Source organism: Micromonospora sp. NPDC005299, from assembly GCF_042872345.1.
In the GTDB taxonomy this organism is placed as follows: Bacteria; Actinomycetota; Actinomycetes; order Mycobacteriales; family Micromonosporaceae; genus Micromonospora.
Genome location: NZ_JBIAKG010000005.1, coordinates 418,706 through 472,227, shown reverse-complemented (window position 1 = coordinate 472,227; position 53,522 = coordinate 418,706). Strand labels below are relative to the sequence as shown.

Annotated in this window: 62 protein-coding genes (2 of these 62 running past the window's edge); 26 read left to right on the top strand and 36 right to left on the bottom strand. The window is 73.7% G+C overall.

The window, feature by feature from the left end; all coding sequences use genetic code 11:
- Window positions 1-711, top strand: partial view of an aminomethyl-transferring glycine dehydrogenase gene (gcvP, locus tag ACFYPD_RS18095; RefSeq protein WP_387114276.1) — the 3' portion only. 2,112 nt of this gene lie to the left of the window's left edge; the window shows 711 of its 2,823 coding nt (coding positions 2,113-2,823); its start codon lies beyond the left edge, outside the window; the stop codon is at window positions 709-711.
- Window positions 712-804: 93 nt separating this feature from the next.
- Here the strand turns inward: gcvP and ACFYPD_RS18090 are convergent, their stop codons facing one another.
- Window positions 805-1,005: a DUF5999 family protein gene (locus ACFYPD_RS18090; protein ID WP_109947276.1), complete on the bottom strand. Its 201-nt coding sequence runs from the start codon at window positions 1,003-1,005 to the stop codon at window positions 805-807.
- Window positions 1,006-1,128: 123 nt separating this feature from the next.
- Here ACFYPD_RS18090 and ACFYPD_RS18085 point away from each other — a divergent pair, with 123 nt between their 5' ends.
- Window positions 1,129-2,322 (top strand): chorismate-binding protein, encoded by a 1,194-nt coding sequence (locus ACFYPD_RS18085; RefSeq protein ID WP_387114273.1) that lies wholly within the window; start codon window positions 1,129-1,131, stop codon window positions 2,320-2,322.
- 127 nt (window positions 2,323-2,449) lie between these two features.
- Here ACFYPD_RS18085 and pip read toward each other — a convergent pair whose 3' ends face one another.
- On the bottom strand, window positions 2,450-3,397 hold the full coding sequence (pip, locus tag ACFYPD_RS18080; protein WP_387114270.1) for a prolyl aminopeptidase: 948 nt from the start codon (window positions 3,395-3,397) through the stop codon (window positions 2,450-2,452).
- Between the two features lie 51 nt (window positions 3,398-3,448).
- Between pip and ACFYPD_RS18075 the strand changes: the two genes are divergently transcribed.
- Window positions 3,449-3,937, top strand: a complete 489-nt coding sequence (locus tag ACFYPD_RS18075; protein WP_387114267.1) for a MarR family winged helix-turn-helix transcriptional regulator — start codon at window positions 3,449-3,451, stop codon at window positions 3,935-3,937.
- Window positions 3,938-3,979: 42 nt separating this feature from the next.
- Here ACFYPD_RS18075 and ACFYPD_RS18070 read toward each other — a convergent pair whose 3' ends face one another.
- Both ACFYPD_RS18070 and ACFYPD_RS18065 read right to left on the bottom strand, forming a co-directional pair.
- Window positions 3,980-4,813: an ABC transporter permease gene (locus ACFYPD_RS18070; RefSeq protein WP_387114264.1), complete on the bottom strand. Its 834-nt coding sequence runs from the start codon at window positions 4,811-4,813 to the stop codon at window positions 3,980-3,982.
- Window positions 4,810-5,769 (bottom strand): ATP-binding cassette domain-containing protein, encoded by a 960-nt coding sequence (locus ACFYPD_RS18065; protein ID WP_387114261.1) that lies wholly within the window; start codon window positions 5,767-5,769, stop codon window positions 4,810-4,812. Before ACFYPD_RS18065 ends, ACFYPD_RS18070 begins: the two co-directional genes overlap by 4 nt.
- A gap of 72 nt (window positions 5,770-5,841) precedes the next feature.
- Here ACFYPD_RS18065 and ACFYPD_RS18060 point away from each other — a divergent pair, with 72 nt between their 5' ends.
- Together ACFYPD_RS18060 and def are read left to right on the top strand one after the other, a co-directional pair.
- Window positions 5,842-6,630: a TetR/AcrR family transcriptional regulator gene (locus ACFYPD_RS18060; protein WP_387114258.1), complete on the top strand. Its 789-nt coding sequence runs from the start codon at window positions 5,842-5,844 to the stop codon at window positions 6,628-6,630.
- A gap of 10 nt (window positions 6,631-6,640) precedes the next feature.
- Window positions 6,641-7,150, top strand: coding sequence for a peptide deformylase (gene def / locus ACFYPD_RS18055; RefSeq protein ID WP_387114255.1), 510 nt, complete (start codon window positions 6,641-6,643; stop codon window positions 7,148-7,150).
- A 58-nt stretch (window positions 7,151-7,208) separates the two neighbouring features.
- On the opposite strand, the gene ACFYPD_RS18050 is transcribed toward def, so the two are convergent.
- The 3 genes from ACFYPD_RS18050 to ACFYPD_RS18040 form a co-directional block, all read right to left on the bottom strand.
- Window positions 7,209-8,777 (bottom strand): VWA domain-containing protein, encoded by a 1,569-nt coding sequence (locus ACFYPD_RS18050; protein ID WP_387114252.1) that lies wholly within the window; start codon window positions 8,775-8,777, stop codon window positions 7,209-7,211.
- A gap of 159 nt (window positions 8,778-8,936) precedes the next feature.
- Window positions 8,937-9,710: a GNAT family N-acetyltransferase gene (locus ACFYPD_RS18045; protein WP_387114249.1), complete on the bottom strand. Its 774-nt coding sequence runs from the start codon at window positions 9,708-9,710 to the stop codon at window positions 8,937-8,939.
- 32 nt (window positions 9,711-9,742) lie between these two features.
- The gene (locus ACFYPD_RS18040) at window positions 9,743-10,516 is read right to left on the bottom strand and encodes a sulfite exporter TauE/SafE family protein (RefSeq protein WP_387114246.1); all 774 of its coding nucleotides are present in this window, start codon (window positions 10,514-10,516) and stop codon (window positions 9,743-9,745) included.
- Between the two features lie 186 nt (window positions 10,517-10,702).
- On the opposite strand from ACFYPD_RS18040, the gene ACFYPD_RS18035 reads away from it, so the two are divergent.
- Complete coding sequence (locus tag ACFYPD_RS18035; RefSeq protein ID WP_387114243.1) at window positions 10,703-11,482, top strand: endonuclease/exonuclease/phosphatase family protein; 780 nt, start codon at window positions 10,703-10,705, stop codon at window positions 11,480-11,482.
- Window positions 11,483-11,498: 16 nt separating this feature from the next.
- Here ACFYPD_RS18035 and ACFYPD_RS18030 read toward each other — a convergent pair whose 3' ends face one another.
- The 3 genes from ACFYPD_RS18030 to ACFYPD_RS18020 form a co-directional block, all read right to left on the bottom strand.
- Window positions 11,499-12,380, bottom strand: a complete 882-nt coding sequence (locus ACFYPD_RS18030) for a bifunctional 5,10-methylenetetrahydrofolate dehydrogenase/5,10-methenyltetrahydrofolate cyclohydrolase (protein ID WP_387114240.1) — start codon at window positions 12,378-12,380, stop codon at window positions 11,499-11,501.
- Window positions 12,381-12,472: 92 nt separating this feature from the next.
- Entirely contained in the window at window positions 12,473-13,498 is a 1,026-nt protein-coding gene (locus ACFYPD_RS18025; protein ID WP_387114237.1) for a hypothetical protein, read from the bottom strand.
- An 18-nt stretch (window positions 13,499-13,516) separates the two neighbouring features.
- Window positions 13,517-14,524 (bottom strand): tyrosine-type recombinase/integrase, encoded by a 1,008-nt coding sequence (locus tag ACFYPD_RS18020; RefSeq protein WP_387114234.1) that lies wholly within the window; start codon window positions 14,522-14,524, stop codon window positions 13,517-13,519.
- 94 nt (window positions 14,525-14,618) lie between these two features.
- Between ACFYPD_RS18020 and ACFYPD_RS18015 the strand changes: the two genes are divergently transcribed.
- A complete protein-coding gene (locus tag ACFYPD_RS18015; RefSeq protein ID WP_387114231.1) occupies window positions 14,619-15,488 on the top strand; it encodes an aminoglycoside phosphotransferase family protein in 870 nt (289 codons plus the stop codon).
- A 206-nt stretch (window positions 15,489-15,694) separates the two neighbouring features.
- A complete protein-coding gene (locus ACFYPD_RS18010) occupies window positions 15,695-16,918 on the top strand; it encodes a hypothetical protein (protein WP_387114228.1) in 1,224 nt (407 codons plus the stop codon).
- 71 nt (window positions 16,919-16,989) lie between these two features.
- Here ACFYPD_RS18010 and ACFYPD_RS18005 read toward each other — a convergent pair whose 3' ends face one another.
- Together ACFYPD_RS18005 and ACFYPD_RS18000 are read right to left on the bottom strand one after the other, a co-directional pair.
- A complete protein-coding gene (locus tag ACFYPD_RS18005; RefSeq protein ID WP_387114225.1) occupies window positions 16,990-17,952 on the bottom strand; it encodes a helix-turn-helix domain-containing protein in 963 nt (320 codons plus the stop codon).
- Between the two features lie 73 nt (window positions 17,953-18,025).
- Complete coding sequence (locus tag ACFYPD_RS18000; protein ID WP_387114222.1) at window positions 18,026-18,451, bottom strand: YybH family protein; 426 nt, start codon at window positions 18,449-18,451, stop codon at window positions 18,026-18,028.
- Window positions 18,452-18,705: 254 nt separating this feature from the next.
- Between ACFYPD_RS18000 and ACFYPD_RS17995 the strand changes: the two genes are divergently transcribed.
- Window positions 18,706-19,887: a hypothetical protein gene (locus ACFYPD_RS17995; protein WP_387114219.1), complete on the top strand. Its 1,182-nt coding sequence runs from the start codon at window positions 18,706-18,708 to the stop codon at window positions 19,885-19,887.
- A gap of 65 nt (window positions 19,888-19,952) precedes the next feature.
- Here the strand turns inward: ACFYPD_RS17995 and ACFYPD_RS17990 are convergent, their stop codons facing one another.
- The gene (locus tag ACFYPD_RS17990) at window positions 19,953-20,867 is read right to left on the bottom strand and encodes an RNA polymerase sigma-70 factor (RefSeq protein ID WP_387114414.1); all 915 of its coding nucleotides are present in this window, start codon (window positions 20,865-20,867) and stop codon (window positions 19,953-19,955) included.
- A gap of 177 nt (window positions 20,868-21,044) precedes the next feature.
- Between ACFYPD_RS17990 and ACFYPD_RS17985 the strand changes: the two genes are divergently transcribed.
- A complete protein-coding gene (locus tag ACFYPD_RS17985) occupies window positions 21,045-21,530 on the top strand; it encodes a carboxymuconolactone decarboxylase family protein (RefSeq protein WP_387114216.1) in 486 nt (161 codons plus the stop codon).
- Between the two features lie 128 nt (window positions 21,531-21,658).
- On the opposite strand, the gene ACFYPD_RS17980 is transcribed toward ACFYPD_RS17985, so the two are convergent.
- The 6 genes from ACFYPD_RS17980 to ACFYPD_RS17955 form a co-directional block, all read right to left on the bottom strand.
- Entirely contained in the window at window positions 21,659-24,037 is a 2,379-nt protein-coding gene (locus ACFYPD_RS17980) for an ATP-binding cassette domain-containing protein (RefSeq protein ID WP_387114213.1), read from the bottom strand.
- Between the two features lie 82 nt (window positions 24,038-24,119).
- Window positions 24,120-24,530, bottom strand: a complete 411-nt coding sequence (locus ACFYPD_RS17975) for a VOC family protein (RefSeq protein WP_387114210.1) — start codon at window positions 24,528-24,530, stop codon at window positions 24,120-24,122.
- Between the two features lie 5 nt (window positions 24,531-24,535).
- A complete protein-coding gene (locus ACFYPD_RS17970) occupies window positions 24,536-24,985 on the bottom strand; it encodes a helix-turn-helix transcriptional regulator (protein ID WP_387114207.1) in 450 nt (149 codons plus the stop codon).
- A gap of 86 nt (window positions 24,986-25,071) precedes the next feature.
- Window positions 25,072-26,016, bottom strand: coding sequence for a TerC family protein (locus ACFYPD_RS17965; protein WP_387114204.1), 945 nt, complete (start codon window positions 26,014-26,016; stop codon window positions 25,072-25,074).
- Between the two features lie 155 nt (window positions 26,017-26,171).
- Complete coding sequence (gene pdxY, locus ACFYPD_RS17960; RefSeq protein WP_387114201.1) at window positions 26,172-27,023, bottom strand: pyridoxal kinase PdxY; 852 nt, start codon at window positions 27,021-27,023, stop codon at window positions 26,172-26,174.
- Between the two features lie 34 nt (window positions 27,024-27,057).
- On the bottom strand, window positions 27,058-27,630 hold the full coding sequence (locus tag ACFYPD_RS17955; protein WP_387114198.1) for a GNAT family N-acetyltransferase: 573 nt from the start codon (window positions 27,628-27,630) through the stop codon (window positions 27,058-27,060).
- Between the two features lie 180 nt (window positions 27,631-27,810).
- Between ACFYPD_RS17955 and ACFYPD_RS17950 the strand changes: the two genes are divergently transcribed.
- Entirely contained in the window at window positions 27,811-29,229 is a 1,419-nt protein-coding gene (locus ACFYPD_RS17950; RefSeq protein WP_387114195.1) for an OFA family MFS transporter, read from the top strand.
- On the top strand, window positions 29,226-29,351 hold the full coding sequence (locus ACFYPD_RS17945; protein ID WP_387114192.1) for a hypothetical protein: 126 nt from the start codon (window positions 29,226-29,228) through the stop codon (window positions 29,349-29,351). The genes ACFYPD_RS17950 and ACFYPD_RS17945 overlap by 4 nt, the downstream gene beginning before the upstream one ends.
- Before the next feature lie 49 nt (window positions 29,352-29,400).
- On the opposite strand, the gene ACFYPD_RS17940 is transcribed toward ACFYPD_RS17945, so the two are convergent.
- Window positions 29,401-30,129, bottom strand: a complete 729-nt coding sequence (locus tag ACFYPD_RS17940; protein WP_387114189.1) for an SDR family oxidoreductase — start codon at window positions 30,127-30,129, stop codon at window positions 29,401-29,403.
- Between the two features lie 78 nt (window positions 30,130-30,207).
- Here ACFYPD_RS17940 and ACFYPD_RS17935 point away from each other — a divergent pair, with 78 nt between their 5' ends.
- The 3 genes from ACFYPD_RS17935 to ACFYPD_RS17925 all read left to right on the top strand — a co-directional run bounded on the left by ACFYPD_RS17935 (window position 30,208) and on the right by ACFYPD_RS17925 (window position 32,880).
- Window positions 30,208-31,050 carry a patatin-like phospholipase family protein gene (locus ACFYPD_RS17935; protein WP_387114186.1) on the top strand — a complete coding sequence of 281 codons (843 nt, stop codon included), beginning with the start codon at window positions 30,208-30,210 and terminating at the stop codon, window positions 31,048-31,050.
- A 67-nt stretch (window positions 31,051-31,117) separates the two neighbouring features.
- Window positions 31,118-31,798, top strand: a complete 681-nt coding sequence (locus tag ACFYPD_RS17930; protein ID WP_387114183.1) for a hypothetical protein — start codon at window positions 31,118-31,120, stop codon at window positions 31,796-31,798.
- A 191-nt stretch (window positions 31,799-31,989) separates the two neighbouring features.
- On the top strand, window positions 31,990-32,880 hold the full coding sequence (locus ACFYPD_RS17925) for a GNAT family N-acetyltransferase (RefSeq protein WP_387114180.1): 891 nt from the start codon (window positions 31,990-31,992) through the stop codon (window positions 32,878-32,880).
- Window positions 32,881-32,945: 65 nt separating this feature from the next.
- On the opposite strand, the gene cydB is transcribed toward ACFYPD_RS17925, so the two are convergent.
- Window positions 32,946-33,944, bottom strand: a complete 999-nt coding sequence (gene cydB / locus ACFYPD_RS17920) for a cytochrome d ubiquinol oxidase subunit II (protein WP_387114177.1) — start codon at window positions 33,942-33,944, stop codon at window positions 32,946-32,948.
- 14 nt (window positions 33,945-33,958) lie between these two features.
- The gene (locus ACFYPD_RS17915; protein ID WP_387114174.1) at window positions 33,959-35,371 is read right to left on the bottom strand and encodes a cytochrome ubiquinol oxidase subunit I; all 1,413 of its coding nucleotides are present in this window, start codon (window positions 35,369-35,371) and stop codon (window positions 33,959-33,961) included.
- Window positions 35,372-35,583: 212 nt separating this feature from the next.
- On the opposite strand from ACFYPD_RS17915, the gene ACFYPD_RS17910 reads away from it, so the two are divergent.
- The 4 genes from ACFYPD_RS17910 (at window position 35,584) to ACFYPD_RS17895 (ending at window position 38,368) form a co-directional block, all read left to right on the top strand.
- Complete coding sequence (locus ACFYPD_RS17910) at window positions 35,584-35,997, top strand: VOC family protein (protein ID WP_387114171.1); 414 nt, start codon at window positions 35,584-35,586, stop codon at window positions 35,995-35,997.
- A gap of 116 nt (window positions 35,998-36,113) precedes the next feature.
- Window positions 36,114-36,890 carry a lysophospholipid acyltransferase family protein gene (locus tag ACFYPD_RS17905; RefSeq protein WP_387114168.1) on the top strand — a complete coding sequence of 259 codons (777 nt, stop codon included), beginning with the start codon at window positions 36,114-36,116 and terminating at the stop codon, window positions 36,888-36,890.
- Entirely contained in the window at window positions 36,887-37,465 is a 579-nt protein-coding gene (locus ACFYPD_RS17900; protein ID WP_387114165.1) for a hypothetical protein, read from the top strand. Before ACFYPD_RS17905 ends, ACFYPD_RS17900 begins: the two co-directional genes overlap by 4 nt.
- A gap of 60 nt (window positions 37,466-37,525) precedes the next feature.
- Window positions 37,526-38,368, top strand: a complete 843-nt coding sequence (locus tag ACFYPD_RS17895) for an SDR family NAD(P)-dependent oxidoreductase (protein WP_387114162.1) — start codon at window positions 37,526-37,528, stop codon at window positions 38,366-38,368.
- 3 nt (window positions 38,369-38,371) lie between these two features.
- Here the strand turns inward: ACFYPD_RS17895 and ACFYPD_RS17890 are convergent, their stop codons facing one another.
- Window positions 38,372-38,743 carry a DUF4180 domain-containing protein gene (locus ACFYPD_RS17890; protein ID WP_387114159.1) on the bottom strand — a complete coding sequence of 124 codons (372 nt, stop codon included), beginning with the start codon at window positions 38,741-38,743 and terminating at the stop codon, window positions 38,372-38,374.
- Window positions 38,736-39,188: a helix-turn-helix domain-containing protein gene (locus tag ACFYPD_RS17885; RefSeq protein ID WP_387114156.1), complete on the bottom strand. Its 453-nt coding sequence runs from the start codon at window positions 39,186-39,188 to the stop codon at window positions 38,736-38,738. The genes ACFYPD_RS17890 and ACFYPD_RS17885 overlap by 8 nt, the downstream gene beginning before the upstream one ends.
- A 99-nt stretch (window positions 39,189-39,287) precedes the next feature.
- On the opposite strand from ACFYPD_RS17885, the gene ACFYPD_RS17880 reads away from it, so the two are divergent.
- From ACFYPD_RS17880 to ACFYPD_RS17870, 3 genes are all read left to right on the top strand, one after another.
- Entirely contained in the window at window positions 39,288-40,055 is a 768-nt protein-coding gene (locus ACFYPD_RS17880) for a glycerophosphodiester phosphodiesterase family protein (protein WP_387114153.1), read from the top strand.
- A gap of 16 nt (window positions 40,056-40,071) precedes the next feature.
- Entirely contained in the window at window positions 40,072-41,463 is a 1,392-nt protein-coding gene (locus ACFYPD_RS17875) for an MFS transporter (protein ID WP_387114150.1), read from the top strand.
- A 61-nt stretch (window positions 41,464-41,524) separates the two neighbouring features.
- Window positions 41,525-42,244, top strand: a complete 720-nt coding sequence (locus tag ACFYPD_RS17870) for a thymidine kinase (RefSeq protein WP_387114147.1) — start codon at window positions 41,525-41,527, stop codon at window positions 42,242-42,244.
- 16 nt (window positions 42,245-42,260) lie between these two features.
- Here ACFYPD_RS17870 and ACFYPD_RS17865 read toward each other — a convergent pair whose 3' ends face one another.
- On the bottom strand, window positions 42,261-42,722 hold the full coding sequence (locus ACFYPD_RS17865) for a hypothetical protein (RefSeq protein WP_387114145.1): 462 nt from the start codon (window positions 42,720-42,722) through the stop codon (window positions 42,261-42,263).
- A gap of 132 nt (window positions 42,723-42,854) precedes the next feature.
- Here ACFYPD_RS17865 and ACFYPD_RS17860 point away from each other — a divergent pair, with 132 nt between their 5' ends.
- Window positions 42,855-43,226, top strand: coding sequence for a VOC family protein (locus ACFYPD_RS17860; protein WP_387114143.1), 372 nt, complete (start codon window positions 42,855-42,857; stop codon window positions 43,224-43,226).
- 48 nt (window positions 43,227-43,274) lie between these two features.
- Here the strand turns inward: ACFYPD_RS17860 and ACFYPD_RS17855 are convergent, their stop codons facing one another.
- On the bottom strand, window positions 43,275-44,102 hold the full coding sequence (locus tag ACFYPD_RS17855; protein WP_387114142.1) for an SDR family oxidoreductase: 828 nt from the start codon (window positions 44,100-44,102) through the stop codon (window positions 43,275-43,277).
- 90 nt (window positions 44,103-44,192) lie between these two features.
- Here ACFYPD_RS17855 and ACFYPD_RS17850 point away from each other — a divergent pair, with 90 nt between their 5' ends.
- Window positions 44,193-44,594 (top strand): winged helix-turn-helix transcriptional regulator, encoded by a 402-nt coding sequence (locus ACFYPD_RS17850; RefSeq protein ID WP_387114140.1) that lies wholly within the window; start codon window positions 44,193-44,195, stop codon window positions 44,592-44,594.
- A 4-nt stretch (window positions 44,595-44,598) separates the two neighbouring features.
- Here the strand turns inward: ACFYPD_RS17850 and ACFYPD_RS17845 are convergent, their stop codons facing one another.
- From ACFYPD_RS17845 to rox, 6 genes are all read right to left on the bottom strand, one after another.
- Window positions 44,599-44,868, bottom strand: coding sequence for a hypothetical protein (locus ACFYPD_RS17845; protein WP_387114138.1), 270 nt, complete (start codon window positions 44,866-44,868; stop codon window positions 44,599-44,601).
- Window positions 44,853-45,440, bottom strand: a complete 588-nt coding sequence (locus ACFYPD_RS17840; RefSeq protein ID WP_387114136.1) for an LLM class flavin-dependent oxidoreductase — start codon at window positions 45,438-45,440, stop codon at window positions 44,853-44,855. The genes ACFYPD_RS17845 and ACFYPD_RS17840 overlap by 16 nt, the downstream gene beginning before the upstream one ends.
- Before the next feature lie 29 nt (window positions 45,441-45,469).
- Window positions 45,470-45,844, bottom strand: coding sequence for a VOC family protein (locus ACFYPD_RS17835; RefSeq protein ID WP_387114134.1), 375 nt, complete (start codon window positions 45,842-45,844; stop codon window positions 45,470-45,472).
- Window positions 45,841-46,482, bottom strand: coding sequence for a TetR/AcrR family transcriptional regulator (locus tag ACFYPD_RS17830; RefSeq protein WP_387114132.1), 642 nt, complete (start codon window positions 46,480-46,482; stop codon window positions 45,841-45,843). Before ACFYPD_RS17830 ends, ACFYPD_RS17835 begins: the two co-directional genes overlap by 4 nt.
- 41 nt (window positions 46,483-46,523) lie before the next feature.
- The gene (locus tag ACFYPD_RS17825) at window positions 46,524-47,516 is read right to left on the bottom strand and encodes a tyrosine-type recombinase/integrase (protein WP_387114130.1); all 993 of its coding nucleotides are present in this window, start codon (window positions 47,514-47,516) and stop codon (window positions 46,524-46,526) included.
- Between the two features lie 153 nt (window positions 47,517-47,669).
- Window positions 47,670-49,094, bottom strand: coding sequence for a rifampin monooxygenase (rox, locus tag ACFYPD_RS17820; RefSeq protein ID WP_387114412.1), 1,425 nt, complete (start codon window positions 49,092-49,094; stop codon window positions 47,670-47,672).
- 401 nt (window positions 49,095-49,495) lie between these two features.
- Between rox and ACFYPD_RS17815 the strand changes: the two genes are divergently transcribed.
- Window positions 49,496-50,530, top strand: coding sequence for a helix-turn-helix transcriptional regulator (locus ACFYPD_RS17815; RefSeq protein ID WP_387114128.1), 1,035 nt, complete (start codon window positions 49,496-49,498; stop codon window positions 50,528-50,530).
- 51 nt (window positions 50,531-50,581) lie between these two features.
- On the opposite strand, the gene ACFYPD_RS17810 is transcribed toward ACFYPD_RS17815, so the two are convergent.
- From ACFYPD_RS17810 to ACFYPD_RS17795, 4 genes are all read right to left on the bottom strand, one after another.
- Entirely contained in the window at window positions 50,582-51,007 is a 426-nt protein-coding gene (locus tag ACFYPD_RS17810; RefSeq protein WP_387114126.1) for an Hsp20/alpha crystallin family protein, read from the bottom strand.
- Window positions 51,008-51,360: 353 nt separating this feature from the next.
- Window positions 51,361-51,882 (bottom strand): DUF2087 domain-containing protein, encoded by a 522-nt coding sequence (locus tag ACFYPD_RS17805; protein ID WP_387114124.1) that lies wholly within the window; start codon window positions 51,880-51,882, stop codon window positions 51,361-51,363.
- Between the two features lie 193 nt (window positions 51,883-52,075).
- Window positions 52,076-52,642 (bottom strand): isochorismatase family protein, encoded by a 567-nt coding sequence (locus ACFYPD_RS17800; RefSeq protein WP_387114122.1) that lies wholly within the window; start codon window positions 52,640-52,642, stop codon window positions 52,076-52,078.
- 69 nt (window positions 52,643-52,711) lie between these two features.
- The gene (locus ACFYPD_RS17795; protein WP_387114120.1) at window positions 52,712-53,215 is read right to left on the bottom strand and encodes a MarR family winged helix-turn-helix transcriptional regulator; all 504 of its coding nucleotides are present in this window, start codon (window positions 53,213-53,215) and stop codon (window positions 52,712-52,714) included.
- A 68-nt stretch (window positions 53,216-53,283) separates the two neighbouring features.
- On the opposite strand from ACFYPD_RS17795, the gene ACFYPD_RS17790 reads away from it, so the two are divergent.
- Window positions 53,284-53,522: the 5' portion of an MFS transporter gene (locus ACFYPD_RS17790; RefSeq protein ID WP_387114118.1), read on the top strand. Its footprint extends 997 nt past the window's final position; the window shows 239 of its 1,236 coding nt (coding positions 1-239); its start codon is at window positions 53,284-53,286; its stop codon lies beyond the right edge, outside the window.

The following is a 53,522-nucleotide window of genomic DNA, read 5'->3' as shown; positions in this document are numbered from 1 at the left end:
CCGGTGGCGGTGCGGGCGCACCTGGCGCCGTTCCTGCCCGGCGACCCGCTGGGCGCGCACAGCGACGGGCGGCCGGCGATCTCCGCGGCGAACCACGGGTCGGCGGGGATCCTGCCGATCCCGTGGGCGTACCTGCGGATGATGGGCGCCGAGGGGCTGGCGCGGGCCACCGGTGTGGCGGTCCTCGCGGCGAACTACGTGGCCGCGCGGCTGCGGCAGCACTTCCCGGTGCTGTACGCCGGCAACAAGGGCCTGGTGGCGCACGAGTGCATCCTGGACCTGCGGCCGCTGACGAAGACGACCGGGGTGAGCGTGGACGACGTGGCGAAGCGGCTGATCGACTACGGCTTCCACGCGCCGACGATGTCGTTCCCGGTGGCCGGGACGCTGATGGTGGAGCCGACCGAGAGCGAGGACCTGGCCGAGCTGGACCGGTTCTGCGACGCGATGATCGCCATCCGCGCGGAGATCGACAAGGTCGGCTCGGGGGAGTGGCCGGCGGGGGACAACCCGCTGTCCAACGCGCCGCACACCGCGGCGATGGTGTCGGGTGACGAGTGGCCGCACCCGTACCCGCGGTCGGTGGGCGCGTACCCGGCCGGCGTGCAGCGGGCGGGGAAGTACTGGCCGCCGGTGCGGCGGATCGACGGCGCGTACGGCGACCGGAACCTGGTCTGCTCGTGTCCGGCGCCGGAGGCGTTCGAGAGCTGAGGCGCAGCGCGCCGGGGCGGTGCAGAGCCGCCGCCCCGGCCGGCGCGTCGACCGGTGGGGCCGACGCGTACGCTCCCTGACGGAGCGTGATGGTCAGGCGACGAGGGCGTGCCGGGCGGGGCCGCGGTGCGGGGCGATGGTGCTGCCGTCGGGGAGCAGCTCACCGGTGTCCTCGAAGACGATGACACCGTTGCAGAGCAGGCTCCAGCCCTGCTCACGGAAGCAGGCGATGACGCGTGCGGCTTCGCGATCGGTCGCCTCAGCGGAGGGGCAGGTGGGTAGGTGCTGGCACATCGGGTTCTCCGGACTGTGGGGGCACTGTGTCATGGTTCACATGACCAGTGACGCACAGTACCAAGCGGAAGCGCGCGCTATCGAGCAAGGATGCGGCTTGTTCACCCGAAATCGGCTGAACGGATGAGTGTGAACCGACCGGACGGCGTGGAAGCGCTCCCATCGGTGCGGGTCGACGTGCCCGCGGCGCCGCCCCAGTGCCGGGACCGGCTCGTGGAACGGGCCCGGCTGGAATGGTGGCTCGCCGACGGCGGCGACCCGGCGAGACTCGCCGAGGACTTCCTGGCCGCGCACGGCGTGGCCCTGACCGACCTGGCCCGGCCGGCCGCCCACGACCCGCACGGGACCTGCGGCGCCGCACTGTTCCTGTCCGCCGCGGCCGGAGCCCGGGCCGCCGGCGGCGCGACGGGCGCACCCACCCCGGTGCCCGCGCTGCCGGACCTCGTGGTGGTGGTCTACGGCCACGCCGACCGGCCGGCCCCGCAGGACGGCCCCGGACCGGGCGGCTGGTGGCTGGGCCCGTGGCGGGACAGCTGGACGCCGGCCGCGCACGCCCAGGCCGTGACGGCGGTCCGGGCGGCCATCGGGCGCGGCGACGTCTACCAGGTCACCATCGTGGGCCACGCCGCCGTCGGGTACGCCGGCGATCCGCTGCCCGCCCTCGCGCGGCTGGGCGCGCTGCCCGGCGCCCGCTACGGCGGCACCCTGTCCGGGCTCGGCTGGGCGATCGGCTGCGCCTCCCCGGAGACCCTCGTCGCCGTGGAGGGCGGCCGCCTGATCACCCGGCCGATCAAGGGCACCCGCCCGGCCACCCCGGCCGGCCGCCGCGAGCTGCTCGCCTCGGGCAAGGAACGCGCCGAGCACGTCATGATCGTCGACCTGGAACGCAACGACCTGGCCCGGGTGGCCCGCACCGGCTCGGTGCGGGTCGACGAGCTGTTCGCCGTACGCCGGTGGTGTGACCTGTGGCAGGCCGAGTCGACGGTGTCCGCCGCGCCCGCCGACGGGCTGGGCCTGGCCGACCTGCTGCGCGCGGTCTGCCCCGGCGGGTCGGTGACCGGCGCCCCGAAGCTCGCCGCCCTGGACGGGATCGCCGCTCTGGAGCCGGTGGGCCGCGGCGCGAGCATGGGCGCGCTCGGCTGGGTCGGGCCGGGCCGCGTGGACCTGGGCTTGACCATCCGCACCGCCGCCGCGGACGCCGAGCGGCTGCACCTGTGGGCCGGTGGCGGCATCACCTGGGGCAGCGACCCGGCCGCCGAGGTCGCCGAGGCCGCCGCGAAGGCCGCCCCGATCCGGGCCCTGCTGGCCGCCGCCTGATCCGCTTCGGTCCGGGCCCTGCTGGCCGCCGCCTAATCCCCTTCGGTCCGGGCCCTGCCGGCCGCCGCCTTACCCGCTTCGGTCCGGGCCCTGCCGGCGGCCCCGCGCGACCGCCGGGTGGCGCGGGTCAGGCGCGGGCGAAGGCGTCCAGGGCGGCGACCACCCGCTCGCCCACCCCGTGGCCGCTGCCGTGGCCGCCGGACTCGACGATCTCCAGCCGGGCGTCGGGCCAGTTCCGGGTGAGCTGCCAGGCGATGTCCGGCGGGCCGCTGACGTCCAGGCGGCCCTGCACCAGGACGCCGGGGATCCCGGCGAGCTGGCCGGCGTCGCGCAGCAGCTGCCCGTCCGGCAGGAACCCGAGGTTGCTGAAGTAGTGGGTGACCAGCCGGGTGAAGCCGGCCCGGAACACCGGGTCGGCGTAGCGGGGGCTGGGCGCGAACCCGCCGGCCAGGGAGACGTGCACGTCCTCCCAGGCGCACCAGTCCCGGGCGGCCCGGTCGCGCACCCGCGGGTCCGGGTCGTTGACGAGGCGGGCGTACGCGGCGGACAGGTCGCCGTCGCGCTCGGCCGCCGGCACGCCGTCGCGGAAGCGGGCCCACTCCTCGGGGAAGATCCGGCCCATGTCCCGGGTCACCCAGTCGATCTCCCGGCGGGTGTTGGCGACCACGCTGAACAGCACCAGCGCGGTGACCCGCTGCGGGTGGCGCTGGGCGTACGCCAGGGACAGCGACGAGCCCCAGGAGGCGCCGCAGAGCAGCCACCGGTCGACGCCCAGGTGTTCGCGCAGCCGTTCCATGTCGGCCAGCAGGTGCGCCGTGGTGTTGACCGACAGGTCGGTGGCCGGATCGCTGGCGGGCGGGGTGCTGCGGCCGCAGCCGCGCTGGTCGAACAGGACGATCCGGTAGGCGGCCGGGTTGAACAGCCGCCGCCACGAGGCGCCCGCGCCGGAGCCGGGGCCGCCGTGCACCACCAGGGCCGGCCGGCCGTCGGGGTTGCCGCAGGTCTCCCAGTGCATCCGCTGGCCGTCGCCGACGTCGAGCTGGCCCTGCGCGTACGGCTCGATCGGTGGATACATCGGGTTCCCCTCCCACGGCCCAGATACAACAGCGCTGTTACATTAGCGGACGTGACCGCCACCCCCGACCGCGAGGCCCTCGGCACCCTGCTGCGCCACGTTCTCGAGCTGCTCGACGGCGACGTCGCCGCCGTCTACGCCGACCTCGACCTGGCCGACTACCGACCGCGCTTCTCACCGCTGGTGCGGGTGCTGGTCGCCGACGGGCCCCTCGCGATCCGCGACCTGGCCGCCCGGGTCGGCGTCACCCACTCCGCGGCCAGCCAGAGCGTCGCCCAGATGGCCCGCGCCGGCCTGGTCGTCCTGGCTCCCGGCGCGGACGCCCGGCAGCGCATCGTCACCCTCACCGACCGGGCGCACGCCCTGCTGCCGGTGATCGAGGCGGAGTGGGCGGCCACCACCACCGCCATGCGAGGGCTCGACGCCGAGCTGCCCGTACCCCTGGCCGACGAGCTGTACGCGGTGCTCGCCGCGCTGCGCCGCCGGCCGCTGCGCGACCGGATCGCCGACACCGGCCTGGCGCCCACCCGGCCGGCCTGACCCGCGCGGCCCCCGGCGCAGCGGAGCCGCCGCGGCGCGGCTCTACCGGCCCAGGCGCTGCCAGCGGCGCACGGACAGCGGCAGGAACACGGCGACCAGCAGCAGCGGCCAGGCCACCGCCAGGGCCACCGCGTGCTCGGCGGGCCAGGAGCCGGCGCCCCAGCCGGGGTTGCCGAACAGGTCCCGGGCGGCGGCGACGGTGGCCGACAGCGGGTTCCAGGCGGCGACCGCGGCGAGCCACCCCGGCATGGTGGCCGGGGCGACGAACGCGTTGGAGGCGAAGCCCAGCGGCCAGACCAGGATCTGCAGCGCGGCGACCGTCTCGGGGCGGCGCAGCAGCAGCGCCAGGTACACCCCGAGCCAGATCAACGCGAAGCGCAGGAGCAGCAGCAGCGCCACCGCGGCCAGCGCGGCGAGCGGGCCGCGGTGCGGCTGCCAGCCGACCAGGACGCCGCAGGCGAGCACCACCGCGAGGGCCACCGCGGAGTGCAGCAGGTCGGCCACGGCCCGGCCGGTGACCACCGCGGCGCGGCTCATCGGCAACGAGCGGAACCGGTCGGTCACGCCACGGGCGGTGTCCACCGCCACGGCCGTGTAGGTGGTCTCCACGCCGAAGAGCATGGTCATGGCCACCATGCCGGGCAGCAGGAACTCCCGGTAGTCGGCGCCGTCGGACAGCGCCAAGGCCCCGCCGCCGTCGGGCAGTGCCATGGCGCCGCCGAACAGGTAGCCGAACATCAGCAGCAGCAGGACGGGAAACAGCAGGCCGACCAGCACCTCGCCGGGGCGGCGCGCCCAGTGGGCGAGGGTCCGGCGGGTCAGGACGGCGGTGTCGGCGGCGGCCCAGCGGGCCCGCGACAGCGGCAGGACACTCATGCCGGCACCTCCGTGCGGGTGTCGGTGAGGTGCAGGAACACCTCGTCGAGGGTGGGGCGGCGCACCGCCACGTCGCCGGCGCGCAGGCCGGCGGCCTCCACCGCGCGCAGCACCGCGGCGAGCGCGGCGACCCGGTCGGTGACCGCGACGCTGAGCCGCAGCGCGGCACGGTCGACGGTGGGCGCCACGCCGGTGGCGGCGGTGACCGCCGCGGCGGCCGCGGCCAGGTCGTCGGGGTGGTGCAGCACCACGTCGATCCGGTCACCGCCGAGGGTCGACTTCAGCTCCTCCGGCGTGCCGGCGGCGGTCACCCGCCCGTGGTCGAGCACCCGCACAGTGTCGGCGAGCCGGTCGGCCTCCTCCAGGTACTGGGTGGTCAGCAGGACGGTGGTCCCGGCGTCGACCAGGGCGCGGACGGCGTCCCAGACGTCGCTGCGGGCGCGCGGGTCCAGGCCGGTGGTGGGTTCGTCGAGGAACAGCACCGGCGGGTCGACGATCAGCGCGGCGGCCAGGTCGAGCCGGCGGCGCATCCCGCCGGACCAGCCGGCCACCGGCCGGTGGGCGGCCCCGGCCAGGTCGAAGCGGTCCAGCAGGTCGTCGGCGCGGGCCGCCGCCCGGGCCGGGGAGAGGTGGTGCAGCCGACCGAACAGCACCAGGTTCTGCCGGCCGCCCAGGATCTCGTCGACCGCCGCGTGCTGGCCCACCAGGCCCAGGTGCGCGCGGGCCCGGTCGGCCTGCCGCCGCACGTCGTACCCGGCGACCCGGGCCACCCCGGAGTCGGCGCGCAGCAGGGTGGTGAGGATGCGGACCAGGGTGCTCTTGCCGGCCCCGTTCACCCCGAGGACCGCGCAGACCGTGCCCGCGGGCACCGCCAGGTCGACGCCGTCCAGGGCGACCAGGTCGCCGTAACGCTTGCGCAGGCCCTGCGCCTCGATCGCCGGTCCGTCCCGTCGCATCGCCCCTCCGCTCCCTCGTCCGGTACGCCGTACCGTACACCACACGACAAGGGGGGTCGGTACAGTCGGCGGGTGACCACCGAGTACAGCGGCACCGGGGACCCGGCGCGCAGCCTCGCCCTGCTCTGGCGTACCCGGGAGAAGGCCAGCCGCAAGGGCGGCGACCTCTCCGTGGAGCGGATCGTGCGCGCGGCCATCGAGGTCGCCGACGCCGACGGGCTGGCCGCGCTGTCGATGCGCCGGGTCGCCGAGCGGCTCGGGGTGGGCACCATGACCCTCTACACGCACGTGCCCGGTAAGGGCGAGCTGCTCGACGTCATGCTCGACACCGTCTACGGCGAGACCGCCCGCCCGGAGCAGGTGCCGGGCGGCTGGCGGGGCCGGCTGGCGCAGATCGCCCGGGAGAACTTCGCCCTCTACCTGCGCCACCCGTGGCTGCTGCAGGTCGCCACGACCCGCCCGCCGCTGGGCCCGAACCTGATCGCCAAGTACGAGTACGAGCTGCGCGCCGTCGACGGCATCGGCCTGACCGACCTGGAGATGGACGCCGTGGTCACCCTGGTCACCGGCTACGTCCACGGCGCGGCCCGCCCGGCGGTGGAGGCGGCCCAGGCCACCCGGCAGACCGGGATGACCGAGCAGCAGTGGTGGCACGCGCACGCCCCGTACCTGGAGAAGGTCCTCGACCCGAACCGGTTCCCGCTCGCCGCCCGGGTGGGCGCCACCGCCGGCGAGGAGTACCAGGCCGCCGGGGACCCGGCCCGCGCCTTCGAGTTCGGGCTGGCCCGCCTGCTCGACGGCGTCGAGGTCCTGGTCCGCGACCGGGCGGGTGCCGCACCCGCCGGGGTAACGGGCGGATAGCCTTCCGGGCATGACTATGCGCCCGATCCGGATCATCGGCGACCCCGTGCTGCGCACCCCGTCCGAGCCGGTGACCAGTTTCGACGCCGAGCTGCGCGCGCTCGTGCAGGACCTCATGGACACGCTGCTCGGCGCGCCCGGCCGGGCCGGCGTGGCGGCCCCGCAGATCGGGGTGAACGCGCAGGTGTTCGTCTACGACGCCGACGGGCACCGCGGCCACCTGATCAACCCGACGCTGGAGCTGTCCGAGGAGCGCCAGGACGACGACGAGGGCTGCCTGTCCATTCCCGGGCTGTACTTCCCGACGTCGCGGGCCATGCACGCCAGCGCGCACGGCTTCGACCAGCACGGCCAGCCGCTGACCATCGCCGGCAGCGGGTTCCTGGCCCGCGCGCTGCAGCACGAGACCGACCACCTGCACGGCCGCCTGTACGTGGACACGCTGCGCGGCGACACCCGCCGCCGGGCGCTGCGGGAGATCCGCGCCGGCCGCTTCGACTCGCCCAGCCGCGGCCGCTGACCGCGAGGTGCGGGGGCGGCCGGCACGCCGGCCACCCCCGCACATCAGTCGCGACGGGTCACTTCGGCGGCGGAGCCACCAGGCAGGTCGCGGTCGAGGTGTTACCGGAGTCGTCCACGCCGGTGATGATCGCGTCGCCACGCAACGTCACCTTGTAGTCGATGTCGCCGGTGCCGTCCTTGACCCGGGACTGCGCGCCCGGCGCCTGCACCAGCTTGATCTTCGTGCCGGCCGGGAACGGCCCGAACCGCACCGACGGGTCGGCGGCGTCGGAGATGTAGACCTGGACCGCCGTGTCGACGATGTCGGTCGCGGTCAACTGGTAGAACCCGTCCGGGTTGTACGAGCCGGGGATGTTGCCGCCGCTCGGGTTGTTGGTCGGCACGCACCGCGTGACCGCCGCGGTGGTGTCGACCACCCGCATCACCGCGGTGTCGCTGCCGGTGTTGCCGGCGGCGTCGGTGGCGGTGCAGGTGACCGTGGTGGCGCCCAGCGGGAAGGTGCTGCCGGGCGGCGGCGCGCAGGTCGGGGTGAGCGGACCGTCGACGTTGTCGGTGGCGCTCGCCGGGTAGTTGATCACCGCGCCGGCGGGGCTGGTGGCCTCCACGGTCCGGTCGTCCACGACGACGGTCGGCGGGGTCACGTCGTTGACTGTCACCGCGATGTGCTCGACGAACGCCGGCCCGCCGGAGAGGCCGTTGAGCAGGAACTCCACCGTGCAGTGCAGGGTGGCGCCCTGCGCGGCGTCGCCGGCGACCGTGATGGTCTCGGCGAACGGCACGTCGGAGCCGCTCTGCTGGGTCTTCGACGGCGCGTCGAAGCTCACCGACAGGCCCGGGTCGCAGACCACCTGCGGGGCGACCGTCACGTCGAGGTCCCGCAGCCCGGACAGGATCGCCGCGGTGACGGTGTCCGGGGCGCTGCCGACCACCTGCCCGCCGGTGGCCGCGGCCACGTCGGTGGCCTGCCCGGTCGCGTCCAGGCCGCCGCCCCCGCCGGTGACGTCGACCGCGAGCACGCGGGCGTCGTCGGCCTGCAGCGCGGCGGTGGCCTGCGCCAGGGTGTGCCCGGCGCTCGGGTCGTGGCTGGGCGCGTCGCCCACCAGCACCACGATGCGGCTGCTGCCGGCCCGGTAGGCGATTCCCCCGTCGGAGACCTGGAACAGCCCGTTCACCCACGCCTCCGGGACGTCGCCGCCGCCCCCGGCGGCCAGCCCGTCGACCGCGTTCTGCAGCGCGGTGGCGTCGCCGGTCAGGTTCTGCCGGACCCGGAACAGCTCCGCGCCGTCACCCTCGTCGCGGTAGGAGGCCACCGCGAACTGTGCGCTGGGCTGCGCCCCGCGCACATTGTTGATCACCTGTTGCAGGTTGGTGCGGACGTTGGCGATGGCCGCGCCCATGCTGCCGGTCGTGTCGACCAGCAGCACCACGTCCGGGTTCGGCGGGATCGGCGGCGTCGAGACCACCTTGCTGATGCCGATGGTGGCGCCGGGGTCCGCGGACCGGTCCACGGTGGCCGGGTCGACGCCGGGCGCCGCCCACGCGGGCGTGGCCGTGACCAACGCGGTCACCGCGGCAGCCACGGTCACCGCCGTTCTTCGCCCGTGGGGCACTGCTGTGAAACCCATCGTGTCTCCTTCAGCTCCGCCGCGCCCGCCCCGGGCGCGGCCTCGAAGCCAGACGCTAGGGGCTGGGCCGCGCCGGATCGGTCAGACACAAGCCCAGGTCAGGGTCGGGTTGTTGACCCGGCGTGGCGGCTGGACAGGACAGACTGACCGGTCAGGCGGTCACGGCAGGCGGCGCAGCGCGCACTCGGTGAAGTCGGCAACCCGGGTGAAGCCGAGCCGCTCGTAGAGACGCACCGCCGCGGTGTTGTCCGCCTTCACGTTGAGCGTCACGTGATCGACCGTGGCGCGCAGCCCGGCGCACAGCGCGGCCACGGCCGCCCCGGCCAGGCCCCGACCCCGGACGTCCGGGTGGGTGGTCACATTGCCCAGCGCCGCCACCCGCCACGTCGGCGACCACACGTGCACCCCGGCCACCGCCACCAGCCGGCCGGCCTCCCGCACCCCGACGTAACGGCCGGTGTCCAGCATCCGCGGGTCGAACCAGTTGCCCAGGTACGCGGCCGCGTACAACTCCCGCAGCTCCGGCAGGTCGGCGCGGCCCAGCGGCTCCCCGGCCGGCGGCACCGCGGCCAGCCGGACCGGGTCGGTCAGCGCCATCCGGTGGTGCACAGCCGCGTCGGAGACCGCGTACCAGCGGGCCACCGTGGCGTCCAGGCCGGGGGAGAGGTGCGCCCACAACCTCGCCGGCAGCACCGGCGCCGCCTCGACCAGCAGCGCCGCCAGGTCCCCGGCGCGCTCCGGCGGCGCGAACGCCAGCAGGGTGGGCAGCTCCACACCGTGGTAGAGCAGCACCACCTCATCGCCCCGGCGGAACCAGGACGTGTACGGCCAGAAGAAGTCGTCCAGGTCACCCAACTGGTACGCGTGCAGCACCGGGTCCCGACCCAGCAACCCGGCGAGGACGGCACGGTCATGTTCGGCGCGGACAGCCACCCGCCGATGATCACACGCCGGCGGTCAGCGCCTCACGCCGCCACCCACTGGTCGTAGCCCAGCTTGCCCACCAGCGCCAACACCACCACCAGCAGCACCACCCGCACGAAACCCGAGCCGCGCCGCAACGCCATCCGCGCGCCCACCGCCGCCCCGGCGACGTTGCACACCGCCATCGCCGCGCCCAGCAGCCACCACACGTGCCCGGTCGCCGCGAACACCACCAGCGCCCCCAGGTTCGTGCCCGCGTTGACCACCTTCGCCATCGCCGAGGCGTGCACGAAATCCGCGCCCACCAGCGCGGTGAACGCCACCACCAGGAACGTGCCCGTGCCCGGGCCGATCAACCCGTCGTACAGCGCGATGCCCAACCCGGCCACCGCCACGGCCGTCGCCACCCGCACCGGCGTGCGCCGCCCCGGATACGACACCACCCCCAGCCGCGGCCGGGTCAGCACGAACACCGCCACCGACACCAGCACCGCCAGCACCACCGGCCGGTACGCCCCCGCCGGCACCGCCCCCGCCAGCGCCGCGCCCACCCCGGCCGTCAGCACCGCCAACCCCGCCGCCGGCCCCGCCACCGCCCAGTCCAGCTTCGTACGCCGCGCGTACGTCAGAGCCGCCGTCGACGTACCGAAGATCGCGGCCAGCTTGTTCGTGCCCAACGCCGTCGCCACCGGCACCCCCGGCGCGCCCAGCAGCAGCGCCGGCAACAGCAACAGGCCACCGCCGCCCACCACGGCGTCCACCCAGCCCGCCACGGCGGCCGCGCTCAACAGGGTCGTCAGCGACAGAGGATCCACGGGCCGTCATTCTGCCCACCCCCGTCACCCCGACGAGGCACCCTGTGGCCAGCCTCACCGCAGCTCAACGCCCCCGACGCCGCCGCAACAACAGCCCCACCCACGCCACCGCCACGAACACCAGCATCGAACACAGCAACGCCTTCAGCACCCGGCAAGCCTGCCACGCGGACGTAGGGTGTGCAGGTGCGCCTGGCCACCTTCAACCTGCTGCACGGCCGGTCCCTCACCGACGGACTCGTCGACCCCGACCGGCTCACCGCCGCCGTCACCGCACTCGACGCCGACGTCCTCGCCCTGCAGGAGGTCGACCGCGACCAGACCCGCAGCGGCAACCTCGACCTCACCGCCATCGCCGCCCGCGCCCTCGACGCCCCCGAACACCGCTTCGCCGCCGCCGTCGTCGGCACCCCCGGCGAACAGTTCCGCCCCCTCACCCACGACGACGACGGCCACGGCGAACCCCTCTACGGCGTCGGCCTGGTCAGCCGCCACCCGGTCCGCTCCTGGCAGGTCACCCGCCTGCGACCCGCGCCCGTCCGCTCACCGATCTACGTCCCCGGCCCCGGCGGCGGGCTCGTCCTGCTCCGCGACGAACCCCGCGTCGTGCTCGCCGCCGTCCTCGACACCCCGCACGGGCCGCTCACCGTCGCCGCCACCCACCTGTCCTTCGTGCCCGGCTGGAACATGCTGCAACTGCGCCGCGTCGTCCGCGCCCTGCGCGCCCTGCCCGCCCCGCGGATCCTCCTCGGCGACCTCAACCTGCCCGCCGGACCCGCCGCCCTGCTGACCCGCTGGCGACCCCTGGGCCGCCGACCCACCTACCCGGCCGGGCAACCCCGGGTCCAACTCGACCACATCCTCGCCGACCGGCGCGGCCTCGACCGGCTGCCCCCGGTCACCGCCGTCGACACCCCGCCGTCGACCATCTCCGACCACCGGCCGCTCGTCGTCGACCTCGGCTGACCGCCCGACCGGGCGCTCAGCCCAGCCCGGACATCCGCTCCGCCGCGCGCACCGCGTTGCGGAACAGCATCGCCACCGTCGTCGGACCCACCCCGCCGACCCGCGGCGTGATCGCCCCCGCCACCTCGGCACACGACTCGTCCACGTCCGGCAGCAGCCGCCGCCCCTCGTAACGCACCCCACCGCCGACCACCACGCCACCCGGACGCACATGCTCCGGCTGGATGATCCCCGGCACCCCGGCCGCCGCCACCAGGATCTCCGCCCGCCGCGTGTACCGCGGCCAGTCCGGCACCCCCGTGTGCACCACCGTCACCGCCGCGTTCGCCGTCGGCCGCTTCTGCGCCAGCAACATCGCCAACGGCCGGCCCAACGTGGCGCCCCGACCCAGGATCACCACCTCCCGGCCCGCCACCGGCACCCCGTGAAACGCCAGCAACGCCTCGATCCCCGCCGGCGTGCACGGCAACGGGCCCGGCAACCCCAACGCCAACCGGCCCATGTTCACCGGGTGCATCCCGTCCACGTCCTTGTCCGGGTCCAGCTCCGCCAGAGCCCGGTCGTAGTCCAGGTGACCCGGAATCGGATACTGCACCAACACCCCGTGCACGGCCTTGTCCGCGTTGAAATCCGCCAGCACCGCGTGCAGATCCGCCTGCGACGCCGACGCCCGCAGATGCACATGCGGCGACACGAAACCCAGCTCCGCCGCCTGCCGCTGCTTGATCCGGATGTAACCCGCGCTCGCGTCGTCGTCGCCCACCAGCACCGTCGCCAACGCCGGCGTCACCCCCGCCGCGCGCAACGCCACCACCGACTCGGCGACCTCCGCCAACACCTGCTCCGCCACCGGCGCACCCGGCAGCAACCGCGCCGTCGTCGTACCCGAAGAAGACATGCCGCACCCCGCCCACGGAGGCCCAGGCGGTCGACCCCCGCGCCGAGCTCCCCGATGGTTGCCCATCCCCGTGCCGCCAGTCGCGTTCACCCTCAGCCTGCCACAGCCCGCTCCACCACCGCATCCGCCACCGCCTGCCACCGCGGTAACGACCCAAACAACGCCGCCGCCCGCCGCCTCCGCTGCACCACCGACGCCACCTGAAGATCCGCCAACACCGCCTCGAACGCCGGCCGCAACACCCGCTCCCGCCGCGGCGCGTCCACCGCCAGCACCGCGTGACACCGCGCGTACGTCACCACGATCCAGAACATCGCCTCCCGGTGCGCGCCCGCCGCCACCAGCTCCGCGCTCCCGTCCAGCACCACCGGCCGCCCCGCCGCCGACAGGTCCGCAACGAACGGAAACGGGGTACGCGCCACCCGCGCCGCCTCGTCGAACGCCACCGCCAACCCCGCCAGGTGCTCCCGCACCCGACCCGGACCCACCCCACCGCCGTCCAGCGACGCCAGCAACTCCTCGTACCGGTCGGCGAACCCGTACCCGGCCAGCACCTCCCGCGCCCGCACGTACCGCCGCCGCACCGTCGGATCCCGCAACCCCGCCACCGCCGGCAGCACCGCCAGCACCGACGTCGGGAACACCCACGCCAGCACCTGCTCCGGCAACGACGCCCGCTCGTCCAGCCGCGCCAACCCGTCCTCGATCCGGCGCCGCACCCCGGCACACCGCCGGCGCACCCATAACGGATCCGCGAACCCCGCCGCCACCCGATCCCGGATCACCGCCAGCCGACCCGACGGGTCCGCGATCACCGCGTCCGCCCGGAACATCGGCGCGAACACCCACGACCCCAGCACGTCCACCGGCGACCCCAACTCCGCCCACGTCAGCGCCGAGACCTCGACCAGCACCCCACGGTGCCGGAACTTGCCCACCTTCGCCGCCGGGGCGTCCCGCACCAGCAGAACGTCCACATCCGACGACGGCGGCAGCACCGCCTCGTCCGGCAGACCCACCGTCGACCCGCTGAAGAACGCGCCCCCGATCGACGGATCCCGGCGCATCTCCTCCCGCACCCACTCGACCGCCACCGCCCGCGCCGCACCCACCCGCATCCCGACCATGCTGCCCGCTCAGGGCGCCTCCCGCCGCGCCACCAGACCGGCCAGGGCCCGGTTCGTGCGGTTCGACGCCACCGCCGCGCGCTGCTGACCCGCCGTCACCTCGATGTACGTCTGCGACGACGCCAACGACGCGTGCCCCAGCAACCGCATGATCTCCGCCGCGCTCGCCCCGTCCTCCGCCAATCGCGTCGCGAACGTGTGCCGCAACGCGTGCAGCCGCGCGCCCCGCGGCACCCGGTCACCGATCCCCGCCCGCCGGTAACACGACTCCACCAGGTACTGCAGGCCACCCCGGCGCAGCGGCTCACCCCGCCGGTCCACCAGCAGCGGCGAATCCGGCCGGACGGTACGCGGCCCGAACCGCCGCCGCCGGCTGTCCAGATAGTCCGCCAGCACCCGGTCCACGCCCGCCTCGATCGGCACCGTGCGCGGCCGGCCGCCCTTGCCCGCCACGTCCACCCGGCGCTCGCCGGCCCGGCCGGCCACCGACGCCACCCGCAGCGCCAGCAGCTCCGACAGGCGCAGGCCCGCGCAGAGCGCCAACGCCAGCACCGCCAGGTCCCGCTGCGGCCACGGATCGCGCTGCCGGCCGTCCTCCCGGGCCACCGCGGCCAGCAGCTCCTCCGGGGTGTCCTCGCCCCGCAGCGGCTTGGGCTGGGGGAGCGGCGTCCGGGGCCGCCCCACCGCCGGCATCGGATTCCCGGGTACGACGCCCTCGGCGACCAGGAACGTGAAGAAGCTGTTCCAGGTGGACCAGGCACGGTGGACCGATGCGGCGGCGCGGGGCGCGGCGAAGCGGGCGAACGCCGCGCGCATGACCCGGGGGGACAGGGCGGTGACCGGGAGCCGGTCGAGGGGGAGGGGAGTGGTCCCATCCCCGGCCGCCACCAGTCCGGCCACGGTGGTCAGGTCCCGCCGGTATGCCGCCAGGGTGTGGGGGGAGGGCTTCCGGGTGGCCCGGGCGGTCAGGAACTCCTCAATCAACTGTCCTACCGGCTCGTCCGGTTTGTCGTGCATAAGGCATATTATGCACGATTTTCGCGTTCCCGCCAGTGCTCGGTGCGGGGGAGCGACCCGGGAAACCACTTGTCGCGGCACCCAGACTGGGTCCGTGGTGGACATCGACGAACAACTCGTACGCCGGCTCGTCGCCGCCCAGTTCCCGCGCTGGGCGCACCTGCCCGTCACGGCGGTGGACCGGCAGGGGTGGGACAACCGGACGTTCCGCCTCGGGAACGATCTCGTCGTGCGGCTGCCCAGCGCCGAGGGATACGTGCCCGGCATCGCCAAGGAGGACCGCTGCCTGCCGGCGCTGGCCCGCCACCTGCCGTTGCCCGTGCCCGAACCGGTCGCCACCGGCCGGCCCGGCGCCGGCTACCCGTACCCCTGGTCTCTGCGGCGCTGGCTGCCCGGCGACACCCTTGAGGTCGCCGGGGAGGTCGACCGGTCCGCCGTGGCGCGCGACCTCGGGGCGTTCCTGACCGCCCTGTGGGAGGTGCCGACGGCCGGCGGCCCGGCGGCCGGGAGGCATTCCTGCTTCCGGGGCTGCCACCCGAGCGCCTACGGCGACGAGGTGGAGGACGCCCTGGACGTGCTGCGGGGCCGGGTGGACACCGCGGCCTGCCGGGACGTCTGGGCGCGGGCGCTGACCTCGGCGTGGCCGGGGCCGCCGGTCTGGTTCCACGGGGATGTGGCCGTCGGCAACCTGCTCGTCTCCGGTGGTCGGCTGTCCGCGGTCATCGACTTCGGTACGTGTGGCGTCGGGGACCCGGCCTGCGACCTGGTGCCGGCGTGGACCTGGTTCACCGGCCCGGAGCGACAACAGTTCCGGGAGGCGGCCGGCCTGCCCGACGACGCCTGGCGGCGCTCCCGCGGCTGGGCGCTGTGGAAGGCGCTCATCCAGCTGGCGCGTCCGGGCGAGCGGTACGAGGAGCAGGTGCGGATCCTGGCGTCGGTCCTGGCCGATCCGGTCGTGGACTGACGTCGGGGAGACCCCGGAACCTGCTTACTTGACATAATGTACATTATCGACTTTGCCGTTGCGGCAGCGTGCGCGGCTGGATTCGGCCATGGCGACTTCCCGCCACCTGAGGGCCCTGTCGCTTCCTCAAGCCGGATCCGATGCTGACTGCACCGGAGCCCTCCGCCTCGCGGACGGCTCCCGGCCGAACAACCCAGGGAGCGTACATGAGGAAGATCGCCCTTCGGCTGGTCACCGCAGTCTCCGCCATGGCCCTCATCGTGGGGCCTGGACTGCCGGCCACCGCGGCGAAACCCGCCCTCGCGACGACCGCGTCGCAGACCTACACCTACGACCTCGCCACCGGCACCACGAGCGATCCGGTGACCCAGGCGAAGATCGACAGGATCGCCGCGCAGCTGCCGGCGGACTGGCGTGCCCGGCTCGCCGCCGTGCGGGCGGCGTCCGGCATCGAGCCCTCCGGCCTGCGGAACGCCATCGCGGCAGCCATCGACCCCGGCGACTACGAGTGCGGCGACACCGCGTTCAGCGCCTGGGTGGACCAGATGATCGGCGGCATCGACATCGGCACGCTGTTCATCCTGGTCATTTTCGGCGTCCTCGACTACCCGACCTACGACGCGGTCCTGTACGGCTCGTCGGCGGACCAGACCGACTACGGCCTGCCCGCGGAGTACCAGAACTCGATGTCGCGGGCCTTCCGGGCCGCGCAGAAGTTCTGGGACGTCCCGCTCGGCGACGTCGACTTCTTCGCCATGCAGAACGACATGCTGCAGGATCCGGAGCGGGTCGCCCGCATGGTCACGCTCTTCCTGGGCCTGACCGGTGACGACGCGCGCAGCATCGCCGAGCAGCTCGTCGACATCATCAACTCCGACCCGGGCCTGGCCGGCGGCAACAGCCCGCTGTTCACCCTCAACGCCTTCGCGTTCAGCGCGGCGGACGAGACCGGGCCGCCCTTCGCGGGCCTGCCCGACAAGATGGTCTTCGGCGAGGGCATGTTCACCGCGCTGGAGGTGCTGGGCATCAGCGACGCCGGCCCGCGCGCGGTGCTCGGTCACGAGATGGCCCACCACGTCCAGTACGAGGCCGGCCTGTTCGACAGCCCGCTCACCGGTCCGGAGGCCACCCGCCGTACCGAGCTGATGGCCGACGCCTTCGGCACCTACTTCGTCACCCACGCGCGTGGTCTGGCTCTGAACGACCGCCGGGTCCTGGAGGCGGAGCGGGCCTTCTACGAGGTGGGCGACTGCTCGTTCACCGCGGACGGCCACCACGGCACCCCGAACCAGCGACTCCGGGCCTCGACCTGGGGTGCGGAGCTGGCCGACGGCGCCCAGAAGCAGGGTCACATCCTGCCGTCGGCCACCCTCGATCTGCAGTTCGAGCAGCAGCTGCCGGTGTTCGTCGCGCCGGACGCGAACGAGTGATCCGACGCGGCTGAAACCGGGCCGGCTGTCCCCCGTGGACGGCCGGCCCGGTTCTGCGATCGGGGGCGGTCTCAGAGCCAGCCGCGGCGCGCTGCCTGCACGCCCAGCTGGAACCGGCTGCGGGCGCCGAGCGACTTCTGCAGGGCGGCGATCCTCCTGGTGACCGTACGCTCGCTGACTCCCAGCTCCCGGGCGATCGACTCGTCGGTGAGGCCCGCGCCGAGCAGGGTGAGCAGGTGCCGGTTCGACTCGCTGGGACCACCGTCGGGCGCGCCGTGCAGGGGTATGGCGGAGATGGGCACGCCCAGTGCCCAGAACGATTCGAAGACGCCGATCATGGCGTCGAGGAAGCCGCCGCCGAGTATCACCAGCCCGTGCAGGCGCTCGGCGCCGGGCATGGGCGCGGTGAGGACCGCCCACCGGCTGTCGGCGACGGTGAGGTTGCAGGGGACGTGCGGGAAGACCCGGGCGGACTCCCCCGCCGAGATCGCCTGCTGGACGAGCGCCATCGCCGTGGGCTGCCGCAGGATGTGCGTGCCGTAGACCACGCGGTACGTGACGCCGCGGTGCATCGCCTCGGCGGATCCGGGCGCTTGCGCGAGCTGGGGTGCGCCGTCGCCGACGGGCCCGACGGACAGCGCCATGACCTGGTTGCGCACCTCGCGGTGCAGCTTTTCCTGGGCCGCGACCGTGCTGTCGGTGGTGGTGAGCACCTCCAGGTAGTCGGGCAGGGGTGACTGCTCCGCCCACAGCCGCCCCAGCGCCTCGGAGCCCTGGCGGGCGGCCGCGGCGGCTCGCAGGTGTCGTTCGGCGAGGACCTCGAGGGTGAGCCGGGGCGGCAGGGGGACCCACCTGTCCCCGTCGGGCTCCACGAGGCCGAGGCCGGCCAGCTCGCCGAGGGCGTCGTCGACAGCGGTCACGTCGATGCCGAGCCGTGCGGCGAGTTTCTCGCGGTGTGGAGGACCTCCCTGCACGAGGGCAAGGTAGGCGCGTTCGGTCAGGTCGGACATTCCGAGGTCGCGCAGTGCACCCACAACAGGTGTCTATCACGGTGTCTGGCTGGGCGGATGCCCCGCTGTTGCGGCTCGACCGGCCTCGGCCGCCGGGTCAGGGCCGGAGGTCGACCACTCCCCGGCCGGTGCGGATGTCGAGCGGCACGGAGACCTGGTCGTGGGCGATCAGCCAGGTTCCGTCGATCTTCTGGAAGCAGAAGGTGGCCCGGACCCACATGCCGTTCGTCGCGGTCCCGTCGTGCAGTGTGCCGCTGAGCCGGCCGAACGCGTGTCCGAAGGCGACGTTGTCGCCGACGGTCAGGGTCAGGTCCCGGACCTCGTAGGAAACGGTGTCGAAGAACGCGAAGACGTTCGCCCAGTTCTTGAGTTTGGCGTCGATCCCGACGTGTTGCAGTGGCGGTTCGACATCGAAGGACACCACGTCGGTCGTGTAGAGCCTTCGCAGGGCCTCGAGGTCCTTGTTCCGCAGTCCTTCGACGATCCCGTCGATCTGCTGCCGGATGCTGGTTTCGTCCGCCATGTTCTCCTGCCTCTCCTCGGACGAGATCGTGCCGCCCGGCCGTGTTCAGCGGCTCGGGCTGACTTTTCGCTCCATGTGCGACAGCTTTTCGGTGCGGCCGACACGGGCACGCCGGGGGTACCGGACCCGGCCGGTTGCCGATAGTGTCCACGCATCCACCGTCCGTTCATCCGGAGGGCTGCGTCATGAGGTTCGGACTTCCGTGGCTGCGCCGAACGGTGGCGGCCGTGCTGCTTCTTCTCGGAGGGGTCGGCGTGCCCGCGGCATCCGCCTCGGCGGCGCCGACGGCGCCGGCGGGTACGGACCTCACCGTCGACCTGGCCGGCGGGACGATCCCGCTGGGGGTCACGAAGAAGACGCTTCACCTGAAGATCAGCAACCCGGGCGACGCGACCCCGACCCGGGTCGTCGTCCGGGTCGACGCGTCGGAGCTGGACGATTCGAGTTTCCGGATCATGCTCTGGCCGACCGGCGGGCTGGGTGAGTGCGACGGCGACTTCTCCGGCTGGTACTGCGACCTGCTGCCGGATCAGCTTCCGGGGCCGGGCGAGACGGTGGAACTTCCCGTTCTCGCCACCGTCCAGACCGGAGAGCCCTTCGCGGGCCGGATCAAGGTGACGGTCGAGGTCGAACCGGTCGACACGAATCCGGCCGACAACACGAAGTGGTTCCCGATCGAGGTGGTGGATCACGCCGAAGCCGACCTTTCGGTAATCGCGCCGGACGTGACGCAGTCGGTGCGGATCGCTGCCGACGGCAGCATCACATCCACCGGCACGTTGAATCCGGGCGAGACGGGCGCGGTGCGCTACACGATCGCCAACCAGGGGCGGAAGCCGGTCGACGGCATCAAGGTCGAGCTGCGCCTGCCCACGGGCGCCAGGTTCACCAGGCCGCCGGGTGAATGCGTCCTCGGTGACGGCGGGCGTGCGGCGGTCTGCACCTACGACCGGCTGGCCCTCGTTCCTGTCGACCAGGACACCGACCCGAACGACCAGCGCCACTCCGCCGTCGAGCTGTACCACCTGGTGACAGTCTCGGCCGCCACGAAGGCGCCGGTCACGTTGCGGAACGGGACCGTCCGGGTCGAGGGTCTGAGCGAGCCTCGGTCGGACCGTTCCGGCCCGGCGCGGAGCGCCCTTCCCACGAACGCCGTCGCCGTACGGGCGGTCGACGTGGACGACAGCGACAACCAGGACGGGTTCGCGGTCGTGGTGGTCGCGAACAGCAGCGGCGGAGGTAGTGGCGGCGACTCCGGTGACGGTGGTGGCGCTGGTAGTGGCGGCGACCCCGGCGACGGTGGTGGCGCTGGTGGTGGCGGCAGCTTGCCGATCACCGGGTCCCGGGCCGGGCTGACCGCCGGGACCGGCCTCGCGATGCTGGTGGGTGGCGGCGTGCTGCTGCTCCTGACCCGACGGCGCGGGGCCGTCCGGTGACCCTCGACGGGTGACCGGTGTTGGCGGTGCGCAACTGACGGTGCTGGTGGCCACGGCAGGCGCGTTCAGCGGCGCAGGCTGACCTCGCGCTCCATGTGCGACAGCTTCGCGGGATTGCGCACGGCGTAGAGCCCGGTGACGAGGCCGTCGTCCATGCGCACCGCCAGGACGGTGTCGATCTCGTCGCCCTGCTGAAGGATCAGCGCCGGGTAGCCGTTGACCTGCGCCGGCCGCACCGACATCAGCTCGGCGATCCGGCCCAGCCCGGCGGCCAGCAGGCGGGCCACCTTGTCGGCACCCACGACGGGCCGCGGGACGGCCTGCTTGACTCCCCCGCCGTCGCCCAGGAACACGACATCCGGTGCGAGGATGTCGAGCAGGCCTTGCAGGTCGCCCGTGGCGGTCGCCTTCTGGAACGCGTCGAGCGCGTCCCGGGTCTGTGCGGCGGACACGACGCCGCGCGGGCGGCGGGCGGCGACGTGTCCCCGGGCCCGGTGGGCGATCTGGCGGACCGTGGCGGGGCTCTTGTCGACGGCTTCGGCGATCTCGTCGTAGCCGAGGTCGAACACGTCGCGCAGCACGAACACGGCCCGCTCGGTGGGTGTGAGGGTCTCCAGCACCAGCAGCATCGCCATGGAGACGCTGTCGGCCAGCTCGACGTCCTCGGCCACGTCGGGCGCGGTGAGCAGCGGCTCGGGGAGCCAGGAGCCGACGTAGGACTCCTTGCGGCGGCCGAGCGTGCGCAGCCGGGCGAGTGCCTGGCGGGTGGTGATCCGGACCAGGTAGGCGCGCTGTTCCCGGACCGTGGTGAGGTCGACGCCGACCCAGCGCAGCCAGGTCTCCTGCAGGACGTCCTCGGCGTCGGCGGCCGAGCCGAGCATCTCGTAGGCGACCGTGAAGAGCAGGTTGCGGTGGGCGAGGAACACCTCGGTGGCGGGGTCCGGGCGGTCGTCGGGTGCGGTCTGCGCCGTGCCGGCCATGGGTGGCTCCTGTTCGGTCTCGTCGGTCTCCCCCATCAGATGCCGGGCGGGGCCGTCGTGTGACACCGGGGCGGCGGCGATGGTTGTGGTGCTCGTCACGCGGGCGCGCTGTCACGGGGATGGGGTCGTCCGGCATCTCGTGGTCGTCCGATGCGGCACCACGAGGGAGGACGAGCCATGGATGCTCGGTTCGACATGTTCGCCAATGAGATCGCCGTCAAGTTCGCCAAGCGGTTCGCCAACGCCGCTCTGGTGATCCACCAGTCGCCGCTGCCGAGTTCCACGCAGGAGTTGGTGTCGCTGCGCGCCAGCCAGATCAACGGCTGCGGGTGGTGCATCGACATGCACACCAAGGAGGCGGCGGCCGCCGGTGAGACGCCGGTGCGGCTCAACCTGGTGGCCGCGTGGCGCGAGTCGACGGTGTTCACCGAGGCCGAGCGGGCGGCGCTGGCGCTCGCCGAGGAGGGCACCCGGCTGGCCGACGCCCACCAGGGGGTGTCGGACGAGACGTGGGACGCGGTGCGCAAGCACTACGACGACGACCAGATCGCGGCGCTGGTCGCCCTGGTCTCGTTGATCAACGCGGCGAACCGGATGGCGGTGATCGTGCACCAGCGGGGTGGTTCGTACGAGCCCGGCATGTTCGCCGCCGCGTTGGGGTGATCGGCGGCGGATGCCGGCCCGGCCCGGGATCGTCCGGGCCGGGCCGCTCCCCCGGCCTGTCCGCCGTCTGGCCGGCGTCGGGACGGGGTGGCGCCGCGGCCACTCCGTCCCGTTGTCGGGCGCGCCGGTCAGGCGCCGATGTAGGTGGCGAGGTGTTCGCCGGTGAGGGTGGAGCGGGCGGCGACGAGGTCGGCGGGGGTGCCCTCGAAGACGATCCGGCCGCCGTCGTGGCCGGCGCCGGGACCCAGGTCGATGATCCAGTCGGCGTGCGCCATGACGGCCTGGTGATGCTCGATGACGATGACCGACTTGCCGGAGTCGACGAGCCGGTCGAGCAGGGCGAGCAGGTGTTCGACGTCGGCGAGGTGCAGGCCGGTGGTCGGCTCGTCGAGGACGTAGACGCCGCCGCTGGTGGCCATCTGGGTGGCCAGCTTGAGGCGCTGGCGCTCGCCGCCGGACAGGGTGGTGAGCGGCTGGCCGAGGGTGAGGTAGCCGAGGCCGACGTCGGCGAGCCGGTCGAGGATCTTGTGCGCGGCGGGGGTGCGGGCCTCGCCGGCGCCGAAGAACTGCTCGGCCTCGGTGACGGACATGGCGAGCACCTCGCTGATGTCGCGGCCGCCGAAGTGGTATTCCAGGACCGATGCCTGGAACCGCTTGCCCTCGCACTCCTCGCAGGTGGTGGCGACGCCGGCCATCATGGCCAGGTCGGTGTAGATGACGCCGGCGCCGTTGCAGGTGGGGCAGGCGCCCTCGGAGTTGGCGCTGAACAGTGCCGGCTTCACGCCGTTGGCCTTGGCGAAGGCCTTGCGGATCGGGTCGAGCAGCCCGGTGTAGGTGGCCGGGTTGCTGCGCCGGGAGCCGCGGATGGCGCCCTGGTCGACCGTCACCACCCCGTCGCGCCCGGACACCGAGCCGTGGATGAGTGAGCTCTTGCCGGAGCCGGCCACGCCGGTGACGACGACGAGCACCCCGAGCGGGATGTCGACGTCGACGTTCCGCAGGTTGTGGGTGTCGGCGCCGCGCACCTCCAGCGCTCCGGAGGGTGTGCGGACGGACGGCTTGAGGTGGGCCCGGTCGTCCAGGTGCTGCCCGGTGAGCGTGCCGCTGGCCCGCAGTCCCTCCAGGGTGCCCTCGAAGACCACCTCACCGCCGGCGGTGCCGGCGCCGGGGCCGAGGTCGACGACGTGGTCGGCGATGGCGATCGTCTCGGGTTTGTGCTCGACGACGAGGACGGTGTTGCCCTTGTTGCGCAGTTGCAGCAGCAGGTCGTTCATGCGCTGGATGTCGTGGGGGTGCAGCCCGATGGTGGGTTCGTCGAAGACGTAGGTGACGTCGGTGAGCGAGGAGCCGAGGTGGCGGATCATCTTGGTGCGCTGTGCCTCGCCGCCGGACAGCGTGCCGGACGGTCGGCTGAGGGAGAGGTAGCCGAGCCCGATCTCGACGAAGGAGTCGAGGGTGTGCTGCAGCTTCGCCAGCAGCGGCGCCACCGACGGCTCGTCGAGGCCGCGTACCCAGGCGGCGAGGTCGCTGATCTGCATCGCGCACGCGTCGGCGATGCTGATGCCGCTGATCTTCGACGAGCGGGCGGCCTCGCTGAGCCGGGTGCCCTCGCAGTCGGGGCAGGTGGTGAACGTGACGACCCGTTCCACGAAGGCGCGGATGTGCGGCTGCATCGAGTCGATGTCCTTGGACAGCATCGACTTCTGAATCTTCGGGATCAGGCCCTCGTACGTGAGGTTGATGCCCTCGACCTTGATCTTGACCGGCTCCTTGTAGAGCAGGTCGTGCAGCTCCCTCTTGGTGAACTTGCGGATGGGCTTGTCCGGGTCGAAGAAGCCGCAGCCGCTGAAGATGCGGCCGTACCAGCCGTCCATGCTGTAGCCGGGGACGGTGAGCGCACCCTCGTTGAGCGACTTGCTGTCGTCATACAGTTGGGTCAGGTCGAAGTCGGTGACCGAGCCCGTGCCCTCGCAACGGGGGCACATGCCGCCGGTGATGCTGAAGCTGCGCCGCTCCTTCGTGGTCTGGCCGCCACGTTCGAGGGTGACGGCGCCCGCGCCGCTGATGGAGGCGACGTTGAAGGAGAACGCCTGGGCCGAGCCGATGTGGGGCTGCCCGAGCCGGCTGAAGAGGATGCGCAGCATGGCGTTGGCGTCGGTGACGGTGCCGACGGTGGAGCGGGGGTTGCCGCCCATCCGCTCCTGGTCGACGATGATCGCGGTGGTCAGCCCGTCGAGGACGTCGACCTCGGGCCGCGCGAGGGTCGGCATGAAGCCCTGCAGGAAGGCGCTGTAGGTCTCGTTGATCAGCCGCTGCGACTCGGCGGCGATGGTGCCGAACACCAGTGAGCTCTTGCCGGAGCCGGAGACGCCGGTGAACACGGTCAGCCGGCGCTTCGGGATCTCGATGCTGACGTCCTTGAGGTTGTTCTCGCGCGCCCCCTGCACGCGGATCAGGTCATGGGTGTCGGCGACGTGCTGCGCGGGCGACGGGGTGTCCGTCCTCATCGTGTCTCCATCTGTCACGTGGGCCGCCTCCGCGGCCGCCGTCGGCGTCGGCTGGCTCGATCTGATCATGTCGGTCCGACAGTCAGCGCAGCTCCTTGATGCGGATCAGGTTGCCCGCGGGGTCGCGGAACGCGCAGTCGCGGACGCCGTAGGGCTGCTCGATCGGCTCCTGGACCACCTCGGCGTCGCCGGCCTGGATCTTGTCGAAGGTGCCGTCGAGGTCGTGGGTGGCCAGCAGGATCCAGCCGTAGGTGCCCTTGGCCATCATCTCGACGATGGTACGGCGCTCCTCGTCGGTGACCCCGGGGTCGACGGCCGGCGGCGCCAGCAGGATGGAGGTGTCGGGCTGCCCGGCGGGGCCGACCGTGATCCAGCGCATCCGGCCCTGTCCGACGTCGCTGCGGACCTCGAAGCCGAGGACGTCGCGGTAGAAGGCCAGGGAGGCGTCCGGGTCGTCGTGCGGGAGGACGGTGGTGTTGATGGTGATGTCCATGGCAGTCAGGCTAGGTGCGGCGTGACGGCGGGCGCTTCTCGATTCCTGATCGGTCTGGTCACCTGCTTGGCCAGGCACGGCGGCATCTCGCCGGAGCCGCCGGCCGCGCGGGCCCGGTAGGTGCTCGGCGGCACGCCGACCAGTTCGGTGAAGCGGGTGCTGAAGGTGCCCAGGGACGAGCAGCCGACCGCGAAACAGACGTCGGTGACGCTGAGGTCGCCGCGTCGCAGCAGCGCCATCGCCCGCTCGATGCGCCGGGTCATCAGATAGGCGTACGGCGACTCCCCGTAGGCGAGCCGGAACTGGCGGCTGAGGTGCCCGGCCGACATGTGCGCGCCGCGGGCGAGCGCCTCGACGTCCAGCGGCTGGGCGTACTCGCGGTCGATGCGGTCGCGGACGCGGCGCAGCCGGGCGAGGTCGCGTAGGTGCTGCGCCGGGTCGGAACTGCTGGTCACCTGCCAGATCGTGCCACGTCGCGTCGGGGTTGCCCACCGCGTCGCCGTGGCGTCCCGGTTCCTGTCGACACGTCTCGTGGCGGCCGTCACCGGGCCCGCGCGCCCCGGTGGGCGGCCACCGCGCTCCAGCCGATGGCGGTGGCGAGCGTCAGCACCACCACGGCGAGGGTGAGCCAGACCGGCAGCTTGCCCACCGGGGTCTCGGCGAGGATCAGCTTCACCCCGGCGAACGCGAGCAGCACGGCCAGCCCGTAGCGCAGGTGGCCGAAGTGCCGCAGCAGGCCGGCCAGGCAGAAGTACAGGCTGCGCAGCCCGAGCACGGCGAAGGCGTTCGCCGTCCAGACCAGGAAGGTGTTGGTGGTGATGGCCAGGATCGCCGCGACCGAGTCGATCGCGAAGACCACGTCGGTGGCCTCGATCGCCACCAACGCGACCAGCAGCACGGTGCCCGTGCGGCGGCCGTCGACCCGGGCGGTGAAGCGGCCGTCGCGGTAGCGGGGCTCGGTGGGCACCAGCCGACGGAAGAGCCGGACGGCGACGTTGCGGTCGGGGTCGACGTCCGGCTCGCCGCGGACGGCGAGGCGCCAGCCCGTCCAGATCAGGAACGCGCCGAGCACGAGACCGGCCCAGGTCAGCCGGTCCAGCAGTTCGGCGCCCGCGAAGATGAACACCAGCCGGAAGCCGAGCGCCCCGAGCACCCCCCAGAAGAGCACCTTGTGCTGGTACACGGCGGGCACCCGGAAGTATCCGAACAGCAGTGCGAAGACGAACACGTTGTCGACCGACAGCGCCTTCTCCAGCAGGTACCCGGAGTAGTACGCCACCGCCGGCCCGCTGCCGCGCCAGAGCCAGATCACCAGCCCGAAGGTGACCCCGGCGGTGATCCACACCGCGCTCCAGAGCAGCGCCTCGCGCAGTTCGATGACGTGGTGGTCGCGATGGGAGAACACGTCGACGGCGAGCATGACAGCGATGACCGCGCCGACGGCCATCCACGCCCAGGCCGGCGCAACGAAGGCGGTTCCCTCCATCCGGCGTCCTCCGCATCCGCAGCAGGGCGGGGCGGGGCGCCCGGGCCGGCCCGCAGGCGCGGCGGCGGACTGCGTCGCTTTCGAGCCTAGGCGAGCCGCCGGTCGGGGGACGGCGGTCCGGCGAAGTCCCCCGACCGGCGCGGCGGTGGGTCGCCTCAGCGCAGCCGGCGGGCGCCGAACCGGGTCGGCGGGTCGGCGATGGCGTCCTGGGCGGCGACGAGTTGCAGTTCCCGGGTGCCGGCGGCGAGGGTGGCCTCGAGGACGGCGTAGATGGAGTTGGTGGTGCGCTCCAGAGCGGTCTCCGGCGAGCCGGTGGTCGCGAGGTGGGCCAGGTAGAGCGCGGCGGTGACGTCGCCGCCGCCGTTGGGGCTGATCGGCAGCAGCGGCGTGGTGACCGCCCATGCGCCGTCGTCGGAGACGGCGATGACCTCCAGCGACCCGGCGGGGACGTCGCCGTGCAGCACGCTGGTGACCAGCACGTGCCGCGGTCCGGTGGCGCGGACGACGTCGACGGCGGCGAGCAGGTCCGCCACGGTGTCGGTGCTGCGGCCGGCGAGGAACTCCAGCTCGAACTGGTTCGGGGTGACGATGTCCGCGCGGGGCACGACGGTGTCGCGCAGGTACTCGGGGATGCCCGGCCGGACGAACATGCCGCGGCCGACGTCGCCCATCACCGGGTCGCAGCAGTACAGGGCGTCCGGGTTGGCGGCCTTCACCCGCGCGACCGCGTCGAGGATCACCGCGCCCATCGCCGGGTCGCCCTGGTAGCCGGAGAGCACTGCGTCGGCGGTGCCGAGCACGCCGCGGTCCTCGATGCCGGCGATCACCTCGGCGACGTCGGCCGGGGGCAGCAGCGGCCCGCGCCAGGCGCCGTACCCGGTGTGGTTGGAGAAGTGCACGGTCAGCACCGGCCAGACCTCGTGGCGCAGCCGTTGCAGCGGGAAGACGGCGGCGGAGTTGCCGACGTGACCGTAGGCGACCGACGACTGGATGGACAGGATCTTCACCGGCTCATCGTCGCATCCGCGGCGGCGGCCCTGGTCAGGTGTCGGTACGCAGGCGGGCGTGCACGTGCATGTCGTGCCAGCCGTCGGTGTGCCGGGCGGCGCCGCGGTGGGTGCCCTCGGCGGTGAGGCCGGCCCGTTCGGCCACCCGGCAGGAGGCCGGATTGGCGGTGGAGTGGCGCAGCCAGACCCGGTGCAGGCCGAGCCGGTCGAAGCCGAAGGCGGTGAGCGCGGTCAGGGCGCGGGCGGCGACGCGCCGGCCGCGGGCGGCGGGCAGCACCCAGTACGACACCTCGGCCTGGGCCTCGGGCAGGTCGACCGCGCGGAGGCTGATCTGACCGAGCACCGCGGTGTGGTCGGTGACCGCCCAGCCGGCGCCGGTCTCCTGCCGCCAGCGGCGCGGCCAGGCGTCGATCCAGTCGCGGGCCTCGTCGTCGGTCATGGCGCGGCAGTGCCAGCGGCGGACGGCGGGGTCGGCGTACGCGGCGAGGACGGCAGGCCGGTCGTCGGGGCGCCAGGGGCGCAGGAGCAGGTCGCCGGCGTCGAGGTCGGGTTGGGGCTGGCCGGCGAGGACGCCGGGGCGCAGGGCCGGGGTGGTGAGCAGCGGCATGTGCTCATGATCGGCCACAACCCGTGGTGACGGCGGAGCGACGGCCGGTGCGGGGCCTGCAGCAGGGGTGACCGCTCGGCTCAGGGTTTCGACCGCCCGGCGCGTGACGGGTTTCGCCGCGGCACGTGCCGGGGGCATGAACGGGTGAGTTTCTCGCCATTCTCCCGAGAGGAAGCACCCATGCTTTCCGCACTCGATCGTCGGCACACCGTCGCGCCGCCGGGCTACAGCCGCTGGCTGATACCGCCCGCGGCGTTGGCGATCCATCTCTGCATCGGGCAGGTGTACGCGACCAGCGTGTACAAGAACTCCCTGATCGCGCACTTCGACACGGGTCAGACGGCGATCGGGGTGATCTTCAGCATCGCGATCGTGATGCTGGGGTTGTCGGCCGCGGTGGCGGGCACGTGGGTGGAGGCGAACGGTCCGCGCAAGGCGATGTTCGTGTCGGCGTGCTTCTGGGCGGCCGGGTTCCTGGTCGGCGCGCTGGGCATCGCGACGAAGCAGTTGTGGCTGCTGTATCTGGGGTACGGGGTGCTGGGCGGGATCGGGTTGGGGATCGGGTACATCTCCCCCGTCTCCACGTTGATCAAGTGGTTCCCGGACCGGCCGGGCCTGGCGACCGGGCTGGCGATCATGGGGTTCGGTGGTGGGGCGATGGTGGCCTCTCCCCTGTCCCGGCAGCTGCTGTCGTTCTACGACCCGGGGTACGACCCGGCGAACGCCGGCTCGACGGCGTCGGGCAGCGCCCTGGTGTGGCTGTTCCTGACGCTGGGCGTCGGCTACTTCGTGATCATGATGTTCGGGGTGTTCAACGTGCGGGTGCCGGCGGCGGACTGGCGGCCGGCCGGGTTCGACCCGGCGCGGGTGGCGGCGAAACCGCTGGTGACCACGGCGAACGTGTCGGCGGCGAACGCGGTGAAGACCCGGTCGTTCTGGCTGCTGTGGGTGGTGCTGTTCTGCAACGTGACGGCGGGCATCGGCATCCTGGAGCAGGCCAGCCCGATGATCCAGGACTTCTTCCGGGACAACGGGACGTCGGCGGTGTCGGTGGCGGCAGCCGGCGGGTTCGTGGGCCTGCTGTCGCTGTTCAACATGGCCGGCCGGTTCGTCTGGTCGTCGACGTCGGACGTGATCGGCCGCAAGCCGATCTACCTGCTGTACCTCGGCGTGGGCATGGTGCTGTACGTGCTGCTGGCCCTGTTCGGGCAGGCGGCGACGGCGCTGTTCGTGCTGTTCGCGTGCGTGATCCTGTCGTTCTACGGCGGCGGGTTCGCCACGGTGCCGGCGTACCTGCGGGATCTGTTCGGCACGTTCGAGGTGGGCGCGATCCACGGCCGGTTGCTGACGGCGTGGTCGGCGGCCGGGGTGGCCGGTCCGCTGATCGTGAACGCGTTCCTGGACGCGCAGGGCAAGCCGGGCACGTTGACGGCGGCGGCGTACCGGCCGGCGCTGTTCACCATGGTCGGGGTGCTGGCGGTCGGTTTCGTGGCGAACCTGCTGATCCGGCCGGTTCCGGAGCGGTTCCACGAGCCGGCCTCGGGTCGGGACGGTGTCGAGGGTGCGCAGCCGGTGACGGCGGAGAGGAGCGGGTCGTGAACGAGCAGACCGGTGGCGGGCAGCGGGTCCGCCTGGTGGTGTCGTGGCTGGTGGTGTCGGCGCTGCTGGGGTACGGGGTGGTGCAGACGGTGATCACGGCGGCGAAGCTGTTCACCCACTAGCCGAGGCGGCGGCGGCCCGGGGGCGACTCTCCCCCGGGCCGCCGCGGTGTCAGAGGCCGCCGGCGACGCGCAGGACGGCGCCGGTGGTGTAGGAGGCGTCGGGGCCGAGGAGGAACGCGACGGCGCCGGCGACCTCGTCGGGTTCGCCCGCGCGGCCCAGCGGGACGCGGCCGGCCGCGGTGTCGGGGCGGTCGGGTGCGCCGGACAGCGCGTGGATGTCGGTGCGGATGATGCCGGGGGCGACGGCGTTGACCCGGATGCCCCGCGGGGCGAGTTCCTTGGCGAGCCCGACGGTGAGGGTGTCGGTGGCGGCCTTGACGGCGGCGTAGTGGATGTATTCGCCGGGGCTGCCGAGGGTGGCGGCGGCGGACGAGACGTTGACGATGGCGCCGCCGCGGGTCATCCGGCGGGCGGCCTGCTGGGCGCAGAGGACGTACCCGACGAGGTTGATGTCGACGACCTGGCGCAGGTCGTCGACGCGCAGGTCGGTGAAGGGCCCGATCGGGCTGGTGATGCCGGCGTTGTTGACCAGCCCGGTGAGCGGGCCCAGCGTCGCGGCGGCGTCGAAGAGGTGGTGGACCTGGTCGGGGTCGGCGGTGTCGGCGGGGACGGCCACGCCGCGGCGGCCGGCGGCGTGCACGTCGGCGAGGACGGCGTCGGCGGCGGCGTGGTCGCTGCGGTAGCCGATGACGACGTCGTGGCCGGCGGCGGCGAGGCGGCGGGCGGTGGCCGCGCCGATGCCGCGCCCCCCACCGGTGACGATGGTGACGGACGTCAATGTGCTCTCCCCTGCCCTTGCGGTGGAGGTGACGTTACCGTGAGCGGCGCGGGACCCGGGTGGAGAGGACGGTCACACATGACGCGGGCGTTGGTGCTGGGTGGCGGCGGGGTGACCGGGGTGGCCTGGGAGTTGGGGCTGCTGGCCGGGCTGGCGGCGCGGGGACTGGACCTGACCGTGGCGGAGCTGGTGGTGGGCACCTCGGCCGGCTCGGTGGTGGGCGCGCAGGTGTGCTCGGGCACGCCGGTCGAGGAGCTGTACGCGGCGCAGCTGCGCCCGGCCCGGGGTGAGGTGCCGGCCCGGCTGGGGGTCGGGGTGCTGGCCCGCTGGGCGTGGGCGGGCGCCCGCGGTCGCGACGCGGCGCAGGCGCGGGCCCGGGTCGGTGCGATGGCCCTGGCGGCGCGTACCCCGTCGGAGGAGTCGCGGCGGGCGGTCATCGTGGCGCGGTTGCCGGTGCGGGATTGGCCGGCGCGGCGGCTGCTGGTGACCGCCGTGGACGCGGCCTCCGGCGAGTTCGTGGTCTTCGACGCCGGCGCGCAGGTGGCGCTGGTGGACGCGGTGGGGGCCAGCTGCGCGGTGCCGGGGGTGTGGCCGCCGGTGACCATCGGCGGCCGGCGGTACGTCGACGGTGGGGTGCGCTCGGCGGTGAACGCGGACCTGGCGACCGGCGCGCGGGCGGTGGTGGTGCTGGCGCCGACGCGGGCCGGGTTCGGGCCGATGCCGCGGCTGTCGGCGCAGGTGGCGCAGTTGCGGTCGGCGGGCGCGGGGGTGGTGGTGGTGTCGCCGGACCGGGCGGCGCGGGCGGCGATCGGGCGTAACGTGCTGGACCCGGCGCGGCGGGCGGCGTCGGCGCGGGCCGGGTTCGCGCAGGCGGCCGCGGTGGCCGAGGAGGTGGCGGCCGTCTGGGTGACCGGGGGTTGATCTTCCGGCTGTCGGTGCCGGCTGGTATCAAGGCAGGCATCAGACACGTGTACGGAAGAGGGCTGTGATGGCGGGCCAGGGTTTGTCCACTGACGAGGTACAGGGCATCCGGGAGGCGCTGGCGGCCGGCCGCAAGCCCAGGGTGGTGTTCACGGCGGCGGCCGGGCAGATGGCGGGCCAGCTCGGGCAGGTGGTGGAGCTGACCGACCCGGAGGTGTCCGAGGAGTTCGTGGTGGTGCGGTTCGGCCGCGACGAGCTGCCCTTCTCCCCCGCCGACGTGGCGATCGCGCCGAAGGGGGCCGGGCGGCGGCCGGCGGAGCCGAAGCCGGAGCCCCCGGTCGAGGCGGCGCCGGCGGAGCCGGAGTTCGTGTTGGACGCGCCGCCGGTGCCGGCGCCGCGGCGGGAGGAGCCGAGGGTGGAGCAGCAGGCGGAGCCGAAGCCGGCGCGGCGGGCGGTGAAGGCGGTCAAGCCGAAGGGCCCGGCCGGGTTGACGGTGACGCTGGCCTACGCCGAGGGCGAGTGGACGGTCGCGGCGCAGCAGGGCGCGAAGGCCCTCGCCAAGCCGTACGTGGTGAAGCCGGCCGAGGCGCTGCGGATGGTGGCGCTGGTCGACGTGCCCGGCGTGCAGGAGGCGGTGGAGCAGATCCTGGCCGCCGAGCGGGCCGAGGCCGAGCAGCAGGCGGAGAAGCTGCGCGCCGAGCTGGCCGAGATCGAGGCCCGGCTGGCGGAGCTGCGCGAGGCCCGCTGAACCCGCCCGCGCCCCGGCCGGAAAACACCTCGGCCGGGGCGCGGGCCGTCTGGTACGGTTCCGCCGCGTCCTCGAACGAGGCCGGAGGGAGGTGAGCGCCATGGCACGCACGACTGTCACGCGCTCCCACCCGGCCGTGAGGACGTCGGGTTCCTGAACCGGGGAGCGCACCGCTTCCTGGAAGGACCTTCATGACCGATCTGGTCATCCGCCCGCTCGTCGCGGGCGAGGAACATCTCTTCGACTCCCTGCCCGACCCGGGGCTGGTCGGGCGCGCCGTGCTCGGCGAGACGTACGCCGGCGGCGGCTTCCGCCCCGAGTGGACCTGGGTAGCCCTGCGCAACGGGGTGGTGGTCGCCCGTGCCGCCTGGTGGGCCGGGCCGGACGACCCGGCGCCGCTGGCGTTGGACTGGTTCGACTTCACCGACGCGGCCGCGGCGGTCGAGTTGCTGCGCACGGCGCCGTTGCGCGCCGAGTACGAGATCCTGCTCCCCCACGGCTGGCGCCAGGATCCCGCGGTCCGCGCCCAGGCGCAGGCCCGCATCGACGCCGCGACGGCGGCCGGCATGCGGGTACTGGTCGAGCGGTACCGCTACCACTGGACGCCCGAATGCGGCCTGCCGGCCCGGCCGGGGCGGCTGGAGTTCCGGCCCGAGCCGGACGACGCGGTGATCCTGGACGTGCTGTGCCGCATCGGTGAGGGCAGCCTGGACGCCCACTTCCGGGCCGCGGCGGCCGCCCACGGCCCGGTCGCGGCGGCGCAGGAGGACCTGGACCTGCTGCGGTGGATGCCGAGCCCCCGGGACTGGTGGCGGATGGCGTTCACCCCCGGCGGGGAGCCGGTCGGGCTGCTCGTGCCGACCCGCAACCAGACCCACCACATCGTGGGGTTCGTCGGCGTGCTGCCTGCCCAGCGCGGTCACGGCTACGCCTACGACCTGCTGGTCGAGGGCACCCACCTGCTGGTCGAGGCGGGCGCCGACTCGGTCGTGGCCGCCACCGACCAGGGCAACGCGCCGATGGCGGCCACCTTCGCCCGGGCCGGCTACCCGATCGAGTGGGAGCGGATCGACCTGGTCTGAAACGCCCCGCGGGGCCGGTGCGACCCCCTCGCACCGGCCCCGCGTCACCCTCGCCCGCAGCCTCGTCAGTGTTGCGGGATGTTCTGTACCCCGATCCGCTTGCGGAACACCCAGTAGGTCCAGCCCTGGTAGGCCAGCACGATCGGGGTGAACACCACCGCCACCCAGGTCATGATCTTCAGGGTGTAGGGGGTGGAGGCGGCGTTGGTGGCGGTGAGCGTGCCGGCGGCGTCGAGGGTGGACGGCAGCACGTTCGGGAACAGCGCGGCGAACAGGGTCGCCACGGCCAGGGCGATGGCCACGGCGGTGCCGGTGAACGCCCAGCCCTCCCGGCGTACCCGGGCGGCGGCGAGACCGGCGAGCAGGGCGAGGGCGGCGCCCACGGCGAGCATGACGGCGGCCCCGCTGGAGCGGATGGTCAGCGTCCAGGCCAGGAAGGCCACCGCCACCACGGCGGTGCCGGCGCCGAGCCGGACGGCCAGCGCGCCGGCCCGCGCCCGGATGTCGCCGGCGGTCTTCAGGGCGAGGAACACCGCGCCGTGGGTGAGGAACAGGCCCAGGGTGGTCACCCCGCCGAGCAGGGCGTACGGGTGGAGCAGGTCGAGCAGGCCGCCGGCGTACTCGTGGTCGGCGCTCAGCGGCACGCCGCGCAGGATGTTGGCGAAGGCGACGCCCCACAGGATCGCCGGCAGCAGCGAGCCGACGAAGATGGCGGTGTCCCAGCGGCGTTTCCAGGCCGCCTCGGGGCGCTTGTGCCGGTACTCGAAGGCCACCCCGCGGGCGATGAGGGCGAGCAGGATCAGCAGCAGCGGCAGGTAGAAGCCGGAGAAAAGGGTGGCGTACCACTCGGGGAAGGCGGCGAACATGGCGCCGCCGGCGGTGATCAGCCAGACCTCGTTGCCGTCCCAGACCGGGCCGATGGTGTTGATCAGGACGCGGCGTTCCCGGTCGTCGCGGCCGAGCACCGGCAGCAGCATGCCGACGCCGAAGTCGAAGCCTTCGAGGACGAAGTAGCCGGTGAACAGCACGGCGACGAGGAGAAACCAGACGGTCGTCAGTTCCACGGTGGGCTCCGGGGTCAGTAGGCGAACGCCAGCGGGCGCTCGGCGTCGTCGGTGTCGTCCGCGGCGGGCTGCGCGGTGACGTCGGGCACGCCGGCCCTGGCGTAGCCGACCAGCAGCTTGAACTCGATCACCGCGAGGGTGGCGTAGATCAGGGTGAAGGCGGTGAACGAGGTGAGCACCTCGGTCAGCGAGACGCTGCGGGACACGCCGTTGCGGGTGAGCATCTCGCCGAAGACGATCCACGGCTGGCGGCCCATCTCGGTGAAGATCCAGCCGAAGGAGTTGGCCAGCAGCGGCAGCGCCGGCATGACCAGGCCGGCGCGTAGCAGCCACCGGCTGGTCGGGGTGCGGCCCTTGCGGTGGGTCCAGAGGACGATCAGGGCGATCGCGGCGGCGGCCATCCCGAGCGCGATCATGAAGCGGAAGCTCCAGTAGGTGACCGGGATGATCGGGGTGTAGCTGCCGGCGCCGTACTGGGTGGCGTACTGGGCCTGCAGGTCGTTGATGCCGTGCACGGTGCCGTTCGGGTCACCGGTGCCGAGGTAGGACAGCAGGTACGGGATCTTGAGGGCGAAGATCTCCCGGCTGCCGTCGAGGCTGCCCACGGTGAGCACGGAGAACGAGGCGGGGCTCTCGGTGGTGTAGAGGCCCTCGGCGGCGGCCATCTTCATCGGCTGCACCTGCGTCATGATCTTGCCCTGGATGTCGCCGGTGAACAGCACCAGCGCCGAGGAGGCCAGCACCACCCAGGAGCCGAACTTGGTGGCGAAGCGGTAGGCGTCGGTGTCGGCGCCGCCGCGGTCGCGGATGACGTGCCACAGCCCGACGGCCACGATCAGGGACCCGGCGACCAGGAACGCCCCGGCCAGGGTGTGCGGGAACGTGACCAGGGCGACCTTGTTGGTGAGCACGGCGACGAAATCGGTCAGCTCGGCCCGGCCGGTGTCCGGGTTGATCCGGTAGCCGACGGGGTTCTGCATGAACGAGTTCGCGGCGAGGATGAAGTAGGCGGACAGGTTGGTGCCGATCGCCGCGGCCCAGATGGCGGCCAGGTGCAGTCGCTTGGGCAGCCGGTCCCAGCCGAAGATCCACAGGCCGATGAAGGTGGACTCCAGGAAGAACGCCACCAGGGCCTCGATCGCCAGGGGCGCGCCGAAGATGTCCCCGACGAAGCGCGAGTAGTCCGACCAGTTCATGCCGAACTGGAACTCCTGCACGATGCCGGTGACCACGCCCATCGCGAAGTTGATCAAGAAGAGCTTGCCGTAGAACTTGGTGAGCTTGAGGTACCGCTCGTTGCCGGTGCGGTGCCACAGGGTCTGCAGGATGGCCACCAGCACGGACAGGCCGATGGTCAAGGGCACGAAGAGAAAGTGGTAGACGGTGGTGACACCGAACTGCCAGCGGGCGACGTCCAACGCGTCCACCTGAAACCCCCAGCTGTGCATACTACGAGACGTAGTAAATACTACTCGGCGTCGTAGAGGGACGGGCAGGGCCACAGGGCCCGATCCGGGCCGGGACCAATGACCCTGATCACCCTCGGAACCGGTCAGGATTCAAGAAGCGCCGGCCCGCAGCCGCTCCGTAGCGTGACTGACGTGCACCTGATCAGCAGGCACGGAGAAGGAGACAACGCATGAAAGCCCACGTCAGCTCGATCCTCCTCGGCGTACGGGACATGGAGCGGTCCAAGCGGTTCTACACCGACGGTCTCGGCTGGAAGATCGCGCAGGACTACGGCGTCTCGGTGTTCTTCGCACCGGACGGCGGCTCGCCCGTCGGCTTCTACGGCCGCGACGGCCTGGCCGAGCAGGTGGGCGCCAGCCCGGAGGGCGGCGGCTTCAGCGGGCTGGTCCTCACCTACGTGGTCCGCAGCGAGGGGCGGATCGACGAGGTCATGGCGGAGGCCGAGAAGGCCGGCGCCACGATCCTCAAGCCCGCCGGCCCCCTGCCGTGGGGCGGATACGGCGGGTCCTTCGCGGACCCGGACGGCTACATCTGGAGCCTCGGCTACAGCGCGCAGGGAGAGAACCAGCCCTACGCCGAGTAGCCGCCGACGACGGACTCGGGTCGGTGCCCTCCGCCCTGGCGGAGGGCACCGGCAGCAGCGCCGCACCCGGGATCGGTTCCCCCGCTCACCCCGGCGCGTGCGACCATCCAGCACTGATGGACACCCCGATCACCCACTGGCGGGCGCCCCTGCTCTGGCGCGCCGCGCAACTGGCCGCCCGCGGCCTCGTCGGCCTGGCCGGCCGCCTCGAGGTCAGCGGCGACGTGCCGGACGACCTGCGCCACGGACCGCTGATCCTGGCCGCCAACCACATCAGCCCCTTCGACCCCGTGGTCCTCACCGCGGCCTGCCAGGTCCGCGGCATCCACCCGCGGATCATGGCCACCGGCGGGCTGTTCCGCGCCCCGGTGATCGGGCCGCTGATGCGCCGCGCCGGGCACATCCGCGTCGACCGCGGCACCGGCTCGGTGCACCACTCGCTGGAGACCGCCGCCGGCGCGGTGGCCGGCGGCTCCGTGGTGCTGGTCTACCCGGAGGGGCGCATCGGCCTGGACCCCGGCATGTGGCCCGAGCGGGGCAAGACCGGCGCCGCCCGGCTCGCCTTCGCCAGCGGCGCTCCCGTCGTCCCGGTCGCCCAGTGGGGCTCGCACGAGGTGCTGCCCTACCGGGTGCCGAAGGGCATGCTGCGCGGGCTGGCCCGGGCAGTGCTGCGGCGGCCGGTCATCCGGGTGCGTTTCGGCGCCCCGGTGCTGCTGCGCGACCTGCACCCCGGCACCCCGGGGGCGGCCCGGCGGGCCACCGACCGGATCATCGACGCGATCACCGACGACCTCGCGCCGCTGCGCCCCGACGAGCCGGACCGGCCCCGCCACGTCGACCCGGGACGGCCGCTCGACACCAGCCGGTCGCACCGCCGCCGGCTGGCGGGATGACCGTGCCGCGCCGCCTCGCCCTGGTGGCCCTGGTGCTGCTCGTCGCCGCCGGGCTCGGGTACGCCGGGCTGCGGGTCGCGTACCACCGGGCCAAGGACCAGCGGGACCTCGTCAGCCTGACCGGGCTGTCGCCGTGGCCGCGGGAGCAGCTGCTGATCCCCGACGGGTCGGCCCGTCCCGGCAACGTCGCCTGGCTGGACCGGGGCGGCCTGGAGGTGGCCCACGACCTGGACGCCGGTGACGGTCGGACGGTGCCGGTGGTCTGGGGGCTGCGCGTCCCGCAGCCCGGAACCGGACTGCCCGAGGGGGTCGACTGCGGCTCGTCCCGGCTGCGCACCTGCACCGACCTGGGCGACGGCGAGCTGCTGATCGTCACCCACCGGACCGACAACAGCAGCCCCTCCACCGCCCTCTACCGGACCGACGGCGCCCGGGTGCGGGCGGTCGAGGTGCAGGGGCCGGACCCGGTCGGGGTCGACACGCTGCGCGCCGCCCTGGACCGGGTGCACCGGCCCACCGACGCCGAACTGCTGGAGCTGCTGCGCCACGAGGGCTACCGGACCGACTGGAGCTGATGCCGCCGATTCGCCGCCCCGCCCGCCCGGACGGTGAGACCGTGGCGGCAGGAGGCACCCGTGAGCGCACCCACCGTGCTGATCACCGGCACGTCCACCGGCATCGGCCTGGAGACCGCCGTGGGCGCGGCCCGCGCCGGCTGGCGCACCGTCGCCACCCTGCGCGACCCCGCCCGCGCCGACCGGCTGCGCGCCGCCGCCGAGGCCGCCGGGGTCGGCGACCTGCTGGAGGTACGCCCGCTCGACGTCGTCGACCAGGCCGCGGCGGCCGCCTGCGTGGCCGACGTGGTCGCCCGCCACGGCCGGCTCGACGCGGTGATCAACAACGCCGGCGCCGGGCACGTGGGCACCCTCGAACAGGAGACCGTCGACGACGTCCGCGCCGTCCTGGAGGTCAACTTCTTCGGCGTCCTGCACGTCACCCGGGCCGCCCTGCCGCACCTGCGCGCCACCCGGGGACGGCTGATCACCGTGACCAGCGTCGGCGGGGTGGTCGGGCAGCCGTTCAACGAGGCGTACTGCGCGGCGAAGTTCGCCGTCGAGGGCTTCATGGAGAGCCTCGCCCCGGTCGCCGCCACCGTCGGGGTCAGCGTCACCGTGGTCGAGCCGGGCGCCGTGGCCAGTGAGTTCGTCGCCAACGTCGGCCTCGACCCCGACGCCGCGGTCGCCGCCGCCGGGGTGTACGGGCCGGCGCTGCGCGCGTACCTGGATCGCAGCGCCGCCTCGTTCGCCGCCGCCCAGTCGCCCGCGGACGCCGCCGCGGCGGTGGTGGCGACGCTGATCGACCCGGAGCCCGCACCCCGGGTGCAGACCTCCCCCGCCGCCCGGCAGTTCGTCGGCGTCAAGCTGACCGACCCCGACGGGCTCGGGGTGACCGCGCTGACCGCCGGCTGGGTGCGCTGAGGCTCAGCCGGCGGCGCCCAGCCGGGCGTCCAGCGCGGCCAGGTCGGGCACGAACCAGACGTGGTCGTGGCGGTTGGACTCGGCCACCAGGGCCCGCAGCGCGCCGCTGGCCGCCAGGTGCGCGGAGATGTCGCCCACGACGACCAGCCGCACCCGGTAGTTGACGAACTTCTGCATGATGTCCCCGGCGAACCGGGTGCCCAGGGAGAAGAAGCTCGGGTCGAGCCGGTCGGCGGGCACCGCGACCACCTGGGCGCCGCCGAAGGCCGCGCCGCCGATCAGGTCGAGGGCGGCGTCGGTGGTGGCCACGGGCGGGCCGGCCGGGTCGCAGACCAGCACCGGCACCCCGGCCCGTTCCTCCAGCAGGTCAGGCATCGCCGGTCTCCTTCCGGGTGAGCAGGTCGTTGTCGCCGGCCAGCACGGCGTCGACCAGGTGAAGGAGGTCGGCGGTGGCGGCGGCGTCGCCCAGGATCACGATCTTCATGCGGTGGCGTTCCTCGTCGTGGACGGTCTGCACGCGCAGCGGGCGCGCGGGGTCGTGGTGGGTGTTGACGCCGGCCAGCACCAGCGTGGCCAGGCGGTCGGCCGCGGCCCGGTCGACGCCGTCGACCTGCACGATGCTGGACACCTCCAGGGCGGGCGGTCCGGGCGCCGGTGCGGGCCGGCCGGTCAGCGCGTCCAGGTCGGCGCGGGTGATCCGGTACTGCTTGCCGATCCGCACGGCGCGCAGCCGACCGTCGCGGATGTAGCCGCGCACGGTGCGCACGTGCAGCCCGAGCAGCTCCGCCACCTGCTCCACCGAGTACATGTCATTACCCATCGCGCCCTATGCTAGCCGTATCAGGGAATGATAGGGAAGTTCGTTGCGGCGATGCCGGCCGGTCACCCGGACGCCACCCGCGCCCGCCATACTTCCGGCGTGCAGCCCCGTCACGGCTACCTCGACGCCCCCGCGCCACTGGCCTTCGCCCACCGCGGCGGCGCGGCCGAGGGCGACGAGAACACCGCCGCCGCGTTCGCCCGCGCCATCGCCCTGGGCTACCGCTACGTGGAGACCGACGTGCACGCCACCGCCGACGGCGTCGCGGTGATCTTCCACGACGCCAGCCTGCGCCGGGTCACCGGCGAACCGGGCCGCATCGCCGACCTGCGCTGGGCCGACCTGGCCTCGGTACGCGTCGGCGGCGCCGCCGTGGTGCCCCGCCTCGACGAGGTCCTCGGCGCCTGGCCAGAGGTCCGGTTCAACGTCGACGTCAAGGCCGACGGCGGTGTCGTGCCGACCGTCGACACGGTGGCCCGCACCGGGGCCGGCGACCGGGTGCTGCTCGCCTCGTTCAGCGACGCCCGGCTGGCCCGGCTGCGCGCCCTGGCCGGGTCGAAGGTCGCCACCAGCCTCGGCATGCGCGGGGTGGCCCGGCTGCGGATGGCCTCCCTGCACGGGCGGCCGATGCGGCTGCCCCCGTCGGTGGTCGCCGCCCAGGTCCCGGTCCGGTACGGGCGGCTGCCCGTGGTCGACCGGCGGTTCCTCGACTACTGCCACCGGCTCGGGTTGCAGGTGCACGTCTGGACGATCGACGAACCCGCCGACATGCACGACTTACTTGATCTTGGTGTGGATGGCATCATGACCGATCACGTCGGCGTGCTGCGCGACGTCTACCGCAGCCGCGGCCACTGGGCCGCCTGAACCTCCGAGGACCCCGATGGCCGATACGGTCGCCCCCGCCGTCGCCGAACCCGCCCGCCCGGGCAGCACCCGCCGTGAACGCACCGGCTGGTACTTCTACGACTGGGCGAACTCCGCCTTCCAGACCACGGTGATCACGGTCTTCCTCGGCCCGTTCCTCACCACGGTCACCGAGCTGGCCGCCGGCTGCGAGCTGGGCGCCGACAGCTGCGACGGGGCCGTGCACCCGCTGGGCATCCGGGTCGCGGCGGGCTCCTACTACCCGTACCTCATCTCGCTGTCGGTGTTCCTCACCGTGTTCGTGCTGCCGGTGGTCGGGGCGATCGCCGACCGGTCCGCGCACAAGAAGCGGCTGCTCGCCCTCGCCGCGTTCACCGGCGCGGGCGCGACCATCGGGTTCGCCTTCGTCACCGGCGACCGCTACCTGCTCGGCGGGGCGCTGTTCCTGATCGCCAACATCTCCTTCGGCGCCGCCGTGGTGGTCTACAACTCGTTCCTGCCGCAGCTCGGCGGCCCCGACGAGCGGGACGGCATCTCCAGCCGCGGCTGGGCCATCGGCTACCTCGGCGGTGGACTGCTGCTCGCGTTGAACCTGGTCGCGGTCACCCTGCTCAGCGAGGAGGGCAACCCGCAGCGCACCCTCGACCTGGCCCGCTGGTCGATCGTGTCGGCCGGCATCTGGTGGGCGGCGTTCACCCTGCTGCCGCTGCGCTGGCTGCGGGAGCGGCCCACCGCCGCGGCGCTGCACGGCGGCGGCAACGTGCTCACCGATGGGTTCCGGCAGCTCGGCCACACCCTGCGGGAGATCAAGACGTACCCGCTGACGCTGTTCTTCCTGCTGGCCTTCCTGGTCTTCAACGACGGCATCCAGACCGTCATCACCCTGGCCAGCCAGTACGGCACCGAGGAACTGAAGCTGGAGCAGAGCACCCTGATCGTGACGATCCTGCTGGTGCAGTTCCTGGCCTTCGGCGGCGCGCTCGCCCTCGGCGCGCTGGCCCGGCGCATCGGCGCCTGGAAGACCGTGCTGCTGTCCCTGGTGCTCTGGACCGGGGTGATCATCGCCGCGTTCCGGCTGCCCGCCGAGGCGCCGGTGCCGTTCATGATCCTCGGCGGGTGCATCGGCCTCGTGCTCGGCGGCAGCCAGGCGCTGAGCCGGTCGCTGTTCAGCCAGCTCATCCCCGCCGGCAAGGAGGGCGAGTACTACGGCTTCTACGAGATCAGCGACAAGGGCACCAGCTGGCTCGGGCCGCTCGCCTTCGGCCTGGTGTTCCAGCTCACCTCCTCCTACCGGGTAGGCCTGGTCTCCCTGCTGATCTTCTTCGTGGTCGGGTTCGCGCTGCTGGCCGCCGTGCCGATCCGCCGGGCCATCGTCGCCGCCGGCAACACCCCGCCCCGGGTGCTGTGAGGCTCGCACGCGGTCCGCGCGGGCAAGATCCTTCCGGGTCGATGGGCTAGGCTGCCCCGACGTGACCGACGACGCCGCTGCCGCCCCGATCTGCCTGGCCCTCCCGCTTCCGGGCCCCGGCGACGACCGTACCGGCGGCTGCGCCGCCGCCCGCGCCGTGAACGGCCGGCCGCTGCACGCCGCCGCGCTGAAGTTCTTCTGGGGGCCGATGGACTGCGGCAAGTCCACGATGGCCCTGCAGATGAACTACAACCACGCCCGGCAGGGCCGGCGCGGCCTGGTGACCACCCGCATCGACCGCTCGCTCGGCCCGCAGGTCACCACCCGCATCGGGCTGGCCCACTCCGCCGTCGAGGTGACCGACCAGCTGGACCTGCGCGACCTGGTTCGCGACGCCTGGGCCGAGGGGGTACGCGTCGACTACCTCATCTGCGACGAGGCCTCCTTCTACGACCTGGCCCACATCGAGCAGATGGCCGACCTGGTCGACAACTTCGACGTCGACGTGTACGCCTTCGGCCTGGCCACCGACTTCCGCTCCTGCCTGTTCCCCGCCGCGCAGCGGCTGTTCGAACTCGCCGACGAGGTGGCCCGCATCCAGGTCGAGGTGCTCTGCTGGTGCGGCCGCGAAGGGCGGCTCAACGCCCGGGTCGTCGAGGGGCGGGTGGTGCGCGAGGGCGAGCAGGTCGTCATCGGCGACACCGTGGACAGCGCGGACGTGCGCTATCAGGTGCTGTGCCGACGCCACTACCGCTCCGGCGACCTCGGCCCGCGCGCCTGAGGCTGGTCCGCCGGGGTCAGAACGGGTCCCCGCAGACCCGCCACTTCCCGTTCTCCTGCACGATCGGCAGTTCCCGCTCCTCGCTGCCGCCGCCGTCGCGGGTCAGCCGCACCGTCACCGTGCCGCGCGGCCGGCCGCCCCGGGTCTGCACCGCCACGTCGACGATCTCGTAGCCGCTGACCTGCGGCGGGGTGCGCACCCAACTGCCGAAGCCGACCTGGCTCCATTTCCCGCGCGCCTCCCGGCACAGCTTGTCGTACGCCTGGTCGGTCTCCCCGGCGGCGACCTGGCGGAAGAACGTGTCGGCGGTGTCCCGGACCGGGCCGTTGGCCTGGAGCACCACCTGCACGTTCCAGACGCCCAGCCCGGCCACCCCGACCAGGCAGGTGCCCAGCCCGAGGCCGGCGATGAGCACACCGCCGCGCACCGGCCGGCGGCGGCGCCGGGCCGGCCGGCTCTCCGCCCGTTCCCTGCCCATCACCACCGACGGTAAAGACTGGCGGGCCGGTCCGCAGGAAGTTGTGGCCGCCCGGGGCGGATCACCGCTCGGCGATGATCCGCCGGATGAACCTGACAGCAGGTGGCAGGTACCTTCGGCAGACTGCCGGGCATGACAGCGCACGCCGACCTCGCGATGGTCAACCTCGACAGCTCCGACCCGGCCGCCCACGCCGCGTTCTACTCCCGCGCCCTGGGCTGGGAGGTCACCCACAGCCAGGCCGAATACGCCATGATCAGCAAGGACGGGACCTCGATCGGCTTCGGCCTGGTGCCCGGATACGCGCCGCCGGCCTGGCCGGACGAGACCGGCGGCAAGCGCTACCACCTCGACCTCTACGTCGACGACGTGACCGTGGCCGAGAAGGACCTCGTGGCGGCCGGCGCGACGCGGCCGGAGTTCCAGCCGGGCGGCGAGCGGTGGACCGTGCTGCTCGACCCGATCGGCCAGCCGTTCTGCCTCTGCCCCCGGCCGCAGGGCTGACCACCGCCGCCGGCCCTCCGGGGGTTGCCCGGCGGGCCGGCGGACCGGTCAGCGGAAGTCGGCGACGTGCCGCGCCGCCCACTCGGCGAAGCCGCGCGGCGCACGGCCGAGCAGGCGCGCGATGTCCGGGCTGACCCGCTGCTCGGCCGGCGACGGCGTGCCCAGGATGCTCAGGGTCGCCGCCACCACCGGCTCCGGCATGAACGCCAGCAGCTGCTCGCGCGCCTGCTGCGGGGTCTGCTCGACGAACCGGACCGGCTCGCCGAGCGCCGCCGCGAGCGCCGCCGCCCGCTCCCGCGGCGAGACCGCCACCGGCCCGGTCAGCTCGTACGTGCCGCCGGCGTGGCGCCCGTCGCGCAGCGCGAGCGCCGCCACCTCGGCGATGTCGGCCGGGTCGACGCTCGGCAGCGCCACGTCGCCGAACGGCGCGTGCACCACCCGCCCGGCGCGTACCCCGGGCGCCCAGGCGAGGGCGTTGGAGTGGAAGCCGCCCGGTCGCAGCACCGTCCACTCCAGCCCGGACGCGTGGACCGCCTCCTCCTGACCCGGCGGATGGCGCTTCGTCGCCACGCCCTGCGAGGACAGCAGGACCACCCGGCGTACGCCGGCCTGCCGCGCGGTGTCGAGGATGGCGCCCGGGCCCGCGCCGCCGGTCAGCTGCTCGCCGGTGAGCAGCAGGAACAACGCCTCGGCGCCGTCGAACGCCGCCTTCAGCCCGGTCGGGTCGGCCAGATCGGCGCGGACCGCCCGGACCCCGGACGGCAGGTCCGTCGCCGAGACCCGCCGGGACACGGCCGTCACCGGCTCACCCGCTGCGGCCAGCGCCCGCACCAACGGCCGTCCGACGTTCCCCGTCGCTCCGGTAACCACGATCATGATGTGCCCCTCTCGATGTGCGATGTGGAGCACGCTAATCTCCTGCGTATAGTAGGTACCTAGAGGAAAGTAACGGCGTCGGGAGGGAATGTGAGCAGCACCACCTGGCAGCCCCGGACGGGCGGTGACCCCGAGCAGGCCTGCCCGATCGCCCCGGTGGTCGACCTCGTGTTCAGCCGCTGGACCACGCCGATCCTCTGGGCCCTGCACGAGTACGGCCGGCAGCGCTTCGTCGAGCTGGAACGCCGTCTGGTCACCATCACCCCGAAGGTGCTCACCCAGCGGCTGCGGCAGCTCGAACGCGACGGCCTGGTGCAGCGCACCTACCACGCCGAGGTTCCGCCCCGGGTGGAATACGAGATCACCGAGCTGGGACGCAGCCTGGCCCCGCTCTTCGCCCACCTGGCGCAGTGGTCGGCCGGCCACCTCGACCGGGTCGAGCAGGCCCGCCAGGACTACGACGTCCGCCAGCGGCCGCCGCGCGGGCGCTGACCGGTCACCGCAGCGGGCCCCGGGCGACCGCCGCGCGCATCTCGGCCGGGTCTCCGGCCGGTACGTACTCCAGCCACCAGGTCGCGCCGGCCGCCGCCAGCTCGGCCAGGTAGGCGCGCTCGGCCCGCTCGTCGGGTCGCCGCCGCCGGCCACCGATAGCCACGTCGAACCGCTGCCCGTCGGCGCGGACCGCCGGCAGCGCGGCGACCAGGTCGCGCACCTCGTCGGGAGTGAAGTCGGACCAGCCGGCCGTGTCGGTCAGCTTGTAGGGCACGATGCCGTCGGGGCGGCCCTCCGCAGCACGGCCCCGGCCTGCGCGCTGCCACCGACCCAGACGGGCACCCGGGGCGACTGCACCGGCGCGGGCCGCAGGGCCACCGCCTCGGCCCGGTAGTGGGTGCCGCGGTGCGTGACCCGCTCGCCGCCGAGCAGCCCCACCAGCAGGTCGAGGCCCTCGTCGAGCATCGCGGCGCGGGTCTTCACGTCGGTCGGCTCGCCGAACGCGGCGAGCCCCCGGTCCGCCGGGTCACCGACACCCACCGCGACCCCGGCCCGGCCGCCGGAGAGGTGGTCGAGGGTGAGCACCTCGCGGGCCAGCTTGGCCGGGCGGCGCCGGGGCAGCGCGGTCACCGTGGTGCCCAGCCGGACCCGGTCGGTGCGGCCGGCCACCGCCGCCAGCACCAGCCAGGGATCCCAGGTCGGCGGGTCGTCCCCGGCGTGGTGGATGAGGTAGTCCTCCAGGAACACGCCGTCCCAGCCGGCCCGCTCGGCCAGCTCGCCGAGCGCGACCAGGTCGGACACCGTCACCGACGCGCCCCCGCAGGAGATCTCCAGCCCGTGCCGCATCCCGGCACCCTACGGCCGGGGTACGACGGTCAGGCCGGGGACATCACCTCGAAGAGGTTGCCCGCGTCGTCGCGGAAGAACAGCCCCCGGGGGCACAGGGGATGGTCGGTGCGGCCGTTGTCCGGCGCCCCCGGCTCGCTGCCGTAGGGCACACCGGTGGCGCGCAGCCGGGCGAGGATCGCGTCGAAGGTGGCCGGGTCGACGTCGAAGGCCAGGTGGTGCCCCTCCGGCGCGGGCACGCTCATGAAGTCCAGGGTGAGCTGGTCGTTGACCCGGACCGGGGCGAAGTGGCCGTGCCGGCCCGCGGGCGGCAGCACCGGCAGGCCCATCACGTCGGCGAAGAACCGGGCGGCGGCGTGGTGGTCGCGGGCCGGGACGATGGTGTGGTTGAGGGTGGCGGTCATCGGCTCTCCTCGGGGGCGGCCGGCGCGAGCGCGCCGTGCAGGAACAGGTCGACCAGCTCGGTCGGCGTCGGCCGGTCGTCCGCCAGTGGTGGACGGCCGGGCAGCAGGACGGCGAGGAAGAGGGCAGCCAGCCGGTCGGCCGGCAGTCGCAGTCGGTCCCCTTCCGGGGCGAACAGGGCGGCGACCGCCGCCCGGGTGGCGGCCGCCGCCTCGTGGCGTGCGGCACCGTCGCGCGGCGGGTGGTCCCCGGTCGCGGTTCGCCGGGCCCGGCCGGGGCGGCCGGCGGTGTGGGCGACGGCGAGCACCGCGCCGAGCCGGTCCAGGTGGGCCAGCAGCGTCGTGGCGGCGGCGGTGAGCCGGTCGGCCAGCGGCTGGCCCAGCGGGATCGCGGCCAGCTCGGCGAGCACGGTGTCGGGGCGCAGCGCCTCGGCGACGGCGGCGTCGAGCAGGGCGTCCTTGTCGGGGAAGGCCCGGAAGACGGTCGCCTCGCCGATGCCGGCGGCGCGGGCCACCTGCGCGGTGGTGACCGAGGCCCCGTGGGTGGCGAGCAGGGGCAGCGCCGCCCGCACGATCATCGCCCGGCGCTGGTCGGGGCTCATGCCGGGCGCGCGGAGTCGGGGTGGCTGGGGATCGGTCATGCCGACCAGCATGCGGAGTGAGCACTCACTCCGTCAATCGGTTATCCGCGCCGGCGGGCCCGGGCCGCCCAGATCGCGTACGCCGGGTCGCGGTCCAGGTTGTGCCGGTCCCGGTCGTAACGGCGGGTGGTCCGCGGGTCGGCGTGCCCCATGGCGTCCTGCACGTCCTCCAGCGGCACCCCCTCGGCGCGGGCCGTGGTGGCGAACGCGTGCCGCAGCGAGTGCGGGGACAGCTTCGCCCAGGCGGGAATCCCGGCGGCCTGGGCGAGCCGGCGCACCAGCCGGAACACCGCGTGCCGGTCCAGCCGCCCGCCGGTCGCGGTGACCAGCAGCGGACCGGTCAGCTCCGACACGCTCACCCCCTCGTCGGCGGCGCGTGCCGCCAGGTAGGCGTCGACCGCGTACGCGGTGCCAGGTGTGAGCGCCCGGCGGCGGACCTTGCCGCCCTTGCCGACGAACCGCACGCTGCGATGGCCGCGCTCGGCGCCCAGGTCGGCGAGGTCCAGCGAGACCAGCTCGCCGACCCGCAGCCCCAGGTCGGCCAGGAGAGCGATAGCCGCCCGGTTGCGGGCGGCGGTCGGGCCCGTGTCCGCGTCGGCGGCGGCGAGCAGCGCGTCGACCTCGTCGGGGGTGAGTCCGATGGTGGCGGAGTGGTCCCGGTCGACCCGGGGACGGTCCGCGGCGGCGACCGGGTTGGCCTCCAGCGCACGCAGCTTGACCAGGAAGTCGTACCAGCTCGACAGGGCCGACAGGCGGCGGGCCACGGTCGCCGCGGTGAGCGGCCGGCCGCCCCGCCCGCGCGGCGTCGACTCCAACTCCCGCCCGTAGGCGTTGACGTCGAGGAAGCTGGCCCGCAGCGGGTCGAGGCCCCGGCCGGCGCACCAGCTCAGCCAGCCGGTGACGTCCCGCCGGTACGCGTCGCGGGTGTGCTCGGACAGCCGCCGGTTGCGCAGCCACGCCTCGGTGAAGTCGGTCGGCCCGCCGGTCAGGGCGGCGGGGGCCGACCCGCGGGGCAGCACCTCGGGACGCAGCATGTGAGAAAGGCTCTCAGCCGGCCGCGCGTTTCGCGACGAGGCGCGCCCGAGGAGATCTCACCCCGCCTCCTCCACCAGCCGGCCGGCGTCGAGCCGCCACCGCCGGCGCAGCTCGCCGTGCCGACACAATCATGTTCGGTTGCTCAGGCGAAATCAGTTGGCGGGCTTGCCGAACCAGCGCGAGAGGTGGTCGTCCAGGTCCTGCTGATCGTCGCCGATCCAGGCGACGTGACCGTCGGGGCGTAGCAGGACGCACGGAACGTCCAGTACCGCGGTGGGATCCCCGAGGTAATCGACCCGGTCCGACCAGCCGCCGACGGTCAGGCGTTCGGTGCGGTCCAGCAGCAGGCCGCGGCCGTGATGCAGCAGACCGTAGAGGTGGCCCTGTTTCACGTCGATGTCGCGCAGGCGGCGGCCGAGCAGGTCGGGGCCTTCGCCGAAGTCGTAGCGGATGCCGATCGCGGTGATCTTCTCGATCAGATAGCGGTTCACCTCGTCGAAGTCCATCAGTTCGGTGAGCAGCCTGCGCACGGCCTGCGGGCCCGGTTCGGCGGACAGCAGTTCCATCTGGGCGCGGGTGTTGTCCAGCACGTCCTCGGCGACCGGATGACGTTCGGCGTGGTAGGTGTCCAGCAGTCTTTCCGGCGCCCACCCGCGGATCTGTGCGGCCAGTTTCCAGCCGAGGTTGACTGCGTCCTGAACACCCAGGTTGAGGCCCTGTCCGCCGATGGGTGGATGGATGTGTGCCGCATCGCCGGCCAGCAGCACCCGCCCGACCCGATAACGTTCGGCTAGCCGTGTGGCATCCCCGAAGCGGGACAACCAGCGCGGGGAGTGCACGCCGAAATCGGTTCCGGCGATGGTGCGCAACTGTTGCTGGAAATCCTCGATGGTGGGCGGTTCCGCACGATCGCTGACGCCCTCGGCGGGGACCACGACGCGATAGACCCCAACGCCTGCGGGCCCGAGGCTGAATCGCTTGTCGGTCTCGCGGATTTCGGCCACCTTGGCGGCGATCTCCTCCTGCGGCACACCCACTCCCATCTCGCCCATCAGCGTCTCGGTCCGCGAGGGCTCGCCGGGAAAGCCGACCCCGAGCAGTTTGCGCACCGTGCTGCGTGCGCCGTCACAGCCGACGAGATAGCGCGAACGCAGCTGTTCCCCGTCGGCCAGCTCGACGGTCACACCCTCGTCGTCCTGCTCGAAACCGGCCACCGCACCACCGCGCCGGACCTGCGCACCCAGGTCGATCGCATGGTCTTCGAGCAGGTGAACGATGACCGGCTGCGGGATGCCCAGCAGATAGGCGTACGCGGAATCCAGGCCCTCGGGCGCGGGTTTGTCGATGGCGGCGAAGAAGGCGCCGGCCGGACGCTGTCTTCCGCGTTCGCGAATGCGCTCCAGCAGCCCGCGCATTGCCATCAGCTCGATACTGCGAATATGCAGACCGACTATGCGGACGAACGACACGGGCTCGGTTTCCTTCTCCAGAACGAGTACCCGTACATCGTGCAGCCGCAGTTCGGCGGCCAGCATCGCACCAGTCGGCCCGCACCCGGCAATGATCACGTCGAACATGAGGGGCGCGCGATCGGCGCCGGAGGCGGGCGATGGGAGCCCGGGGACGTCGCCCACGGTGACGTCGCGCTCGACCGGATCGTTCGACGACGGCTCGGCGGTGAACTGCGGAGATTGCATTGGTGTTGCCTTTCGGGAGTGCCGTGTTGGCGAGGCGCTCCCGGCGACACCTACGTCAATCGCCCGACCGTGACGGGAAGGGGGAGCACCCACATCGATACAGCGTTCATGGGTCTCACCTCCTCGGGCGGTGTCACGGCAAACTGCAAGCTACAAGCCCGAGCATCATCCCGTCCAGCCCTTTCCCCGCCACTCGATCACGACTCGGTCGGCTCCTGCACTGCCAGCCAGCCGGCGGGCCGGACCGCCGGCGGCTTTCCGGCGCGGGATACCGTCACGACGTGCGTGCCAGCCGCCTGGTCTCCCTGCTGCTGCTCCTGCAGACCCGGGGCCGGATGACCGCCCAGGAGCTCGCCGACGCCCTGGAGGTGTCGGTTCGGACCGTCTACCGGGACGTCGAGTCGCTCGGCGCCGCCGGCGTCCCCGTGTACGCCGACCGCGGTCCGGCCGGCGGCTACCGGCTGCTGGAGGGCTACCGGACCCGCCTGACCGGGCTGACCGCGCCGGAGGCCGAGGCGTTGTTCCTGGCCGGCATGCCCGGTCCCGCCGCCGACCTCGGCCTCGGGCCGGTGGTGGCGGCCGCCGAGCTGAAGGTGCTCGCCGCGCTCCCCGACGAGCTGGCCGACCGGGGCGGCCGGGCGCGGCAGCGGTTTCACCTGGACGCGCCCGGCTGGTTCCGGCACCCCGAACCCACCCCGCACCTGGCCGCCCTGGCCAGGGCGGTGTGGGAGGACCGGCTGGTCGAGATGCGCTACCGGCGCTGGCGCGCGCCGCGCGAGGTGACCCGGGTGGTCGCCCCGCTGGGCGTGGTGCTCAAGGCGGGCCGGTGGTATCTGGTGGCCCGCTGCGACGAGCAGCTGCGCACCTACCGGGTCGGCGCGGTCCTCGACGTGGCGATCTGCGACGAGCGCTGCGAGCGGCCCGCCGACTTCGACCTGGCCGCCTACTGGCGGGAGTGGACCGAGCGCTACGAGCGGGACGTCTACCGTGACCGGGCCCGGATCCGGCTGACCGTGGCCGCGCTGGAGTTCATGCCGTACGTCTTCCCGCCGGAGATGAGCCGGGCGGCCCGGGCCGCGGCCGGCGAGCCCGGTCCGGACGGCTGGCTGGAGACCACCGTGCCGATCGAGTCGCTGCGGCACGCCCACACCGAGCTGCTGAAGCTCGGTGCGGAGGCGGAGGTGCTGGAGCCGGCCGAGCTGCGCGACCGTCTCGCCGCCACCGCGCACGCCCTGGCCCGGCTCTATCCGGTCGCCCCGGACACGCCGGCGGGGGCGGTCGGTTCCCCGGCCACCCCCGCTTCCCCGGTCTCCTGACCACGGGCGCTGATCTCCCGGGCGGCGCCTGATCAGGCGCGCACCCCTTGGTCAGGCGCTGATCTCGCGGCGGCCGTTGCCCGCCGCGGTGACCGCGATCCGGCGCGGCTTGGCCCGCTCGGAGATCGGGATGCGCAGGGTCAGCACGCCGTTCTCGTAGCCGGCCTCCAGCTTGTCGGTGTCGAGGGTGTCGCCGAGGAAGAGCTGACGGGTGAAGGTGCCCATCGGCCGCTCGGCCGCGACCAGCTCGACGTTGTCGCCGCCTGCCCGGCGCCGCTCGGCGCGGACGGTCAGCACGTTGCGCTCCACCGTGCAGTCGATGCTGTCCGGGTCGACGCCGGGCAGGTCGAAGGCGGCGTAGAAGAAGTCGCCGTCGCGGTAGGCGTCGAGGGGCATGACCGCCGGCCGGGCCGTGGTGCCGAAGAACTGCTCGGTGAGCCGGTCGATCTCGCGGAACGGGTCGGTACGCATCAACATGGTCGTGCCTCCTCGGTTCTCCTGGCCGAAGGTGTCAAGTTGAGTCAGGGCGACTCAAGTTCTCGATTTCTTGTTTTAGCGCGCTACGGCCGCGTCGTCAACTCGGCCGGCAGCAGTTTCTCGAACCAGTGCTGGGCGTAGGGGCCGGCGTGGAAGGCGGGGATCTCCCGGTGGCCGTGGCGGGCGTACAGGGCCGCGCCTCAACCAGGTCGCTGCGGGTGTCCAGCCGGATCCGGCCCGCCCCGCGTCGCGCGCGGACGCCTCGACGGCGGCGAGCAGGGCGGTGCCCCCGCCGGCGCCCCGGCGCGCCGGCGGGACGTAGACCCGGCCGCTCAACGCCTCTCCGGCTCAGCTCAGGGTCGCCAGTAGACGCCGTGCTCGCGGGCGAGCAGCAGGTCGTCGACCAGGTAGCGGCGCAGCGTCACGTGGTCGGCCTCGCCGCCCTCGCACCACCGGCGCAGCGCGTCGTCCACGGCCCGTTCCGGATAGCGCACGCCCGGCTCGAAGGAGCGCTCGGTGATGTGCTCCAGCAGCACCCGGCGGCGGCCGCGCTGGGCGGGCAGCCGCGTCAGCGTGCCGTTCGGGAGGAAGGTGCGCAGGATCGTCTCGCGGGGGTTCGCCGCCGGGGCCGGCGCGGGCGGACCGCCGGCGCGGGCGAAGTCCCGCAGCCGCTGGCCGTCGACGCGCAACCCGGCCCCGTCGTCGGTCAGCACGCCGATGTCGGTGAGCCGGCGGACCGCGGTGGCGGCGTCCCGGGCGGACAGCCCGGTCCGGGACACGACGGCGGGGATGTCCGCGGCGCCGAGCACGATCGCGGCGAACACGGCGCGGCGGCGGTCGTCGGCGAGCGCTCCCGCGAGGGCCTGTGAACTCATGGCGGGAACCCTGCCAGCGCCCGCCCCCGGGAGGCCAACGGGTTTTCCGCCGGACCGCCGACTACCGGTATTCGCCGGCCGCCGGCCGCGGGGTTCTCGCCCGGCGGCCGGCTACTGGCCCGCGCGGAGCGCGGCCGCGGCGGCACGACGCACCAGCGCGGCCCGGCTCAGGCGGGGACCGGCGCGGCCCGGCTCAGGCGGGGACCGCCGCGGCGAAGTCGACGTCGGCGGTGTCGACCGTGCCGGCCGTGCGGCCCGGCGCGGAGTGGTAGCGCCAGTAGAGGTTGGTGTGGGCGATGACCTGCTCCGGCGGCGGGGCGCCGTAGGCGGAGAGGTCCTCGGTGGTGTGGGCGTCGGCGACCAGCGTCGCGTCGTAGCCGCGGGTGATCGCGCCGTGCAGCGTCGAGCGGACGCACGCGTCGGTCTGCGCGCCGGTCACGACGAGCCGGCCGACGCCCCGCGTGGCGAGGACCGACTCCAGGTCGGTCTCCTCGAAGGAGTCGCCGTAGGCCTTGTGCACCAGCGCCTCGCTGTCGCGGCGCACCAGCTCGGGCACGTACTGCCACTGCTCGCTGCCGGTGGGCAGCTCCTCGCTGCGGTGCTGCACCCAGACCACCTCGACCCCGGCCGTGCGGGCCCGGTCGACGAGGGCGGCGATGTTGCCGACCACCCGGTCCCGGTCGTGCGCGTGCTGCACGACGCCGTTCTGCACGTCGATCACGAGCAGGGCGGTGTGCGGTCGGTCGACGAGCGTGCTCATGGCGCCTCCCTGGACGGGCGTGGGCTGGTCGGTGACGAACCTAGCCCCGGCCACCGACATTCCGGCCGGTCAGATCCGGCCCGGCGGCGGCTCGGCCGCCAGGGTGACCCGGCGGAGCAGGTCGGACAGGACCCGTCGCTCGTCCGGCGTCAGTGCGCCGAGGACCCGGTGCTCCTCGTCGCCGACCACGCCGATGGCGCGCTGCCAGGCGGCCCGGCCGGCGTCGGTGAGCTCCACGTCGATCCGGCGGCGGTCCACCTCGGACGGGATCCGCCGGACGTAGCCCCGGCGGACCAGCGCGTCCACCCGGGCGGTGATCGAGGCGGGCGCCATCCGCAGGTCGCCGGCGATCTCCGACGGCGCGGCCCGACCGCCCCGGCCGGCGAGGGCGTGCAGGGTGCCGTACTCCTTCTCCTGGAGGTCCAGCTCGGCCAGCGCCCGGTCCTTCACCTCGCGCAGGTGCCGGGTGAGCAGCAGCATCCGGATGACCGCACCCTCCACGTCAGGGTCCAGGTCGGGCAACACGGGCAGCCAGCGTTCGACGTGCTCGTCGACGGGGTCGCGGTCGGTCACCCGACCACGGTACTCCGACGACTAAATATTCGTTGTCTAAATATTCGATGTCGAAGTAGTCTACCGAAGTGACGCATCCCCTCCGGCTCCGCGCCTTCCGCCTGCTGTTCCTCGGCCGCACCGTCTCCGCGGTCGGCGACGCCGTGGTCCCCACCGCGCTGGCCCTCGCCGTGCTCCGGGCCACCGGCTCGACCACCGCCCTCGCCGTGGTGCTCGGCTGCGCGATGGTGCCCCGGCTGCTGCTGCTCCCCCTCGGCGGGGTGGTCGCCGACCGCTTCGACGCCCGCCGCGTCGCCCTCGGCACCGA

Coding starts and splice junctions, on each gene's coding strand:
- ACFYPD_RS17955 (WP_387114198.1), bottom strand. CDS start 27,630: ATGCCGCTGCTCACCACCCCGGCCCTGCGCCCCGGCGTCCTCGCCGGC.
- ACFYPD_RS18085 (WP_387114273.1), top strand. CDS start 1,129: ATGAGTGTGAACCGACCGGACGGCGTGGAAGCGCTCCCATCGGTGCGG.
- ACFYPD_RS18065 (WP_387114261.1), bottom strand. CDS start 5,769: ATGCGACGGGACGGACCGGCGATCGAGGCGCAGGGCCTGCGCAAGCGT.
- rox (WP_387114412.1), bottom strand. CDS start 49,094: ATGTTCGACGTGATCATTGCCGGGTGCGGGCCGACTGGTGCGATGCTG.
- ACFYPD_RS17980 (WP_387114213.1), bottom strand. CDS start 24,037: ATGAGGACGGACACCCCGTCGCCCGCGCAGCACGTCGCCGACACCCAT.
- ACFYPD_RS17885 (WP_387114156.1), bottom strand. CDS start 39,188: ATGGGTAATGACATGTACTCGGTGGAGCAGGTGGCGGAGCTGCTCGGG.
- def (WP_387114255.1), top strand. CDS start 6,641: ATGACTATGCGCCCGATCCGGATCATCGGCGACCCCGTGCTGCGCACC.
- ACFYPD_RS17810 (WP_387114126.1), bottom strand. CDS start 51,007: ATGTTGATGCGTACCGACCCGTTCCGCGAGATCGACCGGCTCACCGAG.
- ACFYPD_RS17925 (WP_387114180.1), top strand. CDS start 31,990: ATGACCGATCTGGTCATCCGCCCGCTCGTCGCGGGCGAGGAACATCTC.
- ACFYPD_RS18020 (WP_387114234.1), bottom strand. CDS start 14,524: ATGCACGACAAACCGGACGAGCCGGTAGGACAGTTGATTGAGGAGTTC.
- ACFYPD_RS17800 (WP_387114122.1), bottom strand. CDS start 52,642: ATGAGCACGCTCGTCGACCGACCGCACACCGCCCTGCTCGTGATCGAC.
- ACFYPD_RS17855 (WP_387114142.1), bottom strand. CDS start 44,102: ATGATCGTGGTTACCGGAGCGACGGGGAACGTCGGACGGCCGTTGGTG.
- ACFYPD_RS17840 (WP_387114136.1), bottom strand. CDS start 45,440: ATGCGGCACGGGCTGGAGATCTCCTGCGGGGGCGCGTCGGTGACGGTG.
- ACFYPD_RS17860 (WP_387114143.1), top strand. CDS start 42,855: ATGACAGCGCACGCCGACCTCGCGATGGTCAACCTCGACAGCTCCGAC.
- pip (WP_387114270.1), bottom strand. CDS start 3,397: ATGTATCCACCGATCGAGCCGTACGCGCAGGGCCAGCTCGACGTCGGC.
- ACFYPD_RS18070 (WP_387114264.1), bottom strand. CDS start 4,813: ATGAGTGTCCTGCCGCTGTCGCGGGCCCGCTGGGCCGCCGCCGACACC.
- ACFYPD_RS17910 (WP_387114171.1), top strand. CDS start 35,584: ATGAAAGCCCACGTCAGCTCGATCCTCCTCGGCGTACGGGACATGGAG.
- ACFYPD_RS17935 (WP_387114186.1), top strand. CDS start 30,208: ATGACGCGGGCGTTGGTGCTGGGTGGCGGCGGGGTGACCGGGGTGGCC.
- ACFYPD_RS18010 (WP_387114228.1), top strand. CDS start 15,695: ATGAGGAAGATCGCCCTTCGGCTGGTCACCGCAGTCTCCGCCATGGCC.
- ACFYPD_RS17965 (WP_387114204.1), bottom strand. CDS start 26,016: ATGGAGGGAACCGCCTTCGTTGCGCCGGCCTGGGCGTGGATGGCCGTC.
- ACFYPD_RS18030 (WP_387114240.1), bottom strand. CDS start 12,380: ATGTCTTCTTCGGGTACGACGACGGCGCGGTTGCTGCCGGGTGCGCCG.
- ACFYPD_RS17975 (WP_387114210.1), bottom strand. CDS start 24,530: ATGGACATCACCATCAACACCACCGTCCTCCCGCACGACGACCCGGAC.
- ACFYPD_RS17875 (WP_387114150.1), top strand. CDS start 40,072: ATGGCCGATACGGTCGCCCCCGCCGTCGCCGAACCCGCCCGCCCGGGC.
- ACFYPD_RS17805 (WP_387114124.1), bottom strand. CDS start 51,882: ATGAGTTCACAGGCCCTCGCGGGAGCGCTCGCCGACGACCGCCGCCGC.
- ACFYPD_RS17930 (WP_387114183.1), top strand. CDS start 31,118: ATGGCGGGCCAGGGTTTGTCCACTGACGAGGTACAGGGCATCCGGGAG.
- ACFYPD_RS17985 (WP_387114216.1), top strand. CDS start 21,045: ATGGATGCTCGGTTCGACATGTTCGCCAATGAGATCGCCGTCAAGTTC.
- ACFYPD_RS17835 (WP_387114134.1), bottom strand. CDS start 45,844: ATGACCGCCACCCTCAACCACACCATCGTCCCGGCCCGCGACCACCAC.
- ACFYPD_RS17905 (WP_387114168.1), top strand. CDS start 36,114: ATGGACACCCCGATCACCCACTGGCGGGCGCCCCTGCTCTGGCGCGCC.
- ACFYPD_RS17900 (WP_387114165.1), top strand. CDS start 36,887: ATGACCGTGCCGCGCCGCCTCGCCCTGGTGGCCCTGGTGCTGCTCGTC.
- ACFYPD_RS18090 (WP_109947276.1), bottom strand. CDS start 1,005: ATGTGCCAGCACCTACCCACCTGCCCCTCCGCTGAGGCGACCGATCGC.
- ACFYPD_RS17830 (WP_387114132.1), bottom strand. CDS start 46,482: ATGACCGATCCCCAGCCACCCCGACTCCGCGCGCCCGGCATGAGCCCC.
- ACFYPD_RS17990 (WP_387114414.1), bottom strand. CDS start 20,867: ATGGCCGGCACGGCGCAGACCGCACCCGACGACCGCCCGGACCCCGCC.
- ACFYPD_RS18050 (WP_387114252.1), bottom strand. CDS start 8,777: ATGGGTTTCACAGCAGTGCCCCACGGGCGAAGAACGGCGGTGACCGTG.
- ACFYPD_RS17890 (WP_387114159.1), bottom strand. CDS start 38,743: ATGCCTGACCTGCTGGAGGAACGGGCCGGGGTGCCGGTGCTGGTCTGC.
- ACFYPD_RS18000 (WP_387114222.1), bottom strand. CDS start 18,451: ATGGCGGACGAAACCAGCATCCGGCAGCAGATCGACGGGATCGTCGAA.
- ACFYPD_RS18025 (WP_387114237.1), bottom strand. CDS start 13,498: ATGCGGGTGGGTGCGGCGCGGGCGGTGGCGGTCGAGTGGGTGCGGGAG.
- ACFYPD_RS17950 (WP_387114195.1), top strand. CDS start 27,811: ATGCTTTCCGCACTCGATCGTCGGCACACCGTCGCGCCGCCGGGCTAC.
- ACFYPD_RS17865 (WP_387114145.1), bottom strand. CDS start 42,722: ATGGGCAGGGAACGGGCGGAGAGCCGGCCGGCCCGGCGCCGCCGCCGG.
- ACFYPD_RS17825 (WP_387114130.1), bottom strand. CDS start 47,516: ATGCTGCGTCCCGAGGTGCTGCCCCGCGGGTCGGCCCCCGCCGCCCTG.